The sequence below is a fragment of the Hallerella succinigenes genome, from assembly GCF_002797675.1.
In the GTDB taxonomy this organism is placed as follows: Bacteria; Fibrobacterota; Fibrobacteria; order Fibrobacterales; family Fibrobacteraceae; genus Hallerella; species Hallerella succinigenes.
Window position 1 is genome coordinate 634386 of record NZ_PGEX01000001.1, and the last position, 57671, is coordinate 692056.

48 protein-coding genes and 1 tRNA gene (2 of these 49 cut by a window edge) are annotated in these 57671 nt (G+C 50.0%); 32 read left to right on the forward strand and 17 right to left on the reverse strand.

Going from position 1 to position 57671, the window contains the following annotated elements:
- Window positions 1–260, forward strand: partial view of an efflux RND transporter periplasmic adaptor subunit gene (locus BGX16_RS02720; RefSeq protein WP_100424682.1) — the 3' end only. Its footprint begins 793 nt before the window's first position; the window shows 260 of its 1053 coding nt (coding positions 794–1053); its start codon lies beyond the left edge, outside the window; it ends in the stop codon at window positions 258–260.
- 15 nt (window positions 261–275) lie between these two features.
- A complete protein-coding gene (locus tag BGX16_RS02725) occupies window positions 276–3419 on the forward strand; it encodes an efflux RND transporter permease subunit (RefSeq protein WP_100424683.1) in 3144 nt (1047 codons plus the stop codon).
- Window positions 3420–3475: 56 nt separating this feature from the next.
- Here the strand turns inward: BGX16_RS02725 and BGX16_RS02730 are convergent, their stop codons facing one another.
- Window positions 3476–4180: a DUF2334 domain-containing protein gene (locus BGX16_RS02730; RefSeq protein WP_157797837.1), complete on the reverse strand. Its 705-nt coding sequence runs from the start codon at window positions 4178–4180 to the stop codon at window positions 3476–3478.
- Window positions 4181–4231: 51 nt separating this feature from the next.
- Here BGX16_RS02730 and BGX16_RS02735 point away from each other — a divergent pair, with 51 nt between their 5' ends.
- The 13 genes from BGX16_RS02735 to BGX16_RS02795 all read left to right on the forward strand — a co-directional run bounded on the left by BGX16_RS02735 (window position 4232) and on the right by BGX16_RS02795 (window position 16230).
- Complete coding sequence (locus BGX16_RS02735; RefSeq protein ID WP_100424684.1) at window positions 4232–4873, forward strand: HAD family hydrolase; 642 nt, start codon at window positions 4232–4234, stop codon at window positions 4871–4873.
- Window positions 4874–4876: 3 nt separating this feature from the next.
- Complete coding sequence (miaB, locus tag BGX16_RS02740; RefSeq protein WP_100424685.1) at window positions 4877–6202, forward strand: tRNA (N6-isopentenyl adenosine(37)-C2)-methylthiotransferase MiaB; 1326 nt, start codon at window positions 4877–4879, stop codon at window positions 6200–6202.
- A gap of 9 nt (window positions 6203–6211) precedes the next feature.
- On the forward strand, window positions 6212–7123 hold the full coding sequence (locus BGX16_RS02745; RefSeq protein WP_100424686.1) for an SPOR domain-containing protein: 912 nt from the start codon (window positions 6212–6214) through the stop codon (window positions 7121–7123).
- A gap of 57 nt (window positions 7124–7180) precedes the next feature.
- Window positions 7181–7264, forward strand: a tRNA-Leu gene (locus tag BGX16_RS02750).
- A gap of 23 nt (window positions 7265–7287) precedes the next feature.
- Window positions 7288–8058 carry a hypothetical protein gene (locus BGX16_RS02755; RefSeq protein ID WP_100424687.1) on the forward strand — a complete coding sequence of 257 codons (771 nt, stop codon included), beginning with the start codon at window positions 7288–7290 and terminating at the stop codon, window positions 8056–8058.
- A 5-nt stretch (window positions 8059–8063) separates the two neighbouring features.
- A complete protein-coding gene (panD, locus tag BGX16_RS02760; RefSeq protein WP_100424688.1) occupies window positions 8064–8411 on the forward strand; it encodes an aspartate 1-decarboxylase in 348 nt (115 codons plus the stop codon).
- Window positions 8412–8476: 65 nt separating this feature from the next.
- Window positions 8477–8824: a LytR C-terminal domain-containing protein gene (locus BGX16_RS02765; protein ID WP_100424689.1), complete on the forward strand. Its 348-nt coding sequence runs from the start codon at window positions 8477–8479 to the stop codon at window positions 8822–8824.
- Window positions 8821–9432 carry a ribosome silencing factor gene (rsfS, locus tag BGX16_RS02770; RefSeq protein ID WP_100424690.1) on the forward strand — a complete coding sequence of 204 codons (612 nt, stop codon included), beginning with the start codon at window positions 8821–8823 and terminating at the stop codon, window positions 9430–9432. Before BGX16_RS02765 ends, rsfS begins: the two co-directional genes overlap by 4 nt.
- Complete coding sequence (gene argS, locus BGX16_RS02775) at window positions 9419–11131, forward strand: arginine--tRNA ligase (protein WP_100424691.1); 1713 nt, start codon at window positions 9419–9421, stop codon at window positions 11129–11131. Before rsfS ends, argS begins: the two co-directional genes overlap by 14 nt.
- Window positions 11132–11148: 17 nt before the next feature.
- Window positions 11149–12192 (forward strand): CofH family radical SAM protein, encoded by a 1044-nt coding sequence (locus tag BGX16_RS02780; RefSeq protein ID WP_100424692.1) that lies wholly within the window; start codon window positions 11149–11151, stop codon window positions 12190–12192.
- 65 nt (window positions 12193–12257) lie between these two features.
- The gene (locus BGX16_RS02785) at window positions 12258–12740 is read left to right on the forward strand and encodes a hypothetical protein (protein ID WP_100424693.1); all 483 of its coding nucleotides are present in this window, start codon (window positions 12258–12260) and stop codon (window positions 12738–12740) included.
- A 12-nt stretch (window positions 12741–12752) separates the two neighbouring features.
- Window positions 12753–14570 (forward strand): UbiD family decarboxylase, encoded by a 1818-nt coding sequence (locus tag BGX16_RS02790; protein ID WP_100424694.1) that lies wholly within the window; start codon window positions 12753–12755, stop codon window positions 14568–14570.
- 16 nt (window positions 14571–14586) lie between these two features.
- On the forward strand, window positions 14587–16230 hold the full coding sequence (locus tag BGX16_RS02795) for a hypothetical protein (RefSeq protein WP_100424695.1): 1644 nt from the start codon (window positions 14587–14589) through the stop codon (window positions 16228–16230).
- Between the two features lie 8 nt (window positions 16231–16238).
- Here the strand turns inward: BGX16_RS02795 and ribD are convergent, their stop codons facing one another.
- The 6 genes from ribD to BGX16_RS02825 are packed head-to-tail and all read right to left on the reverse strand — an operon-like array spanning window position 16239 to window position 22845.
- Window positions 16239–17270 carry a bifunctional diaminohydroxyphosphoribosylaminopyrimidine deaminase/5-amino-6-(5-phosphoribosylamino)uracil reductase RibD gene (gene ribD, locus BGX16_RS02800; protein ID WP_157797838.1) on the reverse strand — a complete coding sequence of 344 codons (1032 nt, stop codon included), beginning with the start codon at window positions 17268–17270 and terminating at the stop codon, window positions 16239–16241.
- The gene (locus BGX16_RS02805) at window positions 17257–18129 is read right to left on the reverse strand and encodes a PAS domain-containing protein (RefSeq protein ID WP_100424697.1); all 873 of its coding nucleotides are present in this window, start codon (window positions 18127–18129) and stop codon (window positions 17257–17259) included. Before BGX16_RS02805 ends, ribD begins: the two co-directional genes overlap by 14 nt.
- A gap of 38 nt (window positions 18130–18167) precedes the next feature.
- Window positions 18168–18893 (reverse strand): hypothetical protein, encoded by a 726-nt coding sequence (locus BGX16_RS02810; protein WP_157797839.1) that lies wholly within the window; start codon window positions 18891–18893, stop codon window positions 18168–18170.
- Window positions 18894–18938: 45 nt separating this feature from the next.
- A complete protein-coding gene (locus BGX16_RS02815; RefSeq protein WP_100424699.1) occupies window positions 18939–20396 on the reverse strand; it encodes a lamin tail domain-containing protein in 1458 nt (485 codons plus the stop codon).
- A gap of 24 nt (window positions 20397–20420) precedes the next feature.
- The gene (locus tag BGX16_RS02820; RefSeq protein WP_100424700.1) at window positions 20421–21338 is read right to left on the reverse strand and encodes a M23 family metallopeptidase; all 918 of its coding nucleotides are present in this window, start codon (window positions 21336–21338) and stop codon (window positions 20421–20423) included.
- A 13-nt stretch (window positions 21339–21351) separates the two neighbouring features.
- Complete coding sequence (locus BGX16_RS02825; protein WP_100424701.1) at window positions 21352–22845, reverse strand: choice-of-anchor I family protein; 1494 nt, start codon at window positions 22843–22845, stop codon at window positions 21352–21354.
- A 37-nt stretch (window positions 22846–22882) separates the two neighbouring features.
- On the opposite strand from BGX16_RS02825, the gene BGX16_RS02830 reads away from it, so the two are divergent.
- Genes BGX16_RS02830 through BGX16_RS02860 form a run of 7 tightly spaced genes read left to right on the forward strand, consistent with a single transcriptional unit; the run spans window position 22883 to window position 28683 of the window.
- Window positions 22883–23782: a cation diffusion facilitator family transporter gene (locus BGX16_RS02830; protein WP_198514842.1), complete on the forward strand. Its 900-nt coding sequence runs from the start codon at window positions 22883–22885 to the stop codon at window positions 23780–23782.
- Window positions 23775–24674, forward strand: coding sequence for an FISUMP domain-containing protein (locus BGX16_RS02835; protein WP_100424703.1), 900 nt, complete (start codon window positions 23775–23777; stop codon window positions 24672–24674). Before BGX16_RS02830 ends, BGX16_RS02835 begins: the two co-directional genes overlap by 8 nt.
- Window positions 24675–24708: 34 nt before the next feature.
- Window positions 24709–25554, forward strand: coding sequence for a formyltetrahydrofolate deformylase (gene purU, locus BGX16_RS02840; protein ID WP_100424704.1), 846 nt, complete (start codon window positions 24709–24711; stop codon window positions 25552–25554).
- 12 nt (window positions 25555–25566) lie between these two features.
- Entirely contained in the window at window positions 25567–26067 is a 501-nt protein-coding gene (locus tag BGX16_RS02845) for a hypothetical protein (RefSeq protein ID WP_100424705.1), read from the forward strand.
- Window position 26068: 1 nt separating this feature from the next.
- Complete coding sequence (gene pyrE / locus BGX16_RS02850) at window positions 26069–26737, forward strand: orotate phosphoribosyltransferase (RefSeq protein ID WP_100424706.1); 669 nt, start codon at window positions 26069–26071, stop codon at window positions 26735–26737.
- Window positions 26738–27424, forward strand: a complete 687-nt coding sequence (locus BGX16_RS02855) for a hypothetical protein (RefSeq protein WP_100424707.1) — start codon at window positions 26738–26740, stop codon at window positions 27422–27424.
- Window positions 27421–28683: a hypothetical protein gene (locus BGX16_RS02860; RefSeq protein WP_100424708.1), complete on the forward strand. Its 1263-nt coding sequence runs from the start codon at window positions 27421–27423 to the stop codon at window positions 28681–28683. Before BGX16_RS02855 ends, BGX16_RS02860 begins: the two co-directional genes overlap by 4 nt.
- A 5-nt stretch (window positions 28684–28688) precedes the next feature.
- Here BGX16_RS02860 and BGX16_RS02865 read toward each other — a convergent pair whose 3' ends face one another.
- Together BGX16_RS02865 and coaE are read right to left on the reverse strand one after the other, a co-directional pair.
- Window positions 28689–30377: a Na/Pi cotransporter family protein gene (locus BGX16_RS02865; protein ID WP_100424709.1), complete on the reverse strand. Its 1689-nt coding sequence runs from the start codon at window positions 30375–30377 to the stop codon at window positions 28689–28691.
- 174 nt (window positions 30378–30551) lie between these two features.
- A complete protein-coding gene (gene coaE, locus BGX16_RS02870) occupies window positions 30552–31139 on the reverse strand; it encodes a dephospho-CoA kinase (protein ID WP_100424710.1) in 588 nt (195 codons plus the stop codon).
- Window positions 31140–31168: 29 nt separating this feature from the next.
- Between coaE and BGX16_RS02875 the strand changes: the two genes are divergently transcribed.
- Window positions 31169–32053, forward strand: coding sequence for a phosphoribosylaminoimidazolesuccinocarboxamide synthase (locus tag BGX16_RS02875; RefSeq protein WP_100424711.1), 885 nt, complete (start codon window positions 31169–31171; stop codon window positions 32051–32053).
- Window positions 32054–32144: 91 nt separating this feature from the next.
- Here the strand turns inward: BGX16_RS02875 and putP are convergent, their stop codons facing one another.
- Window positions 32145–33695, reverse strand: coding sequence for a sodium/proline symporter PutP (gene putP, locus BGX16_RS02880; protein ID WP_100424712.1), 1551 nt, complete (start codon window positions 33693–33695; stop codon window positions 32145–32147).
- A gap of 152 nt (window positions 33696–33847) precedes the next feature.
- On the opposite strand from putP, the gene BGX16_RS14780 reads away from it, so the two are divergent.
- On the forward strand, window positions 33848–34105 hold the full coding sequence (locus BGX16_RS14780; protein ID WP_198514843.1) for a hypothetical protein: 258 nt from the start codon (window positions 33848–33850) through the stop codon (window positions 34103–34105).
- Between the two features lie 14 nt (window positions 34106–34119).
- On the opposite strand, the gene BGX16_RS02890 is transcribed toward BGX16_RS14780, so the two are convergent.
- The 4 genes from BGX16_RS02890 to BGX16_RS02905 all read right to left on the reverse strand — a co-directional run bounded on the left by BGX16_RS02890 (window position 34120) and on the right by BGX16_RS02905 (window position 40711).
- On the reverse strand, window positions 34120–35202 hold the full coding sequence (locus BGX16_RS02890) for a Fic family protein (RefSeq protein WP_100424713.1): 1083 nt from the start codon (window positions 35200–35202) through the stop codon (window positions 34120–34122).
- Between the two features lie 58 nt (window positions 35203–35260).
- Complete coding sequence (locus tag BGX16_RS02895; protein WP_100424714.1) at window positions 35261–36019, reverse strand: hypothetical protein; 759 nt, start codon at window positions 36017–36019, stop codon at window positions 35261–35263.
- The gene (locus BGX16_RS02900) at window positions 36000–36995 is read right to left on the reverse strand and encodes a hypothetical protein (protein WP_100424715.1); all 996 of its coding nucleotides are present in this window, start codon (window positions 36993–36995) and stop codon (window positions 36000–36002) included. The genes BGX16_RS02895 and BGX16_RS02900 overlap by 20 nt, the downstream gene beginning before the upstream one ends.
- A 272-nt stretch (window positions 36996–37267) precedes the next feature.
- Complete coding sequence (locus BGX16_RS02905) at window positions 37268–40711, reverse strand: DEAD/DEAH box helicase (protein WP_100424716.1); 3444 nt, start codon at window positions 40709–40711, stop codon at window positions 37268–37270.
- A gap of 204 nt (window positions 40712–40915) precedes the next feature.
- On the opposite strand from BGX16_RS02905, the gene BGX16_RS02910 reads away from it, so the two are divergent.
- The 8 genes from BGX16_RS02910 to BGX16_RS02945 all read left to right on the forward strand — a co-directional run bounded on the left by BGX16_RS02910 (window position 40916) and on the right by BGX16_RS02945 (window position 55291).
- Window positions 40916–41779 carry a DUF4423 domain-containing protein gene (locus BGX16_RS02910; protein WP_100424717.1) on the forward strand — a complete coding sequence of 288 codons (864 nt, stop codon included), beginning with the start codon at window positions 40916–40918 and terminating at the stop codon, window positions 41777–41779.
- Between the two features lie 17 nt (window positions 41780–41796).
- On the forward strand, window positions 41797–43101 hold the full coding sequence (locus tag BGX16_RS02915; RefSeq protein ID WP_100424718.1) for a hypothetical protein: 1305 nt from the start codon (window positions 41797–41799) through the stop codon (window positions 43099–43101).
- A gap of 116 nt (window positions 43102–43217) precedes the next feature.
- Window positions 43218–45464 carry a carbohydrate-binding protein gene (locus BGX16_RS02920; protein WP_100424719.1) on the forward strand — a complete coding sequence of 749 codons (2247 nt, stop codon included), beginning with the start codon at window positions 43218–43220 and terminating at the stop codon, window positions 45462–45464.
- Between the two features lie 139 nt (window positions 45465–45603).
- Entirely contained in the window at window positions 45604–47679 is a 2076-nt protein-coding gene (locus BGX16_RS02925) for a carbohydrate-binding protein (protein ID WP_241899415.1), read from the forward strand.
- Between the two features lie 96 nt (window positions 47680–47775).
- Window positions 47776–49455, forward strand: a complete 1680-nt coding sequence (locus tag BGX16_RS02930; RefSeq protein WP_100424721.1) for a sialate O-acetylesterase — start codon at window positions 47776–47778, stop codon at window positions 49453–49455.
- Between the two features lie 175 nt (window positions 49456–49630).
- Window positions 49631–51931: a beta-xylosidase family glycoside hydrolase gene (locus BGX16_RS02935; RefSeq protein ID WP_100424722.1), complete on the forward strand. Its 2301-nt coding sequence runs from the start codon at window positions 49631–49633 to the stop codon at window positions 51929–51931.
- 24 nt (window positions 51932–51955) lie between these two features.
- A complete protein-coding gene (locus BGX16_RS02940; protein ID WP_241899416.1) occupies window positions 51956–53461 on the forward strand; it encodes an extracellular catalytic domain type 1 short-chain-length polyhydroxyalkanoate depolymerase in 1506 nt (501 codons plus the stop codon).
- 18 nt (window positions 53462–53479) lie between these two features.
- Entirely contained in the window at window positions 53480–55291 is a 1812-nt protein-coding gene (locus BGX16_RS02945) for a carbohydrate-binding protein (protein WP_241899417.1), read from the forward strand.
- Between the two features lie 66 nt (window positions 55292–55357).
- Here the strand turns inward: BGX16_RS02945 and BGX16_RS02950 are convergent, their stop codons facing one another.
- The 3 genes from BGX16_RS02950 to BGX16_RS02960 all read right to left on the reverse strand — a co-directional run.
- Window positions 55358–55603, reverse strand: coding sequence for an LEPR-XLL domain-containing protein (locus BGX16_RS02950; protein WP_100424724.1), 246 nt, complete (start codon window positions 55601–55603; stop codon window positions 55358–55360).
- A 59-nt stretch (window positions 55604–55662) separates the two neighbouring features.
- Window positions 55663–57066 (reverse strand): FISUMP domain-containing protein, encoded by a 1404-nt coding sequence (locus BGX16_RS02955; RefSeq protein WP_100424725.1) that lies wholly within the window; start codon window positions 57064–57066, stop codon window positions 55663–55665.
- 401 nt (window positions 57067–57467) lie between these two features.
- Window positions 57468–57671, reverse strand: partial view of an ATP-binding protein gene (locus BGX16_RS02960; RefSeq protein WP_100426729.1) — the final stretch only. Its footprint extends 1089 nt past the window's final position; 204 of the gene's 1293 nt are visible here — the last part of the coding sequence; its start codon lies beyond the right edge, outside the window — the gene reads right to left on this strand; it ends in the stop codon at window positions 57468–57470.

Below are 57671 nucleotides of genomic sequence, written 5' to 3' on the forward strand. Positions count from 1 at the left end.
GCATGTACGTGACCGCAGAACTTGACGCTCGCCAGGTGAACGGTGTTGCAGTTCCGACCGAAGCCGTTGTTTACCGCAACGGTTCGAATGCCGTCTGGATCGTGGACGAAGAAGGCAAAGCCCGTCGTAAGCTCGTGAAGCTTGGCGTGCAGACCAAGGAATTCATCCAGATCGCTGAAGGCCTCGAAGGCAACGAATCCGTCATCGTCGAAGGCATGTCCCGCATGAACGATGGCGACAAGGTCCTGGTTGTCGAATAAGGGAGGCTTTTCCGAATGATTAAAGCAAGTATTTACAAACCGATTACCATGCTCATGGTCATTTTGGCCATCGTGGTGTTCGGTCTCTACACCTACTCTATGATGGTGGTGGACTTGATGCCGAAATTTGACATCCCTGTCGTCACCGGTACCATCGTCTATTCGGGCGCTAACCCGGAAGAAATCGAAACCACCATTATCAAGCCAATTGAAGACCAGGTGGAACTGGTGGACGGTATCGACTATGTGCAGTCCATCTGTATGGAAAACTACGGTATCATTATCGCCATGTTCAACATGGGTATCGACGTGGACGTGGCGGCTAACGACGTTCGTTCCAAAATCGAACTCGCCGCAGCAGACTTCCCGGATGCAGTCGAAGCGCCTGTTATTTCGAAGGTGGACATTAACGCTTCTGCTATTATGTCCATTTCTTTCACGGGTCCGCTGAACTCGACAGAACTTCGCCAGAAGGTGGAAGACGAAATCGAACCGCTCTTCACTTCCGTTTCGGGCGTGGCGAGCGTGGACATATTCGGTGGTACGACTCGCCAGATTTCCATTGAGCTCGACAAGGAAAAGATGATCGACCGCAATGTGGACATTACGACGATCATGGGACTTTACGGAGCAACGAACGTAAACAACCCGGTCGGTGAAGTGATCGGCAAGCACAAAAACACCTCTGTTCGTACGGATGGCAAGTTCAAGACTCTCGATGAAATGCGCAACTTGGACATTCCGACGTCCATGGGCGTTATCAAACTTTCTGAAATCGCAGAAATCAAGGATACCGTCGAAACCATTACCTCTGCTTCCCGTTTCAACGGCCAGAGTTCAATTTCCTTGGATATCAAAAAGCGTTCCGACGCGAATGTGGTGGAAGTTTCGGAAGGCGTTCTGAAGCGCATGAACGAAATCAACAAGACCCTTCCGGAAGGCTTCGAACTTCACCTGGTCTATGACAAGAGCGAATCGGTGAACGAATCCATTGACAACGTGATTCAGAACATCATGATTGCCATTGCTTTGACCGCCGTTCTCTTGCTCCTCTTCCTCGGTAAATTTTCGACGATGATTATCGCCGCTCTCACGATGCCTATTTCCGTGATCGGAGCCTTTACCCTGATGTACTTTGCTGGTTTCGGCATCAACATGATGTCCCTCATGGCACTATCTTCATCTGTAGGCCTGTTGGTGACGAACTCGATCGTGGTGCTTGAAAACATTAGCGCAAAGCTTGGCGAAGGACTCGACCCGAAGGAAGCCGCTTACAAGGGTACAAGCGAAATCATGGTGGCTATCATGGCTTCCACTCTGACTAACGTCTGCGTGTTCGTTCCTATCGCGTTCATGAAGTCTATTGTGGGTATTTTCTTCCGCACCTTCGGTATGACGATGGTGTTCGCAACGGTCGTGTCCCTGATCATAACCTTTACCCTGACTCCGCTGATGGCGGCCTACCTGTTCAAGGGCAAAAAGAAGGACGAAAACGGCAACATCATCGAAAGCAAGCCTTCGATTGGCGAACGTATTTTCGGAGTCTTCCCCACGGTACTGAACGGCATCCGTTTCGTGTACTTGAAGACCCTTTCCTTCTGCCTTTCTGTTCCGGGTGTTATTTTCCAGGTTCTGGCTCTCGTGGCCATGCTGATGTTTGTGGGCTACATGACAACCAACAAAATGACCGTGGAACTTTCCCCGAAGCAGGACCAGGGCATGATTTCTGTGATGCTTGAAATGCCCGTGGGTACCAACATCGAAACAACCGACAGTGTTGCACGCATCATCGAAAGCCGCATCAAGGATGTTCCTGAAATCGTGCATTACAGCGTGACCGTCGGTGGCTCTAACGGTATGACTTCCGTGAACCAAGCATCGCTCCGTATCAAGCTGTTAAAAGACCGCGAAGGCCGTACCCGCAGTACCGACCAGATTGTGGACTCCCTACGTCCCTACTTTGCAAACATTCCTGATGCCTACATTTCTATCAAGTCTACTTCCGCTTCTGAAATGAACAACAACTCCAGTGGCGACGTGGTGTTGGAAGTCAGCGGTCTTAAAATGGATTCCGTGGTCAAGGCCTCTCAAATCGTGCTAGATCGTATCAAAGACAAAATCGACGGTATCGTGGATGTGAAAACAAGCTACGAAGCCGGTAAGCCGGAAATCCGTTTGATTCCGAATCGTCAAGCTCTTGCCGATTACGGCGTGACCCTCAAGACTGTCGCAACGTACAACTATATCGCTGTAAGCGGTTACGAAGCAGGTCAGTATTCCGAAGACGGTGAAGAATACGACGTGTACGTTCGCCTGCAAGAAAAGGACAGACAGAGTCATAGCGATATCGAGACCCTGCCGCTCCTCACCCCGAAGGGCTACGTGAATACAAGCGAACTCTTCTACGTAGAAGACGGTGCAGGCCCAACCCGTATTGACCGTAAGCGCAAGCTGAGTCGTATCGACATTTCCATGAACCTTTTGCCGGGTCACACGACCGGTGAAATCATGGGCAAGCTGGGAAAACTCACTTCCGAAATGGAGGACGAAATTCCGGAAGGCGTTTCCTTCGGCTTCGGTGGTAACGCCGATATGCAGAACGATATGGTGCAGGAATTCATAACCGCTATCATCATGGCCATTCTCCTGACCTACATCTTGCTGGTGGCCCTCCTGGAAAGTTTCGCCCAGCCGTTCATCATCATGACTACGATTCCTATGGGTGCAATCGGTGTGTTCCTCGCTCTTATCTTTACCGGCAAGGCACTGTCCATGATTTCCCTAATGGCTATCGTGATGCTTATCGGTGTGGTGGTGAATAACGCGATTCTACTTCTGGACGAAGCCAACAGGCTATTGCGTAGCGGCGCCATGGGCAGACGTTCTGCCGTAATGACCGCAGCCAAGACCAAGTTCCAGCCCATTGTGCTTGCAACGTTTGCCTCCGTGGTGGCTCAGCTTCCGCTGGCTTTCGCCCTGGGTGGTGACGTGGCCGCCATGACCCAGCCTATGGGTATTGCCTCGGTGGGTGGCTTGATTGTGTCCGCACTTCTCACCATGTACCTGGTGCCCACCTTCTTCTGGCTCCCGAACGCAATCTTCTCCAAAGTGAAGACGAAAAAAGATAAATTCATTCAAAAGCGTAAGATGCTCGCATAAACTCTGAATTCAAACGCAAAAACGGCTGATCAAAGATCAGCCGTTTTTTTTACAAATTAAAGATCTCGGTAAAAGATCTGCGTTCGTTTTAAAACCGCATATCGCGTTAAATTCAAGATTCGCGCTTCGCCGATAGTTTCAAAATCCACCGGATGGAATACGAGGCGAGGCGTTCCAAGCGGAGAGCGGAGCGCTAAGCACGCCGATGTCTGAGCCACGTTCAGCGAAAGCTGCGGAAGGCCTGCAAAGCTCAATGCCGGAGAAAGAATCTTTTGCGACTTCTTGTAAACGGCAAAACGGTCTTCATAAAAATCAAATTTGCTTAGCACCTGTTCCTTCAAATGGGCATTCCCATACCAAGCGGGCGGTACAAATCCCCGCGGAAGGTCCAAGCCCAAAGCGCCCCAAAGAACCATCCCCTGTTCTAATAACCTGAAAGAATCGAAGTCGTCAAGCCCCGCAAATTCCGCTTCGTTTTCCGTCAGCGCAAGAGCCTTTTTGCCCCAAAAGTTACGATCTATGGAAGTTTGCGCCATGTGACGCGTTCCGTGCAGCAAAAGTTCAAAGCCGTCCCGTAAAAGGCTTTTAAGTTCATTCTTCAAAAAATCCAGATCCGCTGCCGAAGCCCGCACAGCATCGGGAATCACGGCGACCGTAATCGGCGAATTAGCCGACTGTGCGATACGCCGAATTTGCCCCACCGCTTTTTTTGCATTTTTAACCGAAAGGTCGTGATAGCAGAGAAAGAATTTAGAAGCCATATATGGCGAAGATAATAAAAAGCCTTTGTGCGAAATACTAAATTTGGGACGATGAAAACAAAATCCCTGTACATTTTCGACATGGACGGTACACTTTTCAACACGCTCGGCGATTTGAGCGTGGCTGTGAACCATGCGCTCGCCGCTTTCGGGTTGAAAACTTTACCGACGGAAAAAGTGAAAAGCTACATCGGAAACGGTTCGCTGAAGCTGATTGAACGCTCTTTGGAAGGTGCCGACGCACCCCTTCTTGAAGTGCACAAATGCTACTCCGAATTTTACGCACAACACTGCTTGGAAAAAACGGTACCGTATCCGGGTGTCGTAGAATTTTTAAGGAACTTCCCGGCCAAAAAGGCGCTTGCAACAAACAAGCCGCACACACCAGGCCTTGCTCTTTTAAAACACTTTGGTTTGGAATCCTATTTTGAAGCCTTTGCCTTTGGCGATGAAGATACGCCCCGGAAGCCGGACGCGGCCCCCTTCTTGAAGGTCCTGAATGCCACCGGAGTTTCTAAAGAAGATGCCGTGATGATCGGTGATGACGCTCCGGATATTCTCGGAGCGAAAAATGCAGGCATCGACAGCGTCTTTATCGAAAACGGTTTTGGCAAGCGCGCGAGTTTTGCACCTGTGGAACCGACTTATTCTATTGCCCATTTTTCGGACCTCGTCCATTTACAGTTCCGCTAATCTATGTCTTTGCATTATTTAATCGACACTTACGGCTGTCAGATGAATGAGTACGATTCCGCACTCATCGCTTCCATGCTTGAAAAAAACGGTTGCGAACCAACCGAAGATCCAAACGAAGCCGATCTTTTCTTTTTCAACACATGCTCCGTACGCGAAAAAGCGGAAGAAAGCGCCAAGGCACGAATTTCCAAGATGAAATTCTACAAGAAGCGCCGACCATGGATCAAATTCATTGTCACAGGCTGCATGGCGGAACATTTGGGACCCCGTCTCATCGATCAAGTAGATTGCATCGATTACGTCATCGGTCCCGACAAGTACAACCAGATTCCGGAAATTTTGTTCAAGCATCCGGTTATCGTCAAAAAGCACAATGTTCAAGAACGCGTCCTCACGGGATTTGATATTGAAGAAAATTACATCGGCGAATATGCAAAGATTGCCCATCCGTTTTCTTCTTATGTGACGATTCAGCGCGGTTGCAACTTCCGTTGCAGCTATTGCATTGTGCCGTTTGTCCGCGGACGTGAAAAGTACCGTGCCGCAGACGATGTGATTTACGAAGTAGAAAAGGCGAGCGAACGTGGCATCTCCGAGATTTGCCTGCTAGGTCAGACTGTCAACGCCTACCGCAATCACGGCACGGACTTCGCCGACCTGCTGGTGAAAATTTCAGAAATTCCGGGCATTCGCCGCATCCGCTTTATGAGTCCGCATCCCCGTTTTTACACGGAAAAGCTCATCGATGTGCTGCAGAGCGTTCCAGAAATTTGCCCGCACGCCCACATTCCACTGCAAAGCGGAAGCGATGCTATTCTCGATAAAATGAAGCGTCGATACAAGGTTGATGACTTTATGCGGATCCTCGAAAAGTTCCGCGGCAAGAATCCGGATTACGGTCTCACGACCGATATCATCGCAGGCTTTGTCGGCGAAAGCGACGAAGACTTTGAACAGACTCTTGCCGCAGTCAAGGAGGCCCAATTCGACGCAGCCTTCATGTTCGCCTACAGCCCGCGCGAAGGCACCGTCAGCGCACAAGAAACCGAAACCCTTTCGGAAGAGCAGAAGCAGGAACGCTTAGCCCGCCTCGTGGAATTGCAGAATTCGATTACGCTCAAGCGCAACAAGCTGATGATCGGCAAGACCGAAGAAATCCTTGTCGAACGACCGTCGTCTAAAGATCCGAACGAATGGGTCGGCAAGACGGGTAGTTTTAAAAAGGTCGTTTTCGCTTCAAAAACCGCGAAGCCTGGCGACTATGTCAAATGTCATATCAACGAAGTCCGCGGATGGACTCTCCGCGGCACGCCTGTTACAGAATAAGAGGATACAATGCGTTTGTTCGCAAAAATTATTTTCTCTACCGCGACGACCCTTGCCACAGTCGTTTCCGCAGCATCACTTGAAGATGCGCAGAAGGCTTATGTTTCTGGAAATTGGAAAGGAGCAGCGGAAGCCTTTGAAGCGGTCTGTCCGACGCTGGATATGGCAAAACGTTCCGAATGCGCACTGTGGGGCGTTCTCGCCCGTTCGCAGACCGGAAATTCCAAAGATTTTTCCGCCGCCAAAAAAAGACTGGATAGTTTGATTTTCGCCACTGCGGATTCCTTGCCGGTGGTTTCCGATCTTTACATGACTCGTGCGCAATTTGAACTTTATTTGAAACGCCCGGATCTCTCGTACAAAAGCCTCAAGGCTTCTTACGCCAAAGCTCGTCCAAGTCAGCTCGCTGTCATCTATCAGGTCTGCCAAAGTTTATACAAAGTAAACACCATCGATTCCGTCCATAGCCTTTGCGCTGAAATCGAACGAGCAAAGACATCCCCACGAATCACTTCTAGCGAATCTCAAACCAGCACAGCCAGTTCGAGCTCCGCTCCCAAAGACAGCACCACCTGCTCTAGTTCTTCCGCTCTTTCCAGCGCATCGGAAGCGACTTCCAGTGCAGCCGAAGCCCTTTCTAGCGTAGCCGAAGTCGTACCGGCATCGGTGGACGAAGCCGCACCTACAGGCGACTGGTCCTTGCAGCTAGGCGCATTCAGCATCCAGGCAAATGCCGAAATGCTCGCAAACTCTCTCAAGGCAAAAAAAATCGACGCCCGCATCATTGAAGCAAAACACGACGACAGGACGCTCTACCTGGTGCAGACCGGAGTCTTTGCTAGCCGTGATGAAGCCTTGAAATACGGCGAAGAAGTGCTTTCCAAGCATCATTTGGAATACACGCCTGTAAAAAAGCTTTAATTTTTTCTTTTTTCTCTCAAATTTTCGTAAACAGTTCTATATTTGTGTTTACCCCAAGCCGGGGTGGTGAAATTGGTAGACGCGCCGGACTCAAAATCCGGTACTCGCGAGAGTGTGAGGGTTCGATTCCCTCCCCCGGCATTATAGAGAACTGCTGAGGTTCAATGAAGACTGCTTTCAAAATTCTTTGCGCCAGCATTTTTGCTGCCTCCGTCTCGTTTGCACAAGACGATTTTGAAACTTATGATGCAGAGGGTGAGGGCTCGACTTATTATGCTCCTGCAGCAGAAAAAGATGGGGCAAATTATTACAGCGCAGATGACGCAAACGCTCCCGAAGAAACCGTAGCGGGTTCCGCTAGTTCTTCGAGCGACGAATGGGCTGGTTTCGATTACGAAAACGCAGGCCTTACCCAATGGGAATTCCAACAGGCAAAAGAAAGCGGCATGAGCCGCGATAAGCTCACTCAGCTTACCGAACTCGGCGTCCGCCCGTCTGAATACAACCAAGAACCTTGGAAGCGTCTCGGTGTTTCCGAAGAAGACTGGCTTTCTTCTCGCGCTAGCGGCTTGGATGATTCCGATATTGACCGTACTTATAGAAATCACGCTGGAGAACAGGACCTGGCTTACCTCTCCGCTGTGATCCCGTCCCTCTATCAGTGGAAGCACGACCAAACGGTGAAAGCTATCTGGATGGATGCCCTTTGGGTTGTCGGCGTTGGCGGTCTTACTTATTTCGCAATCAATAACGATAAATACGATAACACTTGGATTTACTGGTTGATTCCGATTCTCGGTGCTCACGGGTGGTCCTTTGCTGACGCGTTCTTCGATACCCAGTGGGCGAATAACCCCGATGCAAACCGCTTTAGCCTCGGCATTGGTCCTAGCTTCGAAGGTGGTCTCGCTGGTATTCTGCAAGTGCGCTTCTAAGCAAAATGCAGATCGAACTTCTTAAATGCAAAATTCATCGCGCTACCGTGACGGACGCGAACTTGAACTATGAAGGTTCCATTACGCTCGACAGAGCTTTGATGGACGCGGCAGGCATTCTACCTTTCGAAAAAGTCGGCATTCTCGACATCCATAACGGAGCGCGCTTTGACACATACGTCATCGAAGGCGAACCGAATTCCGGTACAATCTGCTTGAACGGTGCAGCGGCCCGCATGGTCCAGAAAGGCGACCTCATCATTATCGTTTCCTACATTTCCATGACTCCAGAAGAAGCGAAGACCTGGAAACCGACGGTTGTGAAGGTCGACTCCCAGAACAAACTGCGCTAAATCGCTATATTTAAAGCGTGAATCATTCCAAACCAACGATAATTCCTTTGCTTTTCCTTGCAGGGATGTTCATCTCTTGTCAGGACGAGCCTGTGGTCGTTCAAGAAATCCGCGAAACACCGGGTGATATTCAGGTGTTGAATTCCAGCGGAATTCCGGGCGCCGCTTCCAAGATGCGCGACTACTTGCGCACTCAAGGTTTTGACGTGGTAGAAATGAGCAACGACAATCTTTGGAATTACGAAGAAACCATTATCGCCTTGCGCAATCCTCATTGGGCAGGGGCAGAAGCACTTGCCAAAACGCTTCACACAGAGAATGTAATCCCACTTGAAAACAAGCACAAACTCGTGGATGCGACCGTATATGTGGGCAAGGACTTTGAAAAATTGATACAGGCAGGAACACCATGACAACAGCCAAAAAGACAACGACTAAAAAGACGACCGCAGTGAAAAAGACCGCGGTTAAAGCCGCCGCCAAAAAGACGACTGCAGCCAAGACAACTTCAGCCAAAAAAACGGCGGGAAAAAAGACCGCAGTGAAAAAGGCAGTCGTCAATAAAACTGCCGCTACCGTCCAAAAGGCTCCGGCGAAAAAAGCCGCTCCGAAAAAGGAAGCCTTCTCGAACTCCGTAAAGACCGCAGCGGAAATCCTTTTCCAGCTCCGCGCCCAGAACCTACAGTTGATCGATCTCCGCGGTGTTTCGGACACCTCTGACTTCATGATCATCGCCACTTGCGAAAGCGAAGCCCAGATGCAGGCGATTCTCGACGAACTTTCCAAGGAATTCAAGCACCAGGGTCTGCAGCACCGCACCGAATACAAGCCGGGCATCAACATGCGCTGGGCGGTTTTCGACGCAGGCTTTGACCTGATGATCCAGCTGTTTGAAGAGACCAAACGCGAAGAGCTCGCCTTTGACAAACTCTACAGCGATGCTAAGATTGTCGACCTCGAAGAAAAGAACTTTGTGAAGACCAAGGCCAAGAAAGCAAAGGTTGAAGATGAACTCATTTAATGATGCGATAGCCCAGGCTGTTGCCGCTACCGGCGCTTTTGAACTGGAACAGGCTAAAAAGCTGATCACCGTTCCGACGGATACGGAACATGGCAACTTCACCCTTCCCTGCTTTGTCCTTGCTCGTTCCCTGCACAAGGCTCCGAAAGTCATTGCAGAAGAACTCGCTCCGAAAATTGAACTTCCGAACGGCATTTGCAAAGTGGAAGCGGTCGCCGGTTACTTGAACTTTTTCATCGACCGTAAGTTCCTCGCCAAGTCGATTCTCGAAGCCGTGTTTTCTCAGGGCCTTGAATACGGTCATGCAGAATCCAACGGTAAAGTGGTCTGCATGGACTACAGTTCCCCGAATATCGGTAAGGAACTCGCATTCCATCATTTGCGTTCGACGATGATCGGAAATTCTCTCGCTCGCATTTACAAGGCTGCGGGTTACAAGGTGGTTCGCATCAATCACTTGGGCGACTGGGGCACGGCCTTCGGTAAGCTCATCGTGATGTACCTGCGCGAAAAGCGTCCGACGGACCAGGCGACTCTCGATTCGCTGACCGTGAAGGAATTGAACATTCTTTACGCGAGCTTCTCTAAGGCTGCAGAAGCAGAACCGGGTCTCGAAGATGAAGCCCGTGCCGCATTCTCGAAACTTGAAAAGGGCGATGATTTCTACCATCAGCTCTGGCTCGCCTTCCGTGCGGCAACTCTCAAGGAACTGATGCGCATCTACAAGATGATGGGCGTCGACTTTGATTATTACACCGGCGAATCCTTCTATGAAGACAAGATGCCGGCAGTGATCCAGGACTTGGAAGCCAAGGGTCTTTTGGAACGCAGCGAAGAACGCGACGTGGTGAAGCTAGACGAATACAAGCTGAACCCATGTCTGATTCGCAAGAGCGACGGAAGTACTTTGTACGCAACGCGTGACCTCGCCGCCGCGATCTACCGCAAAAAGGAATACAACTTCGACAAGAGCCTCTACGTGGTGGACTTGGGACAGGCTTTGCACTTTAAACAGGTAAAGCTTGTGCTCAAGAAAATGGGCTACAACTGGCACGACACGCTCGTCCATATTCCGTTCGGCGTGATCCTGAACCTGATCGACGGCAAGTGGGAAAAGGGCAAGACCCGTACCGGCAAGGCAAAGCTCCTGCGTGACGTGATTGAAGCCGCTCAGCAAAAGATTTTGGACTTCATCAACCAGAAGAATCCGGAACTCGAAAACAAGGAACTGATCGCGCAGCAGATAGGCATTAGCGCCCTCACCTTCAACGACTTGAAGAACCACCGTTTGATGGACGTAAAGTTCGACTGGGACAGCGCTTTGAGCTTCGAAGGCGCAACCGGTCCTTATGTGCAGAACGCGCACGTGCGTCTTTGCAGCATTATGCGCAAGGCCGGCTACGATGTGACTCTGCAGGATGTGAACTTTGACCAGCTTTTGGACGATGCTGCCTATGAACTGATCAAGCTCCTTGCCAAGAAGTCTGAAAAGATTCTCAAGGCTTGCGAAACCGATGAACCGTGTGAACTCGCCCAGTATGCTTTGGATATTGCTGGCGCCGCACACAAATTCATCCACGACGACCGTGTTCTCGGCAGTGCAGAAGAAAAGTCCCGTCTCTTCCTCGTGAAATGCACACAGATCATTCTCGAAGACGTTCTCGTGTTGCTCGGACTCTTCCCTGTTCGCAACATGTAATCGGAATATTTCAATCCATGCATCCTTTACTTCAAAAGTCGCTTTCCTTCGAAAGGCTCACGCCCGAGGAAGCGCTTTTGCTTTTAAAGGAAGCGGAATGGACGGAAGTCGCCCAAGCGGCGAATGCGGTTCGCCATGCAAAGCTCCCCGGCAAACGGGTCGGCTATACGGTCTACCGCATCATCAATTACACGAACGTCTGCTCTGTAAACTGTAGCTTCTGTTCCTTTGCCCGCAAAGCGGGGGAACGCGGCACGTATGTGCTTTCCTTGGAACAGATCCGCAGCAAGGCAGAAGATGCCAAAAAGCTCGGCGCCGACCAGATCTTTTTGCAAGGCGGCGTGAACGAGGAACTGCCAATCGAGTATTACACGGACATTCTTCGCATGCTCACCCAAGAACTCGGCATGAGCGTTCGCGGTTTTTCGCCCGTAGAACTCGTCCGCATCGCAGATGCACACAAATTAACTCTCGTCGAACTTTTGAACATTTTGAAAGCCGCGGGCCTTTCTTCGGTACCCGGAGCAGGCGCTGAGATCCTTTCGGACCGAATCCGAAAGATTCTCAGTCCACGAAAACTTTCCTCCCTCGAATGGCGCAATACACTCGCCGTTTGCCAGAAGAACGGTCTTCCGGGAAGTGCAAACATCGTCATCGGCACTCAAGAAAATCCGGAAGATATCATTGCCCACTTAGACCTCGTCCGCGGTCTCCAGGATGAAACAGGCGGAGTCAAAAGTTTTGTCGCCTGGACATTCCAGCCGCAAACCCACGATTTCCCCATTCGCCACGTAACTCCGATGGAGTACTTGAAGCTCCTCGGGCTTTCACGCCTTTACTTGGATAACATTCGCCATATCGAGGTTTCTGTTCTCGGAATGGGAAAGGCTGTCGGAGAACTGGGACTCGTTTCGGGTGCGGACGACATCAACAGCATCGTCCTCGAAGAAAATGTTCTGGAATCTCAAGGTATCCGCGGCATTGCGGAAGCGGAAAACTTTATCCGCGGAGCGGGCTTCACCCCTTACCGCCGCGACCTGAACTTTACATGCGATCTCTAAATTCCTCGCGATTTTTTTCTAACCTCTGCATCTGAGGTGAGGATTTTATTATCTTGTAGAGTACAATGGGAAACATCATTCAAACATCCGGTTTCGAAATTCAGGAAGACAAAGTTTTTCAGTATCTTCACGCTTTCCCGCTGATTTTCGATATGAGCGATACGCCGTCGTTGCTGTATCGCTTGGACGAAGATTTGAAAATCGGTTCCACCGTTTCTTACCGTCTTGTTTCCGGCTTCCAGATTGTCAACTGGAAAGGCTTTGTTTCCTCGATCAACGGCAATTCCTGGACAGTCGAACTGAAACAGGGACCGTTCTCCATGTTCCATGCAGAACATTCCATTCAAATGACCGACGGTCTTTTGGAATGCTCGGACGCATTCTCCTACAACGGCGAACCGGTGGACATGACTAGCGTTTTGGAAAAGGCTCGTGTCGTCTACGCATTCGACGCCCGCCAAAAGTTTTTACAGGCGAAGAACGCTTTTGAATCTCGTCGCCAGACCGAAACCTTTAGAGCTTTCTCTTCTGGATTCTCTGCGGGCTAACGGAAACGCACAATGCCTTACAATTCCTTGGAAAGTGCGCTTTTAGATTTAGAAAAGCACGGGATGTTGTTGCGTATTCGGGAAGAGGTTTCCCCGGATCTCGTAATGCCGAAAATGGCAGAAATCGCGACGCGAGAATCCTTGCCAGCTCTCCTTTTTGAACACGTAGAGAATTCCCCGTTCCGCGCTGCAGCCAATATTTTTGGAACGCAAGAACGCGCCCGCTTTCTTTTTCGAAAGACTCTGAAAAAAGCAAAAACCGCGATCGCTTTCCACGGCGATCCGATGAAAATTCTCAAGAGCCCGAGCCTTTGGCCGTCGCTTCCAAGTATCGGAATTTCGGCTCTCCCGCTTCCGAGTCTGCGAGCGCCTGTCCTTGCCGAAGAAACCACACTTTCCAAGCTTCCGCAGATCCGGTTGCACCGGGACGACGGCGGCACTTTTTTAACGCTCCCGCAAGTCTTTTCACAGATGCCTGGCGAGCAAAACATGCTGAAGTCGAACCTCGGCATGTACCGCATCCAGACTTCGGGAAACGATTACGTCCAGGATGCGGAATGCGGTCTGCATTACCAGATTGAACGCAACATTGCACGGCACCACGAAGCGGCAATCGAACAGGGCGTTCCTTTAAAAGTGAGCATCTGGCTCGGCGGTCCTCCGTCGCACACGATTGCGGCGGTAATGCCCATGCCTCAGGACCTTTCGGAACTCCTCTTTGCCGGGCTTCTCGGCGGGCGCAGTTTCCGTTATACCGATTACGAAGGATGGAAAATTTCAAGCGATGCGGACTTCTGCATTTTGGGAGAACTCGCTTTGACGCTCAAACCGGAAGGTCCCTTCGGCGATCATATCGGATACTATTCCGCAAAGCATGACTTTCCCTATCTGAACGTCAAAAAAGTCTTTTGCAAAAAGAATGCAATCTATCCGTTCACGACTGTGGGCAGACCACCGCAGGAAGATTCGATTTTCGGAGAACTGATTGGTGAACTGGTCAAACCGATCGTGCCGCAGTCAGTGACGGGCATTTGCGAAATGAATTCCGTCGATGCGGCCGGCGTGCATTCCTTGCTCCTCGCCATCGGCATGGAACGTTACCTACCGTACAAGAAAGAACGCGAACCGATGGAACTTTTGAAAGAAGCAAACGCGCTTCTCGGTTTTAATCAGGTTTCGCTTTCCAAGTATGTCTTTATCGCCGCCCGTGAAGACTCTCCGCGTTTAAGCACCCGACACATCGTCGATTACTTTATTCACATTCTCGAACGTTTGCATTTGAATCAAGACATACATTTTCAAACCGAGACGACAATCGATACTCTTGATTATTCCGGCAGTACCTTGAATCACGGTTCCAAGGTAATCTTTGCGGTAGCAGGCTCTCCAATCCGTTCGCTCGGACGTTCTGCAGAAGATTTGGCGAACCTAAATTTACCGGACGGATTTTTGAATCCGCAGATTGCATTCCCGGGGGCGCTCGTCATCGAAGCTTCTCCATCTGCACAGATAGAAGTTCTTGCTTGCGCCCTTTCAAATTGGGACGCCCGTGAAAAGTTCCCGTTCGTGACCGTGACCGAAGACGCTTCGTTTGCGGCCAAGAATACGGACAACTGGCTTTGGGTCACCTTTACCCGCAGCGATCCTGCGCGCGACATCTACGGTGCGAATTCCCATTTTGAAAACAAGCATTGGACGTGTGAAGCGCCTCTTTGCATTGACGCGCGTATGAAGCCGCAAATGCAAGCCGTCGTAGAAGAAGATCCCCAAATCGAAGCCTTGGCGCGCGACATTTTGCACCGCGCCCAAAAGCAGCAATGCAGGCACTAGTCAAGCAAGGCGTCCCGTGAAAGCGTTTCCGCTGTTTAGCCACATCCTCTTTTGCGCCACGTTCTGCTTGTTAGCGAATTTCGCTTCGCCCGCTTACGCTGGCCGTTGCGGAACCCCTCTGATTTGGCAGCAACAGCGCCCCGTTGCAGAAAACGCTTCTGCACGCAGCTCGTACAAGCCAATCACCAACTGTGACGCAAGCTCCTATTACGACACCACAGCGGTCCAAGAAAAAACGACTACGCACTTTCGCATTTACTACGTGCTCGAAGGTCCCCATGCGACGAAAGAAGCCTTTATCGATACGCTCGCCGTAGACCTTGAAAAAGCCTGGGAATTTTACGTTTCAAAACTCCGCTACTTAAAGCCGATTGCCGCCGACACAACTTGGCATTACCAAAAGGCTTCACACGTAGAGCTTTTCCCAGTGGAAGTTTTGGATCTTTCCCTGGTGCGCAATAATGAATCTTTGTTCCAAGGTTATTGCGAAGGCTGCATGGGATTTGTTTTTGCGCCGGGCGAAAACGCTCAAGCAACCCAGATTTTTATCGACAACGATTTTTACTACCAGACTTCTTCAAGTGCGATTCTTCAAAGCGAATTCGACGCGAGCTGCACTTACCCCGAAGCCGACGTTCCACAGAGCAATTCCTTCAACGAAAAACTGTACCCTATGGAATTCGGCGACGGAATCCGCGTGACCGTTTTTCACGAATTCTATCACACGCTCCAGTTTGCCTATACGGAAGTCTTTGACTCTTACTGGTTCGAAGCTTCGGCGACAGCCTTCGAAGAAATCACCGTTCCGGACATCAACGATTATTGGAATTACCTGCCCACGCTTTTTTCGGCGAACAAAAAAAGTTTTTCCGATATCGAAGCGTACTCGATTGCCCTTTGGGGACTTTACAACGACAAGGAATTCGGCAGAGACTTCGACAAAAAAATCTGGGAACGTTTTAGCAAAAATTCCGACCGCTCCTTAGAGGACATCTTTGCCGAAGAATTGAACAGCCGCAAGCTCGATCCGGATTCCGCCTTTCAAGATTTTATTTCTCGCCTGTTCTTTTCAGGAGATCGTGCCTCATTCATCGATACAGCAGACTTCATTACAGGCGACGCCGCAGAATGGAATACTTCCCCGCAAATGCTTGCGGCGACGACAAAATCCGTGGAACTCGAATTCCCCGCCTTTGCCTATTACCGTCTCAAACTCGATTCGCTGCCCGACCTTTCGAATTTCCAAGGCAAGGCGAGCGTCGCCTTTTACGGCAAAAAGCAAAAGGCGCTTTTCGTTTCCCTGGATACCGCTTCCTTTACAAGCCTTGCCGCCGACATCAGTTCTGCAGAAAATGCCGTGCTGATCCTTTCCCACCTAAGGAATTCCTCTTCGACTGTACCCGCGCAAGATTCCTTGCCGATGCGCAGTTTCCCGAATCCGTGGAGAGGAGAATCCCCGCTCTGCTTTGCAGGACTTCCCGATTCGAAAAAATTTATCGAGATTCGCACTCGCTTGGGAAAATTGGTAAAGCGTTATCAATACACGGCATCGACTTTCTGTTTGGACGCAGATGAAGTCAAAAACCGTTTAGCCCCGGGCCTCTATTACTTTAGAGCGGGAGCGCGCAGCAAGCTTCAGCCGTTTATTGTAATGTACTGAGTCAAACTTTACGGAATCGGATTCAAAGCAGTCCAAAGTGTATCTTCGCCAAGGTTTTCAATCTTTTGATATTTCGGTTCTTTTCCCGTTTTCCAGGAAAGACCTGTGCCGAGCGTTTTTGCGGAACGCAAAATATAAAAACGATTCCAAAGTCCAGAGTTTAAAATGCCCTGGGCAAGCGTCGCCCCGGTTTCGACTGCCAAGCGGTGAACGCCAAGACTTGCGAAGGTGTCGAGAACGCACTTCCAGTTTTCGGTAAAATCTTGGGACGGTAACAGATGCACTTCGGCAATCCCTTCCAAGTGCGGCTGCGGATTCCGGCTAAAGACGAGCGTCTTTTTTTGCGGATCGTCAAAGAGGGAAAGCGTCGACGGTAAAACCTGAGACCCGCAGAAGACGGCGCGGCACGGGCTGTTTCCGGAGACACCACGCACCGTCAAATGCGGATTGTCCGCTAAAGCTGTTCCACCGCCGACGAGAATGAATTCAGCCATTCTGCGCCATTTGGCGGTCCAGGCGTTCGCCATATCTGCGGTAATGCGGACCGGGCTGCGGTCTTCCCGTGCAATGAAACCGTCTGCGGATTCCGCCATTTTGCATTCTACAAAGGGACTCTTGGTTTTCACAAAATAATCGTACGCTTCAAAGTAGCGGGAAAATTCCGGAGATGGTTCCACATATGTCGAAACGATTCCTGCTTCAGCAAGAATTTTTTCACTTTTCCCAAAGACCAAGGGATTCGGGTCTCGATGAGCGAAATAGACCCTTTCGATTCCTGCAGCGATAATTGCACTGGTGCACGGAGGCGTTCTACCGTAGTGGCAGCACGGTTCTAGAGTCACGTAAAGAGTTGCACCTTTAGCGGCTTCACCCGCATCACGGAGAGCCATCACTTCGGCATGGGGACCGTGGACGACCTGGGTATGACCTTTCCCGACAATTCGGCCATCTTTGACGACAATCGCTCCGACTGCAGGATTGGGGTAAGAAACTCCGATTGCGAGCAGAGCCTCTTCAAAAGCTTGATTAATGAAATTCATTATTTTGAATCCGTTGGCTGACACCGTATAAAGTATACTGTCCAACATCATCTTTTTTAAGTGTACTACGCGTCAGCATTTCCACAATGGAGCCGTCGCGATTCTTCACATGGACCTTGTGAACCTGAGGTTCATCATTCATCCGATCGCTATCCGCCAAAGCGGCAATGCGATGATTCAGCATTTCTCGGAAATAGCGGATATCTTCTTCGGGGAAAACTTCTTCATTCGAAAGGATCAGACCTGCGTCTCGATCATCCACTCCAAAACGTTCACGCGTAATGGGAGAAATCAAAACCAGCTGACGGGTCAAGCAATTCATTTCCCAAACAATGTTGAACGAGTTGTTCAAAAGGATTTCCATTTTATGGCGGGTTTCCACCAGATCCGCCGACAAGCGCATCTGTTCATTCACCGGAAAATAAGAGCAGCACAGCAAACGGTGAGAATTGTATTTGGTAAAGAAGCCGTAAACTTCATACCACTGCCACCCATAATTCACGTCGCGCAAACGAACGCGCAAGCTGTCAAAAGCGTTTTCAATCGGGTAGCCTTTTTTTTCCTTTTCACGGACTGCCGACAACGAAGTATGCAAAAGCTTCATATCGTCCGGATGGATCGTTTCGCGAATATCATGCTTGGCCACTTCGTCACGCGGAATGCCCAGCACATTCAGCAAGGCATTCGAAGCGGAAAGCACTTTCAAAGACTTCATATCAATAATGGCAAGAAGGCTTTTTGTATTCAGATCTATGAGCTTAATCAATGCCACTCGATCTTTCAATCGGGCATTTTGCACAAATAACACGATCGTTGCGATCGTCATCGCAATCGTAAATACAACAACCTCCATCATCATGTCCTCAATTTACATTATTTGACGTTAATTCAGAGAAATTACTTCGTGTTTTCTCTAAATTTACTTTCTTTTTTTTGGCTTTGAAAATCGATTTCCACCATTTTGGAATTCATATAGTCCGAATCACGGTGAATGCCGACGCCCGCGCCCCAATTTTTCAACTGGAAATGAAGCCCTATGCCCACTTTGGGCCCTGGGAAAGCCAGACTTCCTTCCAAAGCGAGCAGCCCCAATCCAAAGCGTTCTTGAAAGATCCAGAGCGGTTCTCTCTTTTGCCGCATCAAAAATAATATTCCACTTTGGAAACTTTCCCCAGGCATCCAAAAGGCATGAGCGGTCAAAGATTTTTCAAACCCGTTCCCTGGATACGTCCCCCAAACGCCCCCGCCAAACTTTTGCACGCGAAAAGCGCATCCCACCCGAACAGTCCACTCCCACCAGGAAGCTTCTCCGGGAACGATCTGCACCGCGGCAGAGCCCCCCGCTCCCCAAGTCCAGTGCAAAGTGGAAAAAGAAAGGTCGAGCCCGAAGTTTTCACTGCGGTAAAGCGAATCCAAAAAGACGCTTTCAAAAGAGATTCCCGAATAGTAACGCGCATTTCCCCATTCCGCAGCAAAGCCCAGAACCTGATAATCCACGCCTTCCATCGGTTCTGTCCAAAGAAGTCCCAGGCGAAAGACATCCGCGCGTTCCGCAGGATTTTTTCCGCCGTCAAAGAAACCCGGATTCCAAGGCTTGGGAACGCGGACTTCTGCATAAAGCATTCCCAACCCGAGCAAAAAGCATAAAAAGATTTTTTGCATCATTCCTCACGGTCGAAGCACAAGCCCGATGCGCTTTTCAAAGGCGCCTTGGGATATGCGCAAAAAGTTCACCCCCAAAAATCCTTTTTGATGCAGCGGAATTTCTGACCAAGAGTTTCCCGAAGGATCTACAGAAAGCTTTGTGCTCCACAGCAAATCGCCCTTGCCCGAAATGAGTTCTACAAGGACTTCCGATACTGCGGATTCCGAGCGCACGCGAAGCATGAGCGGTTTAGACGGATTCCGTTTGGAGAACAGGCGCGCATTCCATTCTACAGAAAAAGGCGGCGCTTTTGATTTTTCGGCGGACGTGGCAAGGCTTCCTGGAGTTTGAAATCCCGGGCTGTTTTCGGTGCGGCCGGTCGCGGCCGAAAATCCCTGTGGGCAGTGCGGCGAAATGCGCGCGTTCCTTCCCCAGATGACGGAATCTACAGGCGAAGATCCTTGGCAAAGAAAAAGCGTGTCCGCTGCATTTTTTAAGTATCCGAAATTCACCGGTAAGATTTTGACGTCGTCGTTTCCGACAAAGGTGCGCATGAGAGCGGTGTCTTTCACAAGGACCGCGCTTTCGTGCTTTTGCAAAACGGCACCCGTCAAAAAAGTTTTTTCGCTGCACAGGTTCATTAAAGAAAGGGAAAGTTCACGGGCGCCGGCGTTGTAAATTTCTATCCACTCCGGAGAACCTTCTTCTGGGCAAGGGTGCACTTCTGTGATGCGGATCGGGAATGCTCCGGGTTTTGCAATCAACGTGTCCAAGGAGTCATTTGCAGGGATGTCATCAGGCGGAAGAAAAACCTGTATTTGCAAAGCGTCCGAAGAGATGTGCGTAGAGAATTCTTTGCGACTGCCCCGTGTGAGATCACCCTGCCAAGCATTTTCCGTAAGAGATGCCGTGCTACGAAACAGAGCCTTGACCCACGCCGAATCACAACCGGTGAGCGTCCAAAAGCCTTTCCAGCCCGATGCAGAAAAAAAGACCGTGTCGATTTCAATGCGACAGTCCTGAACATCTTCTTCGAGGTAAGCGTTTGGAAGTCCGGGGCTCGCTTCGGCAAAGGTCCAAGAGTCGAAAGAGCTGTCCGTTCGCACAAAAGATTTTCCGGGTTTGGGTTTAGGAAGCGCCGCAGAATCGTTACAGGCGCCACTCCACAGAGAATATTCCGAGGAGCGGGAATTGGGAAAGCCTTTCCCCAAAAGCGCTTCACAGGCCAGTTTTTTTGATGTCGGACAAAGGCTCGTGTCGCGAATCAGGAGCAAGCGTTTCGCAGGCTCTAAAACGGTTCCCTTCCAAATCAGTTTCTGTTCAAAATAAACGGAGAGCGTATCGTGCCACGGCGTTTGCGGCAGTCGAATTTCGACGAATTCACCACGGGAATCATCCACGTCCTCAGGATCGGGAAGGATTTCCGCTAAATACGGACACGCTCCCAAGGCGGCAGCGCCAAGCCAGGTGAGCAAGTTCATGAATAAAGTTAAACGCGGTTACGTCTATTGAATCGCGTATTCTCCAGGGAGGATATAGCGAAGCGGGTTGACGGCCTTCGAATTATACCAGACTTCATAATGCAAATGAGGTCCGGCAGAAAGACCGGTGTTACCCATATAACCGAGCAGCTGATAGCGCTTCACGAACTGTCCCTGCTTCACGGAGTTCAACTGCATGTGAGCGTACTTCGTCACATAGCCGTTTCCATGATCGAGAGCGACATAGTTGCCAAAGGATTCGCTGTAACGCGAAACGGTGACCACGCCATCTGCGGATGCGTAAATCGGAGTCCAACGGCTGTTCGCAATGTCTATGCCGTTGTGCATGCGCGAAACACCGGTAATCGGGTGAACTCGAGCGCCAAATGTCGAAGCATAACGGCCAGTCGTCGGGGAAATCGAAGGAATATGCTGCCAATGCGCATATTGCTGTCCGACAAATCCAGCGACTTCCGTAAAGCTTCTTTCGTTTTCGTAAGCCTTGGAACGGAACTGTTCCGCCTTGGCACGCAAAGTCAAAGCCTGGTCGAGAATCGGATACGCAGACCTGCTCAGGCGGACTTCCGGGGCTTCCGGTCCGCCGATCGACATTTCTCGCGTAGAACGATCCGTCGGGTTCAGACCGAACTTGTAATGGAGGAGATCCTCATTTTCAAAACGGGATTCCATTTCGATATTCAACGAATCCAAACGCGCCTGTTCCTTGTCGAGCTTCTTGGACAAAGAGATTCGGCTACCGATGGCACGATCCTTGAGAAAATCATAAGTGAAGAGAACACTGCCCTGCAACACCAAGAGGGCGATTCCTGCGAACACTAGACCCTTTCCCACTCTAAGCACACGTTTAGAGAACTCCGGAAGGCGCAAAGCATGCGACTTGGAAGAGCCTTCGATGTGAAAGGAAAGTTTGAAAAATCTCATGATAAACGCAAATTTAATAATTTACGCGGTAGATGGATAGCGTTGTACTATATTCGTAACCCACAACGAGGAATGGAACGCCTTTTTCGGGGCTATTTTCGGCAGGAATAAAGAGTACTCCTTCCGGTCCACGATCGGTAGAACTTGCGAAATAATCCAAAATTTGCGGCTTTTTAGGGTTTTTGAGGTCAAAAACAGCGATTCCGCTCGAGCGTTCCACGGCGACAAAGGCGTACAAGCCCGATTTTGTCTTTCCAACGGTCACATTTTCCGGTTCCGGGCCCAAATCGTCACTGCGCGAATCCGGTTTGATTTTGCCTTTTTTGGAATTCCAGTTGAAGAGTCCCGGATGATGTTCTGCGAGATACTTTTCCAGGGCGTTTCCGCTATTCCAGATGCGCTTGCCCGTTTGAGCGTCAAAAATGCTCACGCTTCTGCCCCCAAAGGTATTCAGGTAGCGGCAAGGTTCGTTTCCGTCACAGGGGTTCAGCGCGTCGATCGAGAGCTTTCCCATCTTTTGAACCTGTTCGGCGGTAAAGACGCTTTCATTTAAGCGACCTTGCGCCTTTAAGGATTGGGCGGTTGTGACGTCGCTTGTCGCTGGATCGTCGTCGCGCTTTGCGCCTTCGTCCGCGGTTATAAAGTAAAGCTTTCCAGCGGCTTCAAAGGCTTTGATACCGTCCGGTTGCAGGTAGCCGCGGATCGGAGCGTTTTCAAGTTCGATCTTTTTGTTTTTGCGGTAGTCGAATTCGTTCCCCTTCTGGGCGTGATCGACCGTGCCGAGTCCCCAGACGTCCGTGATTTTCGCTTTTTTCACATCGATTTTTGCGACAGCATTGTTTTCTTGGAGCGTTGCAAAGGCGAACTTACTGTCGGGAGAATACGAAATGTATTCCGGTTCTATGTTTTGCAGATAGCGTCCAGGACCCACCAAACGAACGCCGGCATTCGCGAGAGAAAGGCTATCGAAAGCGGCAAAATCCAATTCGCTGACACGCGCCGTTTCGAATCCGTTCGAAATATCAATGAGGCTGATCGAGCCTTCGGGATCGACCTCCGCTTCGTCATCGGGCTCGCCTTCATTTGCGACGAGAAGTGTTTTGCCATCGGGCGCAAAAGCGACCATATCGGGATGAGCGCCCACGGTAAAACTCTTTAATTTATTCAATTTACGGTTCTGAACCTTGTACAGGTGAAGCGTTCCCGGCGAAGTTTTCGGATTGTTCATTTCTGCAATAGCGAGGAAATCCCGATGCGTCGAAACACAAGGAACTTCGCCTTTAAAATTCAGCGATTCCAAGATTTGGGGCTTTTCCGGATTTTCGAGGGAAATCAGAAATACCTCATGATCGCCCGATGTCGTAACGAGCATTTTTTGCGACGCTATATAAGTGGAAATTTCCGAGCCCGAAAGCCCATTCGCTCGAGTCAGACGCCCGACTTCTTCAAGGCCAGCGGCAAAAAGCGATACCGACAAAACGAGAGCAGCAAGGATTGTATTTTTCATATGATTTTAAATTATTAAATTACTCAATACGATGGAAATGGAACGAGTTAAAATTGCGCAACGGATCACTTGGCACGGCTTCTTTGTGAACCTTCTTTTGACAATCGGGAAGATTCTCGCCGGAATTTTTGGAAATTCCGCAGCCATGCTTGCGGACGGCATTCATTCTCTTTCGGATTTTGTGACGGATTTTATCGTCATCATCTTTGTGCGAATTTCCGGCGAAGACCGCGACAAGAACCATCCCTATGGCCACGGTAAATTTGAAACGATGGCTTCGTTGCTGATTAGCATTGCCCTGTTCGCTGTCGCGGTGGGCATTTGTGTGAATGCGGCAAAACAGATTTTCTCTTTTATGCAAGGAAACGCGCTGGAATCGCCTTCGGGGATCGCCATGATTGCGGCAGTCGTCTGCATCGTGACAAAGGAAGCGCTTTACCAGTACACGGCAAAAATGGGAAAGAAGATCGACAGTCCCGTTTTGATTGCGAACGCTTGGCATCACCGTTCCGACGCCCTTTCGAGTATCGGAACCTTGATCGGCATTGGTGGAGCCTTTTTGCTCGGCGGCAAGTACACGGTTCTCGACCCGATTGCGGCGATTCTTGTGAGCCTTTTCATTGGACGCGTGGCATACCAGATCGGATTTCCGACCGTACAGGAACTGCTCGAAGCCTCGCTTCCCGAAGACATCGAAAATGAAATTTCCACACTGATCCGCAACACAGACAAGGTGCGTTTTTACCATCATCTGCAAACCCGTAAAATCGGGAACGCCTACGCGATCGACGTTCACATTAAACTCGACCGAGACATTTCCCTTGTAGAAGCGCACGACGTCGCCACCGACATCGAAAAGCAGCTACGCGAAAAATACGGCAAACAGACTCAGATAAACGTTCATATGGAACCTCTTGGGGAGGACGGACATGCCTAAAATTGCAACGCTTTTGGCTATGGCTTTTACCGTATTTTCTTTGACCGCCTGCGATGACATTCGCGAAGAAAAATACCCGAACGGGAAGGTGCGTTCTCGCGTCCAGTACGTCGAAAACGCAAAACAAGGCGTCGAAACGGAATTCTACGAGAACGGCAAAGTGAAGCGCACCCGAAATTTTGAAAAGGGAAAAGAACAGGGCGAATCAAAGGAATATTACGAATCCGGAAAGCTCAAGGCGGAACTCAGCTACACGAACGGCGCTGTAAACGGGACCGTGAAACGCTATTACGAAAACGGCAACGTCCAGTCGATTACTTTGTACGAAATGGGAACGATTGCAGCCTTCCCCGAGACATTCGACATGGAAGGCGACCCGGAAGTTCAAGGGTCTTACACGGACCCGCGCGACGGCAAGAAGTACGAATGGGTTCGTATCGGAGACGCGATCTGGACAGCAGAAAACATCCAGTTCGCCCCGGTCAAAGGTTCTCTTTGCATGCAGTGCAATGTTTGGGGAAGGCTTTACGACTGGGAAAGTGCCAAGAACGCCTGCCCGACTAGTTTCCGTATGCCGAAAATCGCCGATTTTGAAGTTCTTGCCAAGGCTGTCGGACAAAATCCGGCAAAAAAGCTCAAGGCGACCTTCGGCTGGAACAACGGTGGCGACGGAACCGATGAATTCAGCTTTGGAGTGCGCGCTAGCGGCGCCCATTTTGCAAAATCCGACGTTCCCGAAAAAGCCCGCAAATTTAAAGATGCGGGAGACAAGGCTTATTTTTGGACCGCAGACGGAAAAGTCGCCGTTTTCAAAAAGAATTCCTCGGACATTTCCTACGAAAGATTCCAGCCGGAATTCGGCGCTAGCCTGCGCTGTATCCTTGCCAAATAAAGTTTAAGCGACTGCAAAATGCTATATTGAGGGCATGGCTACTACCCGTTACATTTTGCAAATTCATTGCCCAGACCAAAAGGGTCTCATTGCCGGCACAACGCAGGTTCTTGCGAATGCCGGTGCAAACATCATCGATTTGACGCAGCATACCGCAAAGGATATCGAAACGTTCTTTCTCCGCGCCGTTTTTGAATGCGAACCGTCCGCTGCTGAAGAAATTCAGAACCATTTTGAATCCATCGGTCCGCACCTTTCGCTGACCTGGCAACTGCACGATACTTCCAAGGTGAAACGCCTTGCGATTTTCGTTTCCAAAACAGACCACTGCCTTTATGATCTTTTGCTGAAGCACCGCGACGGAGATCTTCCTTGCGAATTCAGCTGCATCGTGAGCAATCACACGGAACTAGGCCCGGTCGGCGGCACATTCGGCGTTCCGTTCTACTATGTACCGAGCAATCAGGAAAAATCGATTTCTGAAAATCGTTTCCGTGAAATCATCAAAGAAACGAATTCCGATGGAATCGTTCTCGCCCGCTACATGCAGATTCTTTCGGCGGAATTCACCGAAGAATTCAAGTACAAGGTCGTGAACATTCATCACGGTTTCCTCCCCGCCTTTAAGGGCGCAAAGCCTTATCACCAAGCATGGCGCAAGGGTGTGAAGATTATCGGTGCAACGGCGCACTTCGCAACGGAAGATCTGGACCAGGGTCCGATCATTTGCCAGGACGTGCAACGCGTTCCGGAAACCGCTTCGATCGATGAACTTGTGGAACTCGGCAAGGATATCGAAAAGCGTACCCTTTCAACCGCTGTGAAGCTCTGGCTCGAACACCGCGTCTTCGTGTACGAAGGCCGGACTTTCATTTTGTAAGGAAGAATTCCCATGGCAGAAGAAAACAAAATCCAGGAAGCCGAAATCATTTCGACAACCCCCGCTCCGGACGCTTCCAAAGAAGTCCAGCCGGAAGTTTTGACCGCAGAAGCTCCGAAGCCAGAAGCTTCAGCAGAACAGCCGAAGGAAGAAACGAAGCCGCAGGAACCGCAGGTCATCATCCAAAAGGAACGCGACCTTTCTCACTATGTAGGATTCGCCCTTTTGACCGTGCTTTCGATTGTGTTCTTCTTTATTCCGGGCATCGCACTCGTTTACCTCGTGAGCTGCCTCGCGGCGATTACCGCTCCGGTCGCCTGGATTTTTGCAGCGATTCTTTCCGTAATCGTCTGGCTCATCTTTAAGCTCAAGATCAAGGGTTTCAAGAAGTCTTTCTTCTGGTACATCGGTCTTTGCGCTCTTATCTCTATCATTCTGGTATCGCTTTCTGTGTTTACCAGCTACCAGGTCCTGAGCGGCATTTTCGCTTTGCTCATCGGAGGCTCGAACTAATATGATCAAGAAGGATGAATTCGTCCACTTTCTCGTAGAAACCGGCGCCCTCAAGTTTGGCGCGTTTGTGACCAAGAGCGGCCGTCATACGCCGTACTTCATCAACACGGGTGAGTTCCGCACGGGCAAAGCTCTCGCCCGCCTTTCGGAATTTTACGCTCAGGCTTTTGTTGAACATTTTAGCGGCAAGGCGACAAACCTTTTTGGTCCGGCTTACAAGGGCATTCCTCTTTGCGCAGCGACCGCAATCGCACTCGCCGAAAAGCACAACCTGGACTTGAGCTTCACCTACAACCGTAAGGAAGCAAAGGACCACGGCGAAGGCGGAAATCTCGTCGGCGACACCTACAAGGAAGCCAAGGACGTCGTGATCATCGAAGACGTGATTACCGCAGGTACTTCCGTGAACGAAACGATGCAGACCATGAAGAACTTCCCGAATGCGAAGATCAAAGGTCTCCTCATTTCCGTCGACCGTCGCGAACGCCTTGAAAATGGAAAGTCCGCTCTTGAAACCGTTCAGGAAACCTACGGCATCGAAGCCCATTCCATCATCAACATCGACGACATCATCTCGTTCCTCGAAAGCGAAGACAATCGCAAAAAAATCGGTGCACCGGAAGATATTCTCGAACGCGTTCGCGCTTATCGCAAAGAATGGGGTGTGTAAATGAAGGGGGCGCTCCTTCTGTTATCGCTTATTTTAGCGTCGTGCGCGAGCAAGCAGTGGAGCGCGTCTCATCCCTATTACAGGGAATCTCCGAGTGCGCAAGAAGAAATCGCCGTACTCGGACTCCATCACGCAGTCGTCATTACTCGGGACAAATGGTTTGCAAAGCACTTGCAAATTCCACGCGATTCCGTGTACCTGTTGCTCGGAAAGCAACTTGAAGAAGCCTTTATAAAAGAGCTGCAAAGCACCCGCTACCCGAGCCTTTATATTTGGCCCGATTCCGCTTATGCAAAGCTCCCCGAAGAGACCCAAAAGCTCGACGAAAAAATTTACATCAAAGGCCGCTTTCCGGCCCAAGGCGTTTCGCTCCAAAGTCCAGAAGGCAAAACGCCTAAGCATTTGATTTTGATTCACGAATGTACGCTCGGGCTCGATCTGAAAAAAGACTACTTCTTTGATTATACGCTTATCAACAACGAAGAAGAAACAAAGCGCACTTCCGAGGCGTTGACGATCATTCTTTCTTATACGCTCTGGGACAACGTGAAACAGCGTGCGCTGTATTCCGCCGTCGCCGAAGTTCCGCTTGCGATTCCGCACGGCATTCAACCGGGTGACGTTTCCAAGGTTTCGATTTTTGCGGCAGATAGCCTTGTGGCAGGCATCGACGGAGGTATCCGATGAAGCGCTTGTTCCAGATTTTTGCAGCGGCATGCTGTTTTGCAGGCGCCGTTTTTGCCGAAGACGTTTACTTCCGCGAACCGTTTACCCTGTGGCAGGATCCCGAAATTTTAGTGTGGACGCCGGATTCCGCAGCGCCGATCGACCCGCGTGAATTTTCCCTTTCGTTAAAGCGCAACAACAGTGGAATCGGAAGCCCGTCCGTACGCATCGCCGGAGAACTGGAACGCGATTCAAGCGCCATCCTTTACGCCGTCTGGCTTAAGAACAATCTGCTTCCGGGAATCCCGGCAGAACTTTTAAAAGCCCGTGAAGCGAAAATGCAGTCCCGCCTTTCCGCCATCGAAGACAAGTACATTCTGTACATGACAAGGAACGGAAACACGCTCACGGTCGCCCTCTTTGACGAAACAAGCTATTCCCCGAAGGCTGCCGGTTCCTTACCGTTCAACAGCGACAAGGTTGCATTAGGCGACGCGATTGCCGAAATGTTCTTTGGCGGCAGCACGAATCGCCGTTTAACAAAAGAAGAACGGGCAAAGAAAGCAGTAGAACCCAACGATTACTATTCCAAGATTCCGACTTTTAGAGGCTTTTTTGGCGTTGCAGGCGGTTACACGCAGGCACAGGTTCCGTTCACGCCCGACAGCTGGTACAGACGCAAGCTGAACAGCAAAATCAAGAATTACCGCAATACGCAGGATTCCCTTTCGCTGTGGAATTTTATCGAAGACTCTTCCCCGCTTTTGAACGTTTATGCGGGCGGCACGTGGTTCGATTTTATCGGTTCGGAAATCTTTTTGCGTTTTTCGGAACACGATGCGAAGATCGATGAGAAGGATACGGTTTACAACGAACTCGATGACTGGAAGTTCTACCGTTTTGAAGTCGGTCTAAGCCTGATGCTTTCTTACCGTTTCCCGATACATAAGAACGTGACGCTTGTACCGCACGGTTCCCTAGGATTTATCTACAGCTTCCTTTCGGAATCGATCGACACCAAGAGCGGTTACAAAGCATCGGGAGCGTACAAAGCGCGTATCGAATTCAAAGACTTTTACAAGGGCGCAGTCCTAGCTGTCGGCATGCGGACGATTCTCTTAGACCATTACGGCATCGATTTGCGGGCGGGTCTCGCTGGCCGCGGTCGCATTCTCGACAGGGAGCCTTCCGTAGACGCGGTTGCCGAGCCTACGGTCATCGGAGGCTCCACGATCGACTGCTTTATTCAGCTCGGTCTCGAATACCACTGGTCTTTATAGACTTTTTAGCGGGAACCGTCGTCGATGATTTCGGAGCCGAGAGCATGCGTTGCCGTGACCAAGTGTTCCTTGATCTTGCGGTATGTGCCGAGCAAGTCGGTGAAGGTGGTCGTGAGCAGAGGATCTTCGCTGACTTCGGCGACATGACCCCAGTGCTTTGCACGGCTGTCACGAACCTGTTCCGTAATTTCATGTCCCTGGCGACGGATCGCGGCGAGCGTATGAACGTCATGGGAATCATTCAAGACGACAGCGACGTCGTCGGCGAGTTCCGACACGGCATCGTGCAACGAAATCAGGCTTTCCTGGTGCAACTTGTCGAAGGCAACGTTATGGTCGCGCAGGCGCAGGCAAAGCTTTAACGCCTGGGTCACGTAGTCGGATGCGGTTTCGAGATCGTCGCTCATGCGGAGTTGGCGTTCCGCATCGTTTGCAATGCTCTTGGAAACGCTCGTCGAAAGGAGGCCCGTGAGGAAGCTGATGACTTCGGTCTGAGCCATGTCGAGTTTCTCTTCAGCTTCAAAGATGCGTTCCACAATTTTCTTGTCTGCCTTGCCTTCCAAAACAAGGCGCAGATCCTTGAGCATGTCGCGAACCGTGTCGTTCATCATGTTCATTTCACGGGCAGACTGCGTAATCGCAGCAAACGGAGACTTGATGAGAGCCGGGTCGAGCTTTGTCACCACAGCGTGCTTCGGCACCACCTTGTTCGGGAAGAACTTGTCCAGGAGCGCCGGAATCTTGCCCGTAAACGGCAGCACGACGAGGGTGTTCACAATATTGAAAGTCGTGTGGTAAAGCGCAATCGCAAGAGTCACGTTCTTTGGGTCGTCCGGGTTCGCCATGCCAAAAGCCGTGTGCAAGAACCAGCGCATCCCGGCAATCGTCGGTTCAAAGAGGAGCGTCACCCAAACCACACCGAAGATGTTGAAGAACAAATGGAAGAAAGCCGCACGGCGAGCGTGGCGGGAAGTATTCGCCGCAATCATCAAAGCGGAAATCGTACAACCGATGTTCTGGCCGAGCACGAGAGCCGCAGCCGTATTGAAGCCGATCAAGCCCTGGGAAGCAAGCACAATCGTCACACCGAGAGAAGCGGAACTCGACTGCATGATCGTCGCCATGAGGAAGCCCACCAAGATGCACGCGCAAATGCTCAGAATATTATTCGCATTGAAGACCGCAAGAGCGTTCAAAAAGTCCTGGTTATTCGAAACCGGGGCAAGCGAAACCTTCATCGCCGCAAGACCGACAAAAACAAGACCCACACCCAAAAGGGCGAGGGCCGAATACTTGATACGTTCTTTTTTAGCAAAGCAGTAAACCAGGGCACAGGCACCGGCGAGAGGCATCCCGTACTGGTCCATATGAAGAACCAAGACCCAGCCCGTAATCGTCGTACCGATATTTGCACCCATGATCACGCCGAGAGTCTGGGACAGCTGCATGATCCCGGCGTTTACAAACCCGATGACCATCGCCATTGTCACGGCGCTCGACTGTACAAGACAGGTCACGCCCATGCCGACAAGAATACCTAGAACGCAGTGGTTCGTTACCTTACTAATGAGTTTTTGGAGGGTCGGCCCAGCGATCGTTTGTAGGCCCATCGAAAGGAATCGTAAACCGAGGAGGAAAATACCCGCGCCACCGATGAGGAAGATGACGCACTGAGCAATTTGCGAGAACAACATTGTTGGTTCATCCTTATTGGAGATGCCAAACGCATCTGATGTGTTATTTGGTCGTCCATTGTGGTTGCCCCAAATTTAGAATTTCAAATAACTCCTTCAGAGGGATTCTTTACAGATTTTTTACTTGCTCCACATGTTTTTTACAAAAAAAATTCCGCCACGAGGCGGAATGTTTCAAATTTGAGCTTTTTGGAGAACAAGAGCCTGCAATTCCGCGAGACTTCCCCAGTTATCTATATATTCATAGTGGTCATTCGGCGGAAGCGGGTCCAGAGCCTGAATTTGCATGCGGCGGAGGGCATCATCCTTCAAAAGCCCGCGCTTTTGGAGCCTTTCGAGGCGAATGTCGTCCGGAGCCTGGACCACCCAAATTTCTGCCAAATTTTTGGAAAATTCGGGCCATTTGAAGAGCAAAGCCCCTTCCACGGCGGCGATTTTCGGCGGATTTTCAGAATTTTCAATCCGTTTGAGCTTGTTTTCTGCATGCTTTTGGAGCATTGGATAGACGATTTTTTCCAAATCCTTGAGGGATCTCGGGTCTTTGAAGACCTGAGAAGCGAGAGCGGCCCGGTCCACGGTGCCGTTTTGGACGCAAACCGCCCCGAAACGTTCGGAAATTTTCGTGCGCAGTTCCTCGGATTCCGTGTAAAGCCTGTGCATTTCCACGTCTAAATCCAGTACAAAGGCACCCTTTTCGGCGAGCAGAACTCCGACAGCACTTTTGCCAGAACCGATTTTACCGCAAATTCCAATCTTTTTCATGCCCGGAATTTAACTAAATTTTTAGCACTATGAGCTTAAAATTCGATACTCCGATTACTGATGTCCCACTGTTCCACCAAGGTAAAGTACGTGACATGTACGACCTGGGCGACAGCTTCCTGATGGTCGCAAGCGACCGCCTTTCCGCATTCGACGTGGTGCTCCCCACTCCGATTACGGGCAAGGGTAAAATTCTTAACCAGCTTTCGCTCTTCTGGTTCGAACATCTCGGCATGCCGAACCACCTGATTACGGCGAACGTGGACGAATATCCGGCAGTGCTCCAGAAGTACAAGGATTACCTCCGCGGCCGTTCGATGATCGTGAAGAAAGCCAAGCGTCACAGTGTAGAATGCATCGTGCGAGGCTACATCGTGGGTTCCGGCTGGAAGGACTACCAGAAGACCGGTAAAATTTGTGGGCACGTTCTCCCCGAAGGCCTGCAGCTCTGCCAGAAGCTCGAAAAGCCGCTCTACACGCCGAGCACCAAGCCGGACGTGGGCCACGACGAAAACATTTCCTTTGAACAGACCTTCGACATCGTCGGCGAAAAGGTGGCTACCGATCTTCGCGATCTGTCCCTCGACGTCTACACGAAGGCTCGCGATTACGCGGCTTCCAAGGGCATCATTCTCGCCGATACCAAGTTCGAATTTGGCGAAATCGACGGCAAGACCGTTTTGATCGACGAAGTCTTGACTCCGGACTCCAGCCGTTATTGGCCTGCAGACAAGTACCAGGTCGGCAAGAACCAGGAAAGCTTCGACAAGCAGTACGTGCGTGACTGGCTCGAAACTCTCGACTGGGGCAAGACCTACCCGGGTCCGGAAATTCCGGCTGAAGTCGTGAAGAACACGCTCGCCAAGTACGTGGAAATCTTCGTGCGCCTCACCGGACGCGAACCGGAACTTTAATTCCGAAACAAAACATCGAAAAGCTTCAATAGGAAAAGGACTCCAACAGGAGTCCTTTTTCGTTTACAGAATCTGTTCCAAACAAGGTTCTCTAGCGAACTTCCTTTTCGAGATCCAGATCGCTCAAACGGGAAGCGTCCACCCGTTCAAATTCCTGAACAATTTCATCGGAAGGCTTCTTCGTGCAAAGGCTCACCACGACCGCAGTCACAAAGTTCAGCACAAAGCCCGGAACCAGTTCGTACAATCCAAAAATCGAGCAGTCGCTCGAAAAGCCCGAAAAGTAGAACTTCCACGCAAAAGCAACGACACCGCCGACGATCATTCCGCTAATCGCTCCCGAAAGATTGATGCGCTTCCAGAAAAGGGCGAGCAGAACGATCGGGCCAAAGGTTGAACCAAAACCCGCCCAGGCAAAGCTCACAAGGCTCATGACCACATCGAGAAATCCACTCGAAGCACCCGGACGGCCCTGGAATGCGAGATAACCCGCAACAAGAGCGATCGCCACCACGACGCCACGGCTCACCAGCATCAGTTCCTGATTGCTTGCATTCTTGTGAATCAAACGCTTGTAAAGATCATTGCTAAAAGCACTCGCCGAAACCAAGAGCTGGGAGTCCGCTGTACTCATGATCGCCGCAAGCACAGCGGACATCATGATCGCCGCAATGACGGTCGGGAACAGGTTCTGCGTCACCACCAAGAATACACGTTCCGGATCATCCAAGGCTATGCCCTGCTGCATCAAATAATAACGTCCAAACACAGCAATCAATATTGAAGCACCGAGCGAAAGTACAACCCAAGTCATGGCGATGCGACGGGAATGCGTGATCTCATCCGGATTCTTGATCGACATAAAGCGCACAAGGATATGCGGCATGCCAAAGTAGCCAAGGCCCCAAGCCAGGGAAGAAACGATCGAAATCATCGTTACCGCCTTACCCGTCGAAGCATTCGTGAAAATGTTCATCAAGTAGGGATTCACCTGGTTCATCGCATCGACTGTCGGAGCAAAGCCGTCGTTCATTTCGCAGATAATCGTCGGCACGAGCAAAAGCGCTATCAGCATCAAAACGCCCTGCACAAAGTCCGTCCAGCTCACCGCCAAAAAGCCACCGAGGAACGTGTAGCCCACGACCACAATCACGCCCACCCAAAGAGAAGTCGTATATTCCCAACCGAAAATCGTTGAGAACAATTTACCGCAACTGACAAATCCCGAAGTCGTATAGAACAGAAAGAAGATCAAAATAAAGAGAGCGGAAACCACGCGGATGATTCCGCGCTTGTCCCGGAAGCGGTTCGCAAAAAAGTCCGGCAGCGTAATGGAATCGTTGCAGTAATACGTGTACTTGCGAAGCCTGCGACCGACAATTTTCCAGTTCACATAGGTTCCGACGACAAGACCGAGACCGATCCACGCTTCCGAAAGGCCCGAAAGGTAAATCGCGCCCGGGAGGCCCATCAAAAGCCAGCCACTCATATCGGAAGCTTGAGCGGACATCGCCACGACCCATTTATTCATGCCGCGATTGCCCAAATAATAGGAATTCAGACTGTTCGCCCTGCGAGAGAAATAAAATCCGATACCGAGCATCATCAACAGGTAAAGGATGAAAATAGCCATTATAGTCATAGGGACTCCTCGTAAAAAAACTTGTTTGCAATAATAGCTTTTAATTCTTACCTAGCGTGAAAACTTCGCGAAGTTCGTCATCCGACATTTTTGTGATCCAATTTTCGCCGGTCGCGACGGTCATCTCGGAAATTTTCTTTTTGCTTTCGAGGATGTCGTTGATTTTTTCTTCCAGATCGAATCAGGAAAATTTTGGCAAACAGTACGTGCGAGACCGGCTCGAACCTCTCGACAAGGACAAAACCTACCCGAGTCCAGAAATTCCGTCAGAAGTCGTGAAGAACATGCTCACCAAGTATGCGAAAATCTTCATGCGCCTCACCAGCTGCGAACCGGAACTTTCCGAAAGAAAACATCAAAAAAACTTAAAAAAGATTCCTGTAAAAGGAACCGTTTTTTGCTTCAAGTAAATAAAATTTTAGCGTTATAACAATTCAATTAAGTCATAAAAGTAATATAAATTACCGCGTTTTCTTTCGTCGGAGAATACGATATTATTGGCGGTCAGTTTATCCAACATGCGATTGACAGTCGTGTTGGAAAGCCCTGTTTCCTTTTCAATTGCGCGACTGTTCTGAACCGGATTTTTAAAGAAACAGGAAAACACTTGTTTAAGCAATCTTGATGAAGAAATCTTTGCAATTTTCTTTAAGCTCAACTCGTAGAGTTCTTCTATTTTCAAGACATTACCTTCGTATTTGGCACACTGCCTATCCACAATTCCAAGGAAAAACTTAATCCATTCATTCCAGGCGCCATTTACCCGGACATCGTTCAGCATTTTATAATAGCGGAATTTTTCTTTTTCAATAGCTTCACTTAAAAAAAGCCAGGGCATTTCTATTTCGTGAACCTTAAAAAGAAACAGCGGGATCAGCATTCGACCAAGGCGTCCATTTCCATCTGCAAACGGGTGGATTGTTTCGAACTGCTCATGAATAACTGCCGCATTTACCAAATTCCGCTCTCCAGATGTAGGCGAATTCATAAACGCAATCAAGTTATCCATCAACGGTTTTACAAACTTTGCTTCTGGCGGTACAAAAGTGATTTCTTTTGAATTCTCATTTTGAATAAAGTTTTGTTCAGTGCGGTAAAGTCCAATATTATCCGTTAAGCAATGCACGTTTCCACTCAAAAGGATCCTATGCATTTCAAGGAACATCTCCTCCGTAAAAATTCCCGTGCGCATTAGATAATCACGTCCATATCGCGTCGCTGCCGAATAATTTTTCACTTCATTGACATTTTTGTCGGAATCATCTTCAAGCGCTGTTTTTTCCAAAGAGCTTTGCAACGAGGTCCTTGTACCTTCCATCCGACTAGAATGCAAACTTTCTTTGATATACATCGAAGCCATGCAAGATTCCCGCGCGATGGATCTTTCTAGTAGCGCCGAATATACTTTTAATCGCGAAACAGAATCCACTAATTCGTCAACGAATGCGGTTTTGTCAATTCTTTCAAATGCGGATTCAATGCGAGATGCAGCAAAAGGTTCTTGCATATTGCAAACAAATCTATCAAAAATTGTTTACTGTTTACAAGTGTACATTTGTTTAATTTTATTTGGGCTTTACGTATTCCTGTTTCAAAGAATCAAGGCAGTCCGTGTTCAAATTAAAGGACTTGAATGCCTCGTAAAGGCCTGAAATAAAGGTGAAATTGGTCATCATTTGTTTTCTGTAGGCGTTGAAGTCTTCCCCGAATTTTTTTGCCTCCTTTTTTTTACGAGGCCAATAAGAATAATTTGTCGATATTTTGCAGTTTGAATGAATTTGCTTATCTATTCGTGGTAGATTGCAATTAGCATAATAACTTTCCGTGATATCTCCATAAATGTCATAACCCACCTCTATACGTAATGGGAAACGTTTTTCTTTGGGGTCTACTACATAGACGGCTGTTGTCGGTGGAGGATTTTTTTTGGTAGAGTCGATAAGGACCGCGACATTGGGCGTTGCCGCTATATAGGAAAATCCATTTCGTTCAAAGGTTTCCATGCATGAAACTTCGTCTGGACTAGGGCTGACATAGCGATTGTAGTAGTAAGAATCATGCAAAATTCTGTAATCCGATTCATCAAGGAATCTGTACCATATTCGAATCTCGTAATTGTCGTCATATTGAAGGAATCTTTGACCAGGTTTGTCAATGAATTCAGCAAATTCCACGTTGCCAACAACGACTGTTTTTACGTGGTCTGAAAAAAGAAATTTTGTGAATATATTTCCCTTTACAAGATGCCCAATGGCGAAAAAAAGGATGGTTGCCACAGCAACGGCGACAACCACGAATAACATTTTAATCCAAACCGATTTCATTCAAAAGTCCTTTAAGCACCTTGTTCATGAACGCTCTTTTGGAAATTTCCAAAAGATAAGGATTCAATTTTACTGTCAACGGGAAAAAATAATGTTTGTTTACTTTTTCGGCAAATTTTTTCCAACCTCCATAAGAATTTACAAATGTGAAGAACCTGCTAAATTCTTTTTGCTTGTAATAGCGGTCAATTGCATCGTAAAGGGATAAGTTTCGGTTGTTTATTAACGAAGCTATATTACGGGCGTCAATGTCTGCATAAAAATCGCCTGTACCAAAGAATTTGCTGTATCGGGGGTGAGCACCACCAATGTTGTTCAATGCAGTGTCGCGTATTGCAGCATAGCTTAGACTATCGTTCGTTCTCACGGAATCAAGATGCGCCGCGTAAGTGAACATGTCACCAGCCCAACTGGCCCATTCTGTAGGCAAGGCACAATCGTCACTATAGCAATCCAAATGCCGGCTAAGTGAAGCGCTGAAATGGGGAAGGTCGACAACTACGCTGGAATCCGGAAATTCAAGAGACTTGAACCGACCGTTTGGGGAGAAACTGTTTTGATAGCTCGGATACTTCCATCGGGTCATAAATTTCATATATGGGTCAGCAATACCCGATGTTACATTCCACTTCAATCCTTTGTATCCTCCAAAATCCCTCAAAATTCGGGAAATTTCCAAAGCACGCGCTTTTTTTTGCCCTTTGGGGATACTGTTCAAATCATCCAAATTTTGAATAACCTGTAAAAAAGAGTCTATTTTGTCTTCTTGTGAAGCAGGCTCAGCGAACAGCTCATAAAAAGAATATGGAGCAATTTGCGTTGTACCTGCGGGCGTCCCCCACAGCAACGAGAAAGACGCAAACGGAGATTCCTTTTCCGGACAAAGTGTATTGGAACGCTCGCCAGAAGCAAGCAAATTTTGAAGTCCTGCTAACCGATTTCTAGAGTCGGCATCCGATATAAAATCATTTGGCATGATCTTTCCTTTGCCCCAAAATTTTGAGGCAGTTAAAATAAACCGGAAGCGAAGAAATTTGGTATCTTTGTCAAGCCGTTAGAGTTACCATGCTCTTCGCCGAAGGACTTCCGACTGCAATCGGGAGTCCTTCTTTTTTCCAGTGGCGAACATCACTGGGTCAAATATACACAATTTTAATGTTAAAATATTGTTTTTTGTAAAATAATAAACATTTTTTTAGTTTTTTGTATACAATATCACAATCAAAGCCATTGTTTCACAATTATATTTTAATTCTTACCTAGCGTGAAAACTTCGCGAAGTTCGTCATCCGACATTTTTGTAATCCAATTTTCGCCGGTCGCGACGGTCATCTCGGAAATTTTCTTTTTGCTTTCGAGGATGTCGTTGATTTTTTCTTCAAAAGTGTCTTTGGTAATTAAGCGGTGAACGACCACGCGGCGGTTTTGGCCGATACGGTAAGCACGGTCCGTCGCCTGGGCCTCTACGGCGGGATTCCACCACAAGTCGTAATGGATAACCTGCGAAGCAGCGGTCAAATTGAGACCTGTGCCGCCCGCCTTGAGCGAAAGAATCAACACGCGGCGATCCGGATCCTTTTCAAATTCGTCTATCGCCTTTCCGCGGGCACCGATCGACATGCCGCCGTGATAAAAGAGCGCTTCCGTTTTGAGTTTCGAATGGAGAACCTTTTGCAAAATTTCGCCCATTTCCGTAAACTGCGTAAACACAAGGACCTTTTCGTCGGTATCGAGAATGGAACCTACGATGTCGAGAAACAATTCCATTTTGCCGGAAAGCGCGGGATCCGTTTTGCCATCCTTTAAATATTGCGACGGGTGGTTGCAAATCTGTTTTAAGGCGGTAATCAGGCGAAGTACGGCGGCACTGCGTTCGAATTTATCTTCCGCATTTTCCAGGTCGAATTCGCCGAGCTTTTGCATGATGCTGTTGAAAGTATCGTTGTACAGCTTTTCCTGTTCGGGCGAAAGACTTGCCCACTCGTTCTGTTCGAGTTTTTCGGGAAGGTCCGCGATGATCGACTTGTCCGTTTTGAGGCGTCGCAATAAAAAGGGCGCCGTGACCTTGCGGAAGAGTTCCGCGCAATGCTTGTTCGCGCGTTCCTGAATCGGCCTTTCGAATTCTTCGTGGAAAGACTTTGCACTGCCAAAGAACCCGCGATTGCAAAAGTCCATGATGCTCCAGAATTCCATCAAGCGGTTTTCCACCGGAGTTCCACTCATCGCGATTTTCACATGGGCATTCAAAGCTCTCACAGCGCGGCTTTGCGAAGTTCCCGCATTCTTGATATTCTGCGCTTCATCGATCACCACAAGTTGCCAGTTCATATCGGTCAGCTGTTCTTGATCGGAGCGGAGAACGCCGTAAGTCGTCACAAAGATATCCGCATTCACGCCTTCGACGTTGCGATTGGAACCGTGATAAATGCAAACCTTCAACCCCGGTGCAAACTTTGCGAGTTCCCGTTTCCAGTTTTGCAAAAGGCCCGTGGGAACAACGACGATCGCTTTGCGTTCGTCAAAGGCTCCGTCGTTTTTCATCTGCTGCAAAAGGGTAATCACCTGGAGCGTTTTACCAAGGCCCATGTCGTCGGCAATGATGCTTCCAAATCCGAGCTTGGAATTGCCGAGCATCCACGCAAAGCCTCGGCGCTGATACGGGCGAAGGTTCGCCTGGATTTCTGCAGGCACCGGAATCGAAGATTCGTTTTCTTCTTTGAGCTTGTGAATTTCTTCGAGCGCTTCCGGCGCAATTTCCACCGAGAGCCCTTCGAATTCGCCGGCGAGCGCAATCTGTAAAACTTTGATCGCAGGCACCTTGAAACGGTCCCGCAAACCGTCCTTCAACTGCTTGACATCGGACGGGGTAACGTAAAAATACTGGCCTTCAAAATAGAGCAGGTCTTTCGACTTTTCGTACAACTCCATGAACTGTTTGCCGTCCATCACCTTTTCGCCGATAACCACGGACCAGTTCAATCGCAAAAGGTTTTCCAGTCGGCAGAATCCCGCCTGCGCCTTTTCTTCGGAACGGACAATCTGCGGATGCGGCACGCCGCGAACGACCCGTTCAATTCCCGCCGGCAGGTTCATGCCGATGCACAAAGCGCGAAACAGCGGAACGGATTCATTCAAAAAGCGAATCAGGTTTTCTCCGGAAAGATGAATATTGTCGATTGCCTTCCGCGAAACGTATTCATCATAACCCGGCAAAAAATTTTGCATCGGCTGCACGGCCCGCAAAACGAGTCCGCGTTTTTCCGCCGGGAATTCCCGCGTCCAAAGCTTGGAATAAGGCTGCGCCTTGTTCAAATCGCGGTCCAAAAAATCCAGATCGACATCGACTTTTCCAAAGCCCGCATCGGCGCCGTTCACCACCGGCAAATATTTTGCATTCGAAAGTTCATAGCCGGCGAGCCATTTTTCGATTTCCAAAATATCGTCTGCGGCATCGCCCGAATAATCGAGAGTCGCGTTGCCGAAAAAGGCGTACAGGCGGCTGTCTTTAAACTTCTTTTCGGGATCGATGCGGCGCATGTAAATGGAAAGGATCGCGGTCACAAGCATTTCTGCCGAATTCTGCGTCATCTGCTTCGGGGATTCCATTTCACTGCGCACAAACTTCACCGGCATCCAAGCCTGCAAACGCGCGATTGCCCCATGGACTTCGGGAATGGACTTGAGCGGAAGCCAAAAGAAACGCGCCACTTTTTTATCAAGCGCAAAAAGCTTGGGGTAAACCGATCCGCGATTCAGTATTTCTAAAGCGGTCTGACGGGCGTAATTCAAAAGCTTGAACGAGATATCCGCCTTGCTCATTCCCGTCGGACCTTCCACAGAAACCGCGTCTACGGCCCATTCGAGTGGAATCTTGCCGAACATCCAAAGGTCCGTTCCCGCGTAACGGACAACTCCCCCTTCCGAAAGATCCACCGATTTTTCCGGGTAACATTCAAAGCTTTCCGCAAACTGTTCTAGGCACGTTTCACGGTAAAGATTCACAAATTCTTCGGGGAAAGCCGCATTCGGCGCAACGGCATTCACTAGCGCCTTGCGCGCATCCACGATGTTTGCCGATTCATATTCCGGAACTTCCGAAATTTCTTCCGAACCTTCAAGGGGAACGTGGGTAAATTTTTCTGCAAAAACGGGAAGGGCCGTTTTGCCGTTTTCCACGGGAAGCTCTTCTTCCCAAGCGGCCTGCGTGCACTGTTCCGCGAGCTGGCAAACATCCATGCCGCGGACGGTGAAAATCGTAAACGGATCCTTGTCGATCTTTTTACCGATACCGTGCAAAGCCGCGTAAGCGTGATTGCACATGCCGCGCATTCCGCAACTGCATTTGACCGAAAATTTGACGCCCGCGCCGGGCACCATTTTAAGGCCCTGCTCCTTGGCAAAGTCAAGAGTTTCTTTCGGTTCCAGATGATGCGCAAGGGAGCCTGCGAGTTCCGGATTCTTTTTTAAGCCTTCCATCAGCAGAGATTCTTCTTCCTCGGAAAAGCGCGACATCATGAGTTCTACATTCTGCGTGCTCCAGGAGCCGTCTACAATGCGAGCCTTGACGGTGCGCCCCGAAATCTTGACGTCGGCTGCACGAGCCTCCGAACGCGAATATACGGCAAAAGAGCGCTCCACAGCGCTGCGCCATTCATCGCCCCAAGGGGTTCGTTTTACGGAATCCGTTGCCATCGCGCCAAAGATAGCAAATTACTGCACGGATGTACATTGAAATTATATGTGCCTTTATCGGCTACCCTATCGGGCTTTGAGTCTTCTAAAGAGCCTCCGTTACGGGGTCTTGGATAAAACGTCCACAGGAAATACGCCCAAGGTATACTTTTTTTTACCTGTCCAGTCTACTTTAATATTGTAAAGTTATAGGTAAAAAAAACTATGGTTACGTTTTCTGACATATCGGATTACCGCGACTTCCTGAAGGAGTATTACGACCGTAAAAAGGCGGAAATGCCCTTCTATTCGTACCGTATGATGGGTGACAAGCTGGGCCTTGACTCCAGCTATTTGTACCGTGTGCTAAAAAAAAAGCAGCATTTGCCCGCTCATGCCCTTCCGGCCGCCAAGGAAATTCTGGAACTGGCCGGTCGCGAGGCCGAGTACTTTGACCTGCTCTTTTCTGCCGCCGTGGTCAAGGACAAGACGAAAAAAGAAGAATTGATGGCTAAGGCTGTCTCTCTTAGGGACGTGGACCGGCATAGACTCCAGGCCGCGGAGCTCAAATTATTGGAAAACTGGTGGATTCCGGCGGTTCGCGCCTACCTAGAACTAAACGGTGGCGTGGTGAACCATAAACAAATTTCCAAGGATATTTGCCCCCCGATTACCGAAGAACAGGCTAAAGAGGCCGTAGATACCCTGCTGGAAGTGGGTCTGGTGAAAAAGATGGCTTCTGGCAAGCTGGCCCTAACCGATGCTCACCTCACGATGGGCGGCCCCGAAAAAAAGGAAGCGGTCCGCAAGTTCCAAAAACAGGTCCTCGCTTTGGCGAGTGATGCCCTTGATAACATTCCCGTAGACGAAAGAAACATTTCTACTCTTACATTGTCTGTGGACCAGGCCTGCTTTGACGATCTCGGGGATATGCTCCGGGAATTCAGGCGCCTCGTCCAGAAACGGGTTGATAGTGCCAAAAATTCAGACCGTGTAATGCAGCTTTCTATGGCTTTTTACCCGGTGGCGCGCAAAGGCGAGGTTGGATCCGTCAACGCAACGGAGGATGCCCAAAGGGAGTCAAAATGAGATACTGGGTGTGGAAAATGGCTTTTGCAGCATTGGGTGGAATCTTCGTTGCTTGCAGTACCGATGGAGACAGCGTGGCCGGATCTACCCTTGAAACGGAGAACTCCATTGCGGTGACCCTGACGGTACAACGGGAAGGCGGCATCCCTGCCGCCCGTTCCAAGGTGTTTGTCCGTCCGGCATACTTCCTGGCAGGTGCCAACAATTATGCTTTTGCCGAAAATCAAGACTTGTCCGAATCGGATTCCCCAGTAGTGGCATCGGATAGCGCCTTGGGTATCTTGAACTTGGTAACGGACTCTCTGGGCCTTGTGGACTTGCCCCGGCTCAAGCCCGGCTACTATGTCATCGAAGCCCGTCAAAATATGGAAAGGGCCGCGTCCCGGGTGGTAGTGACGGACAGTTCCGTAGATTCCCTGTCCATGACCGTGCTTTCTACGGGGGCCATGAAGGGCCAGGTATACCTGCCTGCCGGCATGAAGTCGGTAACGGTGGGCATCCAGGGACTGGACTATTTTGTGCAGACCGACTCCCTCGGCCATTTTGAATTTGACAACCTGCCTGCGGGTACTTTCAGTGTGGTGGGCTTTGTGTACCGCACCTACGAAAGTACCGGCTCCGACGGCGAACCGGTGGTCATGAGCAGCTATCTGCAGGTGGGCTCGAGTTCCACAAAGGTCGAGTCCGAAGCGACGGTCGAAGACGTAACGATCGGCCAGCGTCCTATCGAAATCATTCCGGATTCTGTCGTATCGGATACCGAAGACGTTTACCCCATCGTCTACTTCGAGGATTTCGAGGACAGTACTCAAGGTTGGTATAAAGGTGTTTCGAAATATGGGATTGTCCATGCGCTCGATGCCCAGTATGACACGGAACGGGACGGTCTTGTAGGCCATTTCGTATACCAAACCGACTCTAATTATAACTGGGTACTTATGGGCCGTTCCCTAAACGGAATAGTGGACCTGTCGGAGCTGGACTCCGTTGAAATTTGGGCCCGGGGTAGCAAGGGGGATTCTACCCAGTGGCTAAGCTTCTCCTTCGACGTGCTCATGGATTCCCTGACCCTGGACAGCCTGGGCTACGAAAACGGAAAGTCCTGGGTGCATCTGGAACTGGATACAACCTGGCAACGGTATGTCATTACTCCGAAGGACCTTTTAGAAACCGATTCCCTAAAAATCGGAGCTAATCTTGGCTGGGACAACGTAAAGGATCACGTGACTAACCTAAACCTCTTTGGCGGTGGTGTCGGCGGTTCCTTCGAGTTCTGGATCGACGACATTACCATTTACGGTGTCAAGCCCTGGGAACCTTAGCCCTTTTCATGGATAAATCGTCCATGTAATATGCCTAAAGCCGATGAAAATCGGCTTTTTTTGTGGGTAGTTTTAGCAACATAAGTTAAGTGTGGTTTTGCCTCATAGGAGTTCTTATGTTGAACGGGAATGTATGGTGCAAGTCTTGCCTTCAAAAGGTGGCTTGTCTGGTTGCAGGTCTTACGGTTTTTGGCCTGGCGGATAATCCGATTTCGAGCTACCATTATCTGGCGGACCCCGCCGCCGCATCCGATGGAGAGTATTTCTACGTCATTACCGACTCTGACGACCCGGCGGCAGCCAATGCCAACGGCTACAACATCAAGGCCCTTTATGCTTTCCGCACGAAGGACATGAAGAACTGGACCGACTTCGGCATTATCTACGATGCCCGCAAGGTTGACGGTATCGGCGATATCTGGGCATCCGGTATTGCGGTAAACCCCAATGACGGACGCCTGTACATCGTTTTCCCCGATGGCGGTGGCGGCGGTATCGGCCTCATCGGCGCCGACAGTATTGCAGGCCCCTGGACGAACCCTGTTTCGGGCAACAAGAAGCTGATCAACAACTGGGGAGGTGGTCTTGCGGACTGCGACGGTATCGGTTGGTGCTTTGATCCGGCTATTTTCTTCGACGACGACGGCCAGGGCTATTTCACTTTCGGTGGCGGCAGCAGCGATACCCGCAAGGCGGAGGACAACAACAACGACATTTTCAACATTTACAAGCTGAACAAGGACATGAAGGGTTTTGACGTGAATACCAAGACCCACCTGAAGATTGGTGGCCCGAGGGCCATGGAAGCTTCCTACATTCACAAGTACAAGGGAAACTACTACCTTTCCTACAGTACAGCGGATTTGCGCATTGCCTACGGCATGTCCAAGAACCCCATGGGTCCCTACGAATACAAGGGCATCTTCATGGGAAACCCGAGTATCAACGGCCAGAACATCAACGCGAACAACAACAACCATCACGGTATCGCGGAATTCAAGGGACGCTGGTATGTAACCTATCATGACCGCCGCATTGCCAACGGCTACGACGGCCTAGAAAAAATCCCCGCCGAAGACGGCAAGGCGGATCCAGTTGCAGCTTTCCACCGCAGCGTGAGCGTCGACGAGTTCTTCTACAATGACGATGGCACCATGATGCCGCTGACCTTTACCAAGGAAGGGCCGGAGCAGATCGAGAACTTTGACCCCTACGATTGGTACCCGGCCCTTACCAGTTCCAAGCAGAAGGGCATCCGCAGCCGTTCCAACTTTACCCTGGGCAAGGTGACCGAGCACCTGCTGCTCCCGCTTTCTACCAAGGAATCCTGGATCCGCGTGAGTGGCGTGGATTTTGGAACGGCGGCGACAGGGTTCGTGGTTCAGGCCGCGAGCGCCGAAGACGGCAACAAGATCGAAATCCACACGGATTCTGCCACAGGTACACTGGCAGGGGTCTGTTCCCTCAAGAATACGGGCAACAAAACTACCTATGTCGAAAACACCTGCGAGGTGGAAGGTCTCAAGGGTATCGTAGACCAGTTGTTCCTGGTGTTCAAGGGCTCCAAGGATTCTACCATGGCTATCAAGGCCTGGGGCTTCGAAGGCAGCGGAACTACGCCCCCTACACCACAGCAGCCCTATGGTGACAAGCCTTGGGAAGTTCCGGGAAAAATCGAAGCTGAAAATTACGATGTTCCAGGTTCTGGCCGTGGCGACGTGTCGTCCTACAGCGACAAAAATGCAGAAAACCAGGGAGACGCTGAATTCCGCGATACCGAAGGGGTAGACGTGGTAAAAGGCGGTTCCGGTTACGCCATCGGCTACACCGAGGCCGGCGAATGGCTGGAATACACCGTCGATGTGAAGACGACCGGGGACTACAAGTTGACCGTAAATGCAGCATCCGGTTCCAAGACTTCCAGCATCCTTTTCACAGTGGACGGCAACGCCCTTTCCGATACGGTCAAGATTCCCCAGACAGACACCACCTGGAATGTGTACAAGTTAATTGACGGCGGTTCCGTGAAGCTTACAGAAGGCTCCCATATTATCCGTCTTTCCATTACCGGTAGCTACGTAAATGTAGACTGGTTCAAGCTGGAATCCATCGTAAACGGCGAAGTGGTGGAAATTTCCGAAGAAACCACCGGGATTCTTGTCCGGCATGTAAAACTTGACGCGATACAAACATCTGCCTACGACGTGTTTGACCTGCGGGGCCATAAGGTGGCAAGTTTCATGGCCACTAGCTTATCTGAAGCGTCCAAAATGTGGCGTTCCCGGGCCCAGAAATTTCAGGGAATATGCTTGATCCGTAGCCGTAAAACAGGAATGGTGGCTAAAATCCCCGTTTCCCGCTAGTTTTCCACAAAACACATCCAAGAGAGGCACCTCCAAATGGAGGCGCCTTTCTTGAAATAAATAAGGGCTAAAAAGTCAACCCTTGACAAAAAGCAAAAAGGACGATGCATTTTTTGTCGAGCGGTGGAAAGGAGTAATCATGAAAATTTCAAATAGGGTGAAGAATGTATCCTGTATTCTCGGGGTATTCGGGATTGGGTGCACGGCGATGGCCGCGACTGTCAACGTGGATTTAGACGAAGAACATCAGGTCATACGCGGTTTTGGGGGTATGGTCCATAACCAGTGGCAGGGCGGTGGCGGCCTTTCCGAAGCTGACGCAAAGATTGCGTTCGGTACAGGTGAAGGCACAATCGGCCTCAATACGCTGCGTATTCCCGTATATGCGAGCTCAAGCGATTTCAACAAGGAAGTGAACGCCGCGAAGTACGCCAAAAAATACGCCGGTGATGACTTTCTCTTGTATGCAACACCCTGGACTTCGCCTTATGCCGGAGCCAATCAGCACATGGCAGACTCAAATTACCAGAACTATGTAGACCATCTGAACAGCTTTACGGCATACATGAAGGATCAGGGTGTGCCCCTCTATGCCATTTCCATCAGTAACGAACCGGACTGGTGTGGGGAATGGGCCTGCTGGAGTGCCGATGAAATCTATAACTTCACCAAGGACTATGCCGATCAAATGCGCAAGAACGGTACCAAGGTAATTTCTACGGAATCCTTCGCATACCAAAAAAAATTGTACAACAAGGTGCTAGACGACGCAAATGCCCTCAAGAACTGGGACATTCTCGGAGCCCATTTCTATGCCAGCAGCGCTACTACCGGCGACGATTTTTTCCAATACGCACTAGCGGATCAGAAAAACGTGGAACGTTGGATGACGGAACACTACACCGAAAGTCAGGGCAGCGGCAACTACTGGCGCAAAGTCATGTATACGGGTGACCAAGCAAATCAGAACAAGCTGGATACGGTACGTGCCATGGACGTGGGCTATGAAATCCACCGCGCCATGGTGGTGGGTAACTTCAATCAGTACACCTGGTGGTATATCCGCCGCTGTTACGGCCTGATCATGGAAAAGGATTTTGGCAACAAGCTCAGCATTCCCACCGATGAAATCGGAAAGATTTCCAAGCGCGGTTACATAATGAGCCAGTTTGCCCGTTTCGTACGCCCTGGGGCCATCCGTGTGGGGGCAACCGACAAGCCCGAAGACAATCTCTTTGCTAGCGCCTACAAGAGTGCCGATGGAGATAGCGTCATTGTCGTGCTGGTGAACCGGGATTACGGCAAGAGCAAGACGGTGACGGTGAACGTGCCGGGTGCCGATATATCGACTTTCCACATGTACACTACCAGCGAGGCGAAAAATGCCAAGGACGAAGGCGAAGTGGAAGTGGAAAACGGATCTGTCACCATTACCATGGAATCCGGCGCCACCAACAAGGACTGTATCGTGACCCTGGTGGGCGTTGGAGAACAGATTGTCATTCCCCGAGAACCCTACGATGGTAAAGTCGCAACTTTGCCGGGTAAGGTCGAAGCCGAAAACTACGACGTACCGGGCAAGGGTAAGGGAAATTCCACCTACCAGGATTCCGATTCCGAGAACAAGGGCGACGCCGAATTTCGCGATACCGAAGGGGTAGACGTGGTAAAAGGCGGTTCCAATTACGCCATCGGTTACACCACGACGGGCGAATGGTTGGAATACACTGTCGACGTGAAGAAATCGGGCGAATACGAGTTGCTGGTTCATGCCGCCTCCGGAAGCGAAACTTCCAGTTTCCAGTTCTCCATTGACGGGCAAACCATGACCGAGGTTATCGAGATGCCCAAGACCGGCGAGGACTGGAGCGTTTACAAGGATGTTTCAGCCGGCAAGGTGAACCTGACGGAAGGTCAGCACATTGTGCGGCTCTCCATTACGGGTGGCTACGTGAATATCGACTGGTTCCGCTTCGGCACCGAGGCGGAAGAATACAAGGAAGGTACGACTTTTACGGTGTCCGCGCCCCTGCTCCTGCCCACCGAAACTGAAAATTTCCGTATTTTCGACATGAATGGCAGCTATCTGGGTTCCGTCCAGGCGATGGGAATGCAGGAACTCCGTTCCAGGGCAGCAAATCTGGTGAAACGGGGCGGAGCCTATCTGGCCAAGTCCCTCGGTGGCCGTACTGTACGCATCCAGGTGACCAAATAGATTTATCCATCGTTGACTATTTGTCCATAGAACATGGGGCTTTCCCCGTGTTCTTTGTGCTTTTTGGGGGGTAGTTTTAAGGAAAAGGAGTGTGATATGGACATGAAAAAAAAGTCCGATTTTTTGACAACGGTTTCTTGGGCCGTTTGGGGATTGCTTTTGATTCCCCTGATGCTTCAAGCCGCTCCTAATCCCAATTTTCACATTTACATAGCCTACGGACAAAGCAATATGGCAGGGAACGGCGATATAGACCCAGCTGTAGACCAGGCTACAGCCCCGAAAAACTTCATTATGCTTGCTTCCCATACGGCAAATGCGAGTCAGCGCAGCGGAAACACGACCCAGTCCATTAAGACAGGAGAATGGGCCGCGGCAATTCCTCCCATGTTCCATGCCTTCGAGAATCTTTCCCCGGCGGACTACTTTGGTCGCGCCATGGTGGATTCCTTGCCGGGGGTTACGGTGGGTATTATCCCCGTAGCTATCGGAGCTGTAAGTATCAAGGCCTTTGACAAGGACCAGTACCAGGCCTACTTCAGTTCTGCCGCAAGCTATATCCAGAGTTGGGCAAAGGACTACGATTCAAATCCTTACCAGAGGATTGTGGATTTAGGCAAGAAGGCCAAGGAAGTGGGCGTCATCAAGGGTTTTATCTTTCACCAGGGCGAAACCGACGGGGCGGGCACGGAATGGCAAAACAACGTGTATAAGACCTACAAAGACATTGTAGATGCCCTGGAACTGGACGAAAACGAAGTTCCTTTTGTGGCGGGCGAAATGATGAACGATCCTACGGGAAATTCGGGCCAAGGAAGTTGCTGCTCTAGCAAGAACACCGGCATCGCCCAACTAAAGAGCAAGTTCAAGAAATTCGGACTTGCCTCTTCCCAGGGGCTCAAGGGCAACGGCAAAGACCCCTATCATTTTGGCCGTGAGGGCGTGATTGAACTAGGCAAACGTTATGCATCCGAAATGCTCAAGCTCATCGACAAGACCATTGATCCAAATGCCCCGGAAGTGAACCTGGTGGATCCGACCCAGTCAACGGTAGCCGATGAACCGCCCGAAGAATATGGACCCTATGGCGATGAACCTGCAACGATTCCCGGTACTATCGAAGCGGAGGAATATAACAAGGGTGGCGCAGGCAAGGCCTACTACGACCTAAACAAGGGTAACGAAGGGGGCAAATTCCGCAAGGACGATGTGGATATTTACCAACCCAATATGGGATTGTCTATAGGCTATTGCCAAAAGGGGGAATGGCTCAAGTACACGGTAAATGTAACGGCCGACGGTGAATACGAAATTTCAGCCAATGTGGCAGGCGACAACGGTACCGGTAGCTTTGTCCTATACATGGATGATGAACGCATCGGCGAAGAAATTCTGAATAACGGAAAGGGCTTTGACACGTACTCCGTGGTAAGCGGCGGTAAGGTCTCCCTGAAGGCGGGGAAACACGATCTGAAGCTGGAAATCACCAACGACTGGATCGATATCGATTACGTAGAGTTTAAGACTGTAGCGGTTGCCGATTCGAATACGACAGCGATTGCGAAGGACTTGAAACTTATAACCGAACCCGAAAGCGGCTTTGAACTCTTTGACCTGCGGGGGAAGCGCGTGGCTCGATTCCGGGCAAGCGGTATGGCGGATGCCCTGAACTATGCCAGGTCGGGAACGATTAATCTGCGTCGTGGAGTTTACCTGCTCCGCGGAAACGTGGCCGGAGCTACCGTGACCCGCAAGGTAGGCATTTATGTCGAATAGCGAAATCAGAATCATAAAGCAGATTGCGGTCATGGGACTTTTGGTCGTAATTCTCGGGATGCTTTTCAGCTAGAACTTTTGGGAACCTTTTTTGTGCTTGTAAAAAAACTTGTATACCAGGGTACTGTTTTGCAGGTAAGCAACTCAGGCGGTGCACTTGGGTTTAGGAGTTAACATGGGATGCTTTAGATCTACGGCCTACGCCTGCGGCGTGGCTTTATTCAATGCAATATTTACATTTGGGGCGACGGTTTCTAATCCCATAACCTGGGTGGACAATCCGGACCCTTCTATTGTGCGTGTGGAAGACACCTATTATATGGTAACCACCACCATGCATTTTGCGCCCGGTGTACCGGTAATGGCTTCCAAGGATCTAGCCCAGTGGCGTACCGTGGGCTATGCCTATCAGACTCTCGTAGACAATGACCAGCAGAACCTGGATAATGGCAAGGACGCCTACGGAAAGGGCTCCTGGGCGTCCAGCATTCGTTTCCACAAGGGTTTCTTTTATGTGCTGACACCTTCCTATACGACGGGCAAGACTCATTTGTATAAAACCGCCGATGTAGAAAATGGCCCCTGGACCGAAACCACGTTGCCCTTCTATCACGATCCCTCCCTCTTTTTCGAGGATGACGGCACCGTGTGGGTGTTTTACGGTAGCGGAGACCAGATTAGCTATGTGCAGCTGAACGACGACGCGAGTGGCGTCAAGGTCGGAGGGCGTAGCGGCACGCTGGACGGTGTAAGTATCAATGCCGTGACAAATACCACCCAGTATTATGTGCAGCAGGAAGGGGCTCACATGGAAAAGGTCAACGGGGAATACTACCTGTATACCATTTCCTGGCCTGCCGGCAAATGCCGTAGCTCCATTGTTTACCGTTCCAAAAGTCTCCTTTCCGGTTTTAGCGGACGCATTTTCCTGCAAGACAACGGTGTGGCCCAGGGCGGCATCTTTGACACTCCCGATGGAAAATGGTACGCCCTTTTGTTCCGGGATTCGGGCCCCGTAGGCCGTATTCCGTATCTGGTACCCACCAGTTGGAAAGACGGTTGGCCTGTTGCAGATGGCGGTAAGGCCCCTGCGACCTTGGATCTTCCCGAAAACGCCCTGCCCGGTTACGGTATGGTCACCAGCGACGATTTCGATTCCGAGGTTTTGCCGCTGGAATGGCAGTGGAACCACAATCCCGATAACAGGAACTGGAGCCTTTCTGCAAATCCGGGACATCTCCGCATTACCACGGGCCGTACCGATTCCCGTATCGTGAATGCCAAGAACACGCTTACCATGCGAACCTTTGGCCCAAAGTGTTCCGGCAGAACTTTGGTGAATGGCGCGGGCATGAAGGACGGCGACATGGCGGGGCTCGTGGCGTTACAAGACGACAAGGGCTTTGTGGCTCTTGCCAAGGAAAGCGGCAGCTACAAGGTAGTCATGTACCAGGGAACCAAGGATGGGGAAAGTGAGAAGGCCTCCGCGCCTATTTCGGGTTCCGAAGTTTACCTGCGGGTGGATTTCGACCTACCCCTGGACCATGGAACGGCTACCTTCTACTACAGCACCGATGGAAGTACCTGGAAAAAGATTGGCGACGATGTCAGCCTCAGTTATTCACTCCATATGTTTACGGGTTACCGCTTTGGCCTCTTCAATTTTGCCACCAAGACGGCAGGGGGCTACGCAGACTTTGACTGGTTCAAGATCGGCTCCGATTACAAGGATGAAATTTACCTGGACATGGTTCAGGATACCATTCCGCCCACGCCCTACAAGGACATTGCGGCAAAGGTCCCCGGCAAGATCGAGGCGGAAAATTACGACGTGGGTAAACCGAACCGGGCCTACTACGACAAAAGTAGCGAAAACCAGGGCAAGGTTTACCGCGACGAAGCCGTAGATATCGTAGGTCTAGAATGCTCTGATTCTGCCAACACCAAGGACTGCAAGGGTTATGCCGTAGGTTATACGCAAGAAGGCGAATGGCTGCGCTACACCGTAAACGTGGAAGAAATCGGTGAATACGAAATCCGAGTAAACATGGCAACGGCTTCAGAAAACGCGGGTGTGAAACTTTATATCGACGACAAGGCTATTTCGGAAATCATCTATGCTGAACAAGGTGAAGATTGGAGTACCTATACAACGGTTACGGCAAAGACTTCCGAAATTTCCGCCGGTGAACATGCCCTGAAAATGGAAATCGTCGGGAACTACGTGAACGTAGACTGGCTGGAATTCTGCAAGGAAAGCTGCAAAACAACGGGGCTTGTACACCGCGTAGAGCTCGGAGTGCAAGGTCTGCGCCATTACCGGGTATATTCACTGAACGGTGCCTTTGTGGGTTCCGTCGCAGCTCGGAATGCAAACGAGGCCCGTGCCAAGATCCGCACCATGGTTTTCGAAAAAGGCATTTACCTTATGCGTAGCCAGAACGGCTCTATCAGTCGTTTCATGGTGACTCGGTAAGTTTTGGTCAAAAAGGAGATGCAGATGATTGGCTTAAAAAAAAGTTTGGCTTTGGCCCTTTCTGGCATTGCGCTTATGGCTACTGCAGCCGTGGCCGACAATATAACGGTAAACGGAGCAAACCGCAGCATGCTCGTGTATGCTCCGTCAGGTATTGAGAGGAACCGCCCGCTTATCATTCAAATGCACGGCATGAACCAGGATGCGCCCTACCAGAAAAATGCGGCGAAGTGGGAATCCATTGCCGACACCGCGCGCTTTGTGGTGGTTTTCCCAAATGGCGAGAATAAGGCGTGGGATATTTCCGGTGACAAGGACGTGAACTTCCTCAAGGCCATCATCAACGAGATGGAAAGCAAGTACGGCATCGACAGAAACCGCGTCTACGTTTCCGGATTTTCGATGGGCGGCATGATGAGCTACCATGCTGCAAACAAAATGGGGGACATGATTGCTGCCATCGCCCCTGTTTCCGGTTACCCCATCGGAAACCCTGCGCCGGCTAGCACTCGCCCTATGCCGATTATCCATACCCATGGGACCTCCGACGACGTGGTGAATTACAGTAGCGGTGTGAATTATTTAAAGCGTTGGGTGTCCTTTAACAAATGCTCCGAAAGTTCCCAGGTGACCAAGCCCTATCCGGCTAACCGTTCAGGTTCCGCTGCCTCCCTGGAAGTGTGGAGTAGCTGCTCTAACGACGTAGAAGTGCGCCTCATGTCCATCGCCGGAAAAGGCCACTGGTATTCCATGGATTTGGCCAGCGTGAATACCAGTGATGAAATCTGGAACTTCGTAAAAAACTATTCGCTCGATGGTTCGAGCATTACTCCACCGACTCCAGCGATTGTGGTGCCCACGAACCGCGATAGCATTTTTAACGGCGGTTTCGATTCAAGCGCCGTGGCTTGGGACTTGCAGTTGCATGGTGATGCGCAAGCGATAGGTGAGGCAAAAGATGGTAAGTATCAGTTCAATATTTCCGCTATCGGTACGCAGAATTATCAGGTGCAGCTGATCCAGCACGATTTGCACCTTGAAAAGGGCGAGTGGTACGAAATCAGTTTTGATGCAAGCGCGGGTGCGGCCCGTACGCTCGAGGTCAACGTGGAGCAGCATAATGACCCGTGGGAATCTTACCTCACGAAAAAGCAGAATTTTGAGCTCGGCACAGATATGAAGACCTATTCGTTCAAATTCCAGATGACGGCCGCAACCGATACGAATAGCCGCCTGAGTTTTAACGCGGGCGCTGCCACGGGAACACTTACGCTTGACAACGTGAAAATGGCGAAGCTGGATGCATCGCAGATTCCGGTCGAAGATTCCACGACAGCATTGGGCCATATTCGTCTAGAACAGTCCGGCGTACAGGATTATGCGGTATTCAGTATGAACGGAGCTTTCCTGGGGCGCGTGATAGCCGATAAGGCGGGGCTTTACGAAGCAGCCAAAAATTTGGTGAAACGATCTGGAATGTTCGTGGTTAAGTCTGATGTTGGAGTGACATTCAGGTTGAATGTCAAGTAGTTTCAACAAGGAGTCGTGATGAAGGTTGCGATTACAAAAGCAACGCTTGCTGCAGCGTTCTCGCTTTTGACGATGAGCTTTGCGCACCCTGATAGTTTGGTGCTTACTCCCCCCATGGGGTGGAACAGTTGGAATGTTTTCCACGAAAACATCAACGAAAACCAGATCAAGGAAATCGCGGATGCGATGGTCGAATCTGGCTTGAAGGATGCTGGCTACGTTTTTCTGAACCTCGATGACAACTGGATGGATACCAAGCGCGATGCGCAAGGTAACCTCCAGAATAATCCGAAAACTTTTCCGAGCGGCATGAAGGCTTTGGCCGATTACGTGCATGCAAAGGGACTCAAGTTCGGTCTTTACGGCGACCGTGGTAAACGTACTTGCCACCATTACAATAGCAACTGGCAGAGTGAAAGTGGCTCCAATGGTCACGAAGAACAGGATGCCAAAAAGCTTGCAGAATGGGGTGTAGACTACTGGAAGTACGACAACTGTGATTCCGACCCGAATACCCAGGAAAAAGATTACACCGCCATGTCCAAGGCTCTTCGCAATTCCGGACGCGATATCGTGTTCAGCATTTGCATGTGGGAATACAAGGAATGGATGCCAAAAATTGCTAACCTCTGGCGTACCACTTTCGATATCGGCCCCGCATGGATTTCGCAGTCCTGGTACCGCGGCGTCTATGAAATTATCGATGCGAACAACAAGTACTGGCAAATCGCTAAACCTGGCCACTGGAACGACCCGGACATGCTCGAAGTGGGCAACGACGGTCTCTCTTACGAAGAACAGCGCTCCCAGATGACGATGTGGTCCATCATGGCGGCCCCCATCATGATCAGTTCCGACATCCGCAAGATGAGCAACGAAACCAAGGAACTCTATCTGAACAAAGACATGATCGCCATCAACCAGGATTCCCTGGGCGTTCAGGGCCACCGCATTTCTGACGTGGACGGAAAGCAGGTTTGGACCAAGCCTTTGAAGAACGGCGACATTGCTGTGGCACTTCTAAACAACAATTCTTCTATCCAGACCGTCGAATGCAACTTTGCAGACATTGGCGTAGAAGGCGAAGTAGAAGTTCGCGATGCCTGGAAAAAGAAGGACTTGGGCCCGGTATCCCATGTTTCTATCGAACTTCCGGCTCACGGCTCTGCACTGCTCCGCTTAATTCTTAAGCCGGTTCCACGCGCCCCGTTTAAGGGCGAAGCACTCGCCATTCCGGGTAAGATCGAAGTGGAAGATTTTGACGTGAACGGCGTAGGTCAGGGCAACACCACTTACAACGAAAAGGATACCGAAAACCACGGCGATAGCGATTACCGCCCGGATACCGGCGTGGACCTTTACAAGAAGGCGACCGGCGTGATTGTCGGTTACAACCAGGCGGGTGAATGGCTCGAATATACAGTGAAGGTGGCCAAGACCGGAACTTATACCATGAACGCTTCTGTGGCTTCTGCCAACAACACGTCAAGCTTCAAGCTTTCCATGGATGGCAAGGACATTACCGAAGAAATATCCGTTCCGCAGGCTACCACCGGCGAAAATAACTACGATGAATACAATACGGTCGAAGCCAAGGTGAACCTGACCGAAGGCGAACACATTCTCCGCTTCACGGTTACCGGCGACTGGATGGACATTGACTACATCAAGTTCTGCGAAAACGAAAGCTGCGAAGAAACGGAAGAAATTCGTATGACAATCCCCGCGACAGTGCGCGACGTTTCACCGCGACTTCTCAAAAAAGGCAATGCGATGTTCATCGAAAAGAACGGCAAGCGCTTCGATTTGACGGGGCACCGGATCAAGTAAGCCGGGGTAGCTGACACTAAGGGAACAACCTGAGACTTATTTGTCTTGAAATCACCTTCTGGCCATTTACGACATCTGCCAAAGAAAGGCGTTCTGGTTCATTATCGGATTTTGTGGAATTACGACAAGAAGTCCATCAATCTTCGATGAATTGCTATCAATTGTGTAGGCACCGACATTCAATGCATTGAGCTCATCATTCCAGTCGTTTACCGAAGCATCCATCAAGAGTCTCGGTTCAAGAGACTCAATTTTGTAATTTTTACGATTGTTTTTCTTGGATTTTTTGTTCTTCTTGTTGAATTTAGACATATAACCCCTATAGCCTTTTTCCAAAAGACATTGTTAATTTGTTTAAAATCTTGTTATAATTAGTAGTTTTTTACACAGCGGACAGAAAAGCCCTGCGTTTTTAAACCTCTAAAGGTTCTATTAAACTCATTCGTTCGAATCGCAACTCGATATGAACAATCATCATATTCTGGATATTGTTGCGGCAGCCAATATAACGCAGAATTTGAAATGTATCCATACTCTAGAGCCACAGGATTCCAATAGCCTGCTGGCAGCAAGGACATTCCATACAAGTTTTCGTTACTGAAGCCCGCAACCTTCGAGCCCATATAGTGGGCGACACTCCCCCCCGTCCTCTGGTCTAAATGCGCCCATTCGCCAGAATTCATAATATGCCAGCCATCCGGGCAGATTCCCTGATGCTGGACATAGTTCTGGGGTTGTCCATATCCACTTGGATAAACAAATTTTTGCGAACAGGCCTCCGCACTGATAGATACACTGTCGCATACGGCAGGAAAGCCCATTGCATTGCTCCAGGTATAGAGTCCGCCCCAGCCGTTTTCGCAGTACCACGAGTCATCATCATAGCAGTACTTCGTGGAGTCTCCCTGCACAGTACCGCCTGGAACCATCTTGCCATAATTCAGGTTTTCGGCAAAGATAACATAGGTTCTCTCAAAACTATCATCATACATGCTCACCGTACGATACTTGTGTCCGTCGCGCAGGTCCGTGAACTCACCGTAAGACACTTTCTCGTTAAATTGCTCCGTCATGTCGAAGTAGCTGCTGCTACTGACTTTAGATGAGCTGGATGATTCCACTGGGACCCAATATCCATCTTCGCAGACAAATCGCACCCCATCCTCTCTCCGAGTTGTACCCTCTTCATCTGCGGAACACGTTTTCTTTACTTTACTAGAGCTGCTGGACTCAATCTTGACATATTGACCACTCTTGCAAACATATCTCTCCCCAGTATCATAAATGGTCAAAATACGATTCTCATCCTTTTCTTCGCAAGATTCCGGAATCAATCCATTCGAAGAACTGCTCTTGGAGTCCGTGGACGAGCTTGATTTTGCGGAAGAAGAACTGTTTTCTTTTCCTGACGAAACCGAACTACCACCGGAAGACGTTCCTTTATCCGTAACAGAACTCGAGGAAATTGCGTCATCGCCACTGGAAGACGAAATTTCAGCAACAGGGTCCGGTCCGGCACCGCTGGAACTGTCATCACAGGCCGTAATACAGAACATTATAATAGCACCACCCAACAAACAAGTAGAGATCCTTCTCCCCATTCGGGGATCATGCCCACTAAGGCAACAAGTTGCCGAGTGGTCAAAGAGACTCCACTTCGTTCCTACCCAAAGGGCATAACTCAACTTTGACAACAAGTTGTCTAGTTTCGTATAGCTCAGGATGACACGTTTCAACCACTTCGTGCTCGCAATGATGTTTTTATAGTTTTTCATTATACAATTGTAGGTGGTTTTTAGGCAAAAATTGTGTTAAATGGTCTTCTTAGCTCCAGGCATGAACATGTCGAAATCCCGCTGGATTAGTTCGCCTGTGGAATTGTAGATGGGTAGCTGACACCAATAACATGCGAAGCGAATGCTGCGGCAGGCTGCTTGCAGACTGACATGGCTGAGCTGATGCTGTTATGCGCTTGCGCAATGCGTTAAAAATCTTCACAGAAGACCTCCGGTAACCTCAAAAGAATCTTTTTTCCAAATTTAAATTATTAAAACAGGAATCACGTTAGTGATTCCCCATCCGTGTGGCTCCATCGGGGGTTTTAGGGGGTGTCCCCCTAGGCGAGGGGGTGGAGAGCAACGGAGTGCGAACCAGGGGGAAGCCTCCCCCACCTGGGTTAATCCCTAAGGCAGCCAATCGGGACGACTTTTACACCGTCAGGTCTCGTATATGCCATTTGCCCACCCGTGACAACCATCAGCAGGTCCGGTTCACGAAGTTGAATTTGGTCGCTTTTCTTACTGTGTTCCCGTATAAGTTCCTTTAAAGTCGTCAGGTGCTTTGCTCCTTCTTCAATTTCGCGACTCCCCAGCTTAAATTC

Bases quoted from the DNA above. Each gene is read 5' to 3' on its own strand.
- BGX16_RS02725 (WP_100424683.1), top strand. From the start codon at position 276: ATGATTAAAGCAAGTATTTACAAACCGATTACCATGCTCATGGTCATT.
- BGX16_RS02730 (WP_157797837.1), bottom strand. From the start codon at position 4,180: ATGGCTTCTAAATTCTTTCTCTGCTATCACGACCTTTCGGTTAAAAAT.
- BGX16_RS02735 (WP_100424684.1), top strand. From the start codon at position 4,232: ATGAAAACAAAATCCCTGTACATTTTCGACATGGACGGTACACTTTTC.
- miaB (WP_100424685.1), top strand. From the start codon at position 4,877: ATGTCTTTGCATTATTTAATCGACACTTACGGCTGTCAGATGAATGAG.
- BGX16_RS02745 (WP_100424686.1), top strand. From the start codon at position 6,212: ATGCGTTTGTTCGCAAAAATTATTTTCTCTACCGCGACGACCCTTGCC.
- BGX16_RS02755 (WP_100424687.1), top strand. From the start codon at position 7,288: ATGAAGACTGCTTTCAAAATTCTTTGCGCCAGCATTTTTGCTGCCTCC.
- panD (WP_100424688.1), top strand. From the start codon at position 8,064: ATGCAGATCGAACTTCTTAAATGCAAAATTCATCGCGCTACCGTGACG.
- BGX16_RS02765 (WP_100424689.1), top strand. From the start codon at position 8,477: ATGTTCATCTCTTGTCAGGACGAGCCTGTGGTCGTTCAAGAAATCCGC.
- rsfS (WP_100424690.1), top strand. From the start codon at position 8,821: ATGACAACAGCCAAAAAGACAACGACTAAAAAGACGACCGCAGTGAAA.
- argS (WP_100424691.1), top strand. From the start codon at position 9,419: ATGAACTCATTTAATGATGCGATAGCCCAGGCTGTTGCCGCTACCGGC.
- BGX16_RS02780 (WP_100424692.1), top strand. From the start codon at position 11,149: ATGCATCCTTTACTTCAAAAGTCGCTTTCCTTCGAAAGGCTCACGCCC.
- BGX16_RS02785 (WP_100424693.1), top strand. From the start codon at position 12,258: ATGGGAAACATCATTCAAACATCCGGTTTCGAAATTCAGGAAGACAAA.
- BGX16_RS02790 (WP_100424694.1), top strand. From the start codon at position 12,753: ATGCCTTACAATTCCTTGGAAAGTGCGCTTTTAGATTTAGAAAAGCAC.
- ribD (WP_157797838.1), bottom strand. From the start codon at position 17,270: ATGAATTTCATTAATCAAGCTTTTGAAGAGGCTCTGCTCGCAATCGGA.
- BGX16_RS02805 (WP_100424697.1), bottom strand. From the start codon at position 18,129: ATGATGATGGAGGTTGTTGTATTTACGATTGCGATGACGATCGCAACG.
- BGX16_RS02810 (WP_157797839.1), bottom strand. From the start codon at position 18,893: ATGCTTTATGCAGAAGTCCGCGTTCCCAAGCCTTGGAATCCGGGTTTC.
- BGX16_RS02815 (WP_100424699.1), bottom strand. From the start codon at position 20,396: ATGAACTTGCTCACCTGGCTTGGCGCTGCCGCCTTGGGAGCGTGTCCG.
- BGX16_RS02820 (WP_100424700.1), bottom strand. From the start codon at position 21,338: ATGAGATTTTTCAAACTTTCCTTTCACATCGAAGGCTCTTCCAAGTCG.
- BGX16_RS02825 (WP_100424701.1), bottom strand. From the start codon at position 22,845: ATGAAAAATACAATCCTTGCTGCTCTCGTTTTGTCGGTATCGCTTTTT.
- BGX16_RS02830 (WP_198514842.1), top strand. From the start codon at position 22,883: ATGGAACGAGTTAAAATTGCGCAACGGATCACTTGGCACGGCTTCTTT.
- BGX16_RS02835 (WP_100424703.1), top strand. From the start codon at position 23,775: ATGCCTAAAATTGCAACGCTTTTGGCTATGGCTTTTACCGTATTTTCT.
- purU (WP_100424704.1), top strand. From the start codon at position 24,709: ATGGCTACTACCCGTTACATTTTGCAAATTCATTGCCCAGACCAAAAG.
- BGX16_RS02845 (WP_100424705.1), top strand. From the start codon at position 25,567: ATGGCAGAAGAAAACAAAATCCAGGAAGCCGAAATCATTTCGACAACC.
- pyrE (WP_100424706.1), top strand. From the start codon at position 26,069: ATGATCAAGAAGGATGAATTCGTCCACTTTCTCGTAGAAACCGGCGCC.
- BGX16_RS02855 (WP_100424707.1), top strand. From the start codon at position 26,738: ATGAAGGGGGCGCTCCTTCTGTTATCGCTTATTTTAGCGTCGTGCGCG.
- BGX16_RS02860 (WP_100424708.1), top strand. From the start codon at position 27,421: ATGAAGCGCTTGTTCCAGATTTTTGCAGCGGCATGCTGTTTTGCAGGC.
- BGX16_RS02865 (WP_100424709.1), bottom strand. From the start codon at position 30,377: ATGTTGTTCTCGCAAATTGCTCAGTGCGTCATCTTCCTCATCGGTGGC.
- coaE (WP_100424710.1), bottom strand. From the start codon at position 31,139: ATGAAAAAGATTGGAATTTGCGGTAAAATCGGTTCTGGCAAAAGTGCT.
- BGX16_RS02875 (WP_100424711.1), top strand. From the start codon at position 31,169: ATGAGCTTAAAATTCGATACTCCGATTACTGATGTCCCACTGTTCCAC.
- putP (WP_100424712.1), bottom strand. From the start codon at position 33,695: ATGACTATAATGGCTATTTTCATCCTTTACCTGTTGATGATGCTCGGT.
- BGX16_RS14780 (WP_198514843.1), top strand. From the start codon at position 33,848: ATGTCGTTGATTTTTTCTTCCAGATCGAATCAGGAAAATTTTGGCAAA.
- BGX16_RS02890 (WP_100424713.1), bottom strand. From the start codon at position 35,202: ATGCAAGAACCTTTTGCTGCATCTCGCATTGAATCCGCATTTGAAAGA.
- BGX16_RS02895 (WP_100424714.1), bottom strand. From the start codon at position 36,019: ATGAAATCGGTTTGGATTAAAATGTTATTCGTGGTTGTCGCCGTTGCT.
- BGX16_RS02900 (WP_100424715.1), bottom strand. From the start codon at position 36,995: ATGCCAAATGATTTTATATCGGATGCCGACTCTAGAAATCGGTTAGCA.
- BGX16_RS02905 (WP_100424716.1), bottom strand. From the start codon at position 40,711: ATGGCAACGGATTCCGTAAAACGAACCCCTTGGGGCGATGAATGGCGC.
- BGX16_RS02910 (WP_100424717.1), top strand. From the start codon at position 40,916: ATGGTTACGTTTTCTGACATATCGGATTACCGCGACTTCCTGAAGGAG.
- BGX16_RS02915 (WP_100424718.1), top strand. From the start codon at position 41,797: ATGGCTTTTGCAGCATTGGGTGGAATCTTCGTTGCTTGCAGTACCGAT.
- BGX16_RS02920 (WP_100424719.1), top strand. From the start codon at position 43,218: ATGTTGAACGGGAATGTATGGTGCAAGTCTTGCCTTCAAAAGGTGGCT.
- BGX16_RS02925 (WP_241899415.1), top strand. From the start codon at position 45,604: ATGAAAATTTCAAATAGGGTGAAGAATGTATCCTGTATTCTCGGGGTA.
- BGX16_RS02930 (WP_100424721.1), top strand. From the start codon at position 47,776: ATGGACATGAAAAAAAAGTCCGATTTTTTGACAACGGTTTCTTGGGCC.
- BGX16_RS02935 (WP_100424722.1), top strand. From the start codon at position 49,631: ATGGGATGCTTTAGATCTACGGCCTACGCCTGCGGCGTGGCTTTATTC.
- BGX16_RS02940 (WP_241899416.1), top strand. From the start codon at position 51,956: ATGATTGGCTTAAAAAAAAGTTTGGCTTTGGCCCTTTCTGGCATTGCG.
- BGX16_RS02945 (WP_241899417.1), top strand. From the start codon at position 53,480: ATGAAGGTTGCGATTACAAAAGCAACGCTTGCTGCAGCGTTCTCGCTT.
- BGX16_RS02950 (WP_100424724.1), bottom strand. From the start codon at position 55,603: ATGTCTAAATTCAACAAGAAGAACAAAAAATCCAAGAAAAACAATCGT.
- BGX16_RS02955 (WP_100424725.1), bottom strand. From the start codon at position 57,066: ATGAAAAACTATAAAAACATCATTGCGAGCACGAAGTGGTTGAAACGT.